This window comes from Acinetobacter sp. CS-2 (assembly GCF_016599715.1).
GTDB lineage: Bacteria > Pseudomonadota > Gammaproteobacteria > Pseudomonadales > Moraxellaceae > Acinetobacter.
Map to the genome: position 1 here is coordinate 57,672 of NZ_CP067019.1, position 57,671 is coordinate 115,342.

The following is a 57,671-nucleotide window of genomic DNA, read 5'->3' on the forward strand; positions in this document are numbered from 1 at the left end:
TACTGGGTTTTAACGATATTCAGGTATAAAAAATCGTCAAAATCATTTATAACAATACAACAAAATTAAAATAAGAAGCTCAACGGAATGAAAAAAGTGATCTTGATGGCTTGTGCCGTAGCCTGTTTGGCTGCTGCACAGGCTAAACCTGTCGATAATGCCAAGCTCAGTATTCACAAGAATAATATTAAAGTTTGGACCTACCAAAATGCTCAAAATCCTGTCTTTCAATACAAAGCTGAAACCAGTTTTGATGTGCCCATTGAAAAAGCGGTTTCCCTGATTTTAGATGTGGAAAATGCAGTGAATTGGGTCCCTTATATGGGCAGTGTCAAAGTCTTATCCCGTGATGACCAAAAAGGTGAATTCAGTTTATATATGGTGCTGGATTTTCCTTTTCCCTTAAAAGACCGTGATTTGGTGGTACAAGGCAAAATGCGTAAAGATGCACAAGGCATCATTAGCATCCAAAATAAAGCGGTGAAAAAAGGTTATCCGATCAATCCCAATTATGTACGCCTCACCGACTATGAGGGCGATTGGACCTTCCAGCGTTTAGGCAATCAAAAAGTCAAAGTGTCGACCTATGGCTATGCCAATCCGGAAGGTTCCATTCCGCTCAGTTTCGTGAATATGTTCGTGCAGCAGCAGCCTTATCAAATGCTACAAAAAATGAAAGTGCAGTTGGGTAAAAGCAAAACTATTGCAACCTTTCCCGAAATTTTAAAATAAGCACCAGTAATGATTCAGTTCAATATGAACGATCAATGACTTTGCATCTCAGGCAGACGAAATGCAGTCAACTGCTGCATGTGCTGTGTTGAGTAAGGTCTGTTCTGGAAATGGATGCGGATGTAACTTAATTTGAAATTGCCGCGCAGTCATTTGTTCACAGGCAAAGCGAAGTTTGGCTTGCTGCGGCATGATATTCATGCCGTTTTCAGATTTGGCTTTATAAATATATAGCTGCTGATGTAACCCGCCGCTAGTGATCGGTTGGATCTGCTCAAGTTCATATTGCGTCAGTTTTTGGGCACTCAAAAAACCTTGAATTAAAGATTTACAGATAAAATTTTGCTGGCTTTGAGCTTGAGTGTGCTGTTGGGGTTGGCACGCCATAAGCGTGAGTGTGCTGAAGATGATTAGACCTGCTCGAAACTGCGTGAAGTCATTCATTTAATTGTCCCCCTATCGTTATTTTTGAGATATCAACCTGATGCATTCAGATTAAATCTGTTAACTTAATGGGTACAGATACAAAAATGATTAAAAAAAGGGTACAGATGGCTTTTCAATATCAGCAGCTTGCGCAGCAGTTGGCACAGAAAATTTATAGTGGTGAATTGGCCGCAGGGCAGCGTCTTTATGCGCTACGTCAATTTTCACAGCAGCATCAGATCAGTTTAAATACCGCGAAACGCTGCTATGAATTACTTGAAGCCAAAGGCCTGATTTATGTCAAAGAAAAGTCTGGTTATTTTGTACAATCCTCACAGAAAGCCCAGCAAATTGCCGTGCCGAATCATCCTGATTTTGATTCCCGACCACGTGAAATTTCGAATTTAGAATTGCAAATTCAGATCCATGAAGCATCTGCAAATAGTCGCCTGATTCATTTGGGTTCAATTCAGTTGTCCCCAAATTTTGTTCCTGTTGAAGCAATCAGACGTTCAATCCAAAGGGCATTAAAGCATTGTAAACCAGAAGATTTTTTATATAACAATCGGCAAGGTCATCCACAATTGCGTGAAGCTTTGTCGGCACATTGGGCTGAAGATGGTTTTTACATGCCTAAGGATGATATTTACATCGGCAATGGTTGTATGCCTGCTTTGTCAGTGATGTTGCAAAATCTGAGTGCGGAAGGGGAGAGTGTCATTGTTCCGACGCCGAACTATAACGGGCAATTGCAATTATTGGCTTTATTGAAGCGGAAAATTGTTGAAATTCCTGCCAATACGGAAGGTTTTGATTTAGATCGTTTAGAGCAGGCGATGCGGGATTCAGGCGCGAAAGTATGCTTATTGACTGCAAATTTTCAAAATCCTTTGGGTTTTTGTTTAAGTAATGAAGATAAGGAACGAATTGCACAACTGGCTGAAAAATATCAATGTTATGTGATTGAAGATGATATTTATGTTGAGTGTAGTTTCAATGCAAAGCGACCATTGCCTATCAAATATTGGGATCGGGCGGGCTATGTGATCTATTGTGGGTCGATTTCAAAATCTTTATCGCCTTCTTATCGGGTGGGGTGGTTTTGTCTTCCACCACATTTGCAACATTTGCGTCCCAAATTACTTTTGCAAAATGATTCGGTGAATACGCCTTTGCAGTTAGGACTTGCCGATTTGATTTTTAGTCGTGCGTATCGCCAACATCTTGCTGAATTGCGTCCTAAATTAATGGTGCAAGTCGAGCAGTATCGTCAGTATATTTACGATGCTTTTCAAGGGGTTGATATCCGTCTAAATCGGCCTCAAGGCAGTTATGCACTGTGGTTGCAGATGCCTGAACAAATAGACAGTTTGGCGCTGTATTACCATGCGCAAAAACATGGCATCAACATTGTGCCAGGTTTAATTTTTGGTGAGGACAATCGTTATAACAACTGTATTCGTCTAAATGCCGGGCATGAGTTGTCTGTAGATATTCAGCAGGCCATTTTGTTGCTTGCAGATTGGGTGCGTAAGGAATGCAGAAACACAAATGTCATCTAGATTAATGAGTCCATAAAGCATACAAAAAAAAGCCTGCATGCAGCAGGCTTTTTGGGCTTAGATTTTTGCCGTTAAAAATCAGCTTTCAACACGATACGATAACGCACGTTTCCTGAATGCAAACGTTCAATCGCTTCATTCACCTGAGACATTGGATACATTTCAATTTGAGGTGCAATATTTTGACGTGCGGCGAATCGAAGTAATTCACGCAGTGCTGCAGGAGAGCCTGTTGATGAGCCAGTGACAGATTTAGCACCACTGATCAGCATACCTGCGGGGATTTGCATCGGCTCAAGTGCTAGGCCGAGCATGTGAACGCTTCCATTCGGTGCCAAAGTTGAAAGATAGGCTTGCCAATCCAACGTCACATTGACCGTGCTTAAAATTAAATTGAACTTACCACGTTGTGCTTTAATCGCGGCAAGATCACGACTATTCACCACATGGTCAGCCCCCATAGCTTTAAGTTCATCGGTTTTATCTAAGTTTGAGCTGAATGCGGTAATTTCACAGCCCCAAGCTTTGAGCAGTTTAATCGCCATATGACCTAAACCACCAATGCCGATCACGGCAACATGGTGAATGGCCTGAATTTGGTGCTGTAAAATGGGATCAAATACCGTAATCCCGCCGCAGAGCAGAGGACCAGCACTGGTTGGATCAAGATCATCTGGAAGCGGAATAACCCATTGCCAGCCAGCACGGACTTTGTCGGCAAAGCCACCTGCATGACCGACGATTGTCGCTGTCTTGGTTCCAGTACATTGCACTTGGCGACCATCGATACATGGGTCACAGTGTTGACAACTTTCTGCTGTCCAGCCTATGCCCACACGTTGTCCGATTTTCAGTCCTTTGGCTTCGCTGCCGAGTTGGGTAATGGTTCCAATCACTTCATGCCCTGGGACCACAGGATAAACCGAAGATTTCCAATCATTTTGGATAATAGAAATATCTGAGTGACAAAGACCGCAATACTCGACTTTGACTTCAACCTGATGGGCTTGTAATTCACCTGCATCAAATTGGTAGGGAACAAGGGCTTCACCACTGTTCATTGCTGCATAGGCGTGGATTGTATTGTCACTCATTATTCTATCCTTTATGTTTTGAGGTCATTCTTCGTACGTGTATTTAAAGTCACAGTGATTTTCATGATCATTGACCATGCCAATGGCTTGCATCAGAGCATAGCAAGTCGTTGGGCCGACAAATTTAAAACCATTCTTTTTTAATGCTTTGGACATGGCCTGACTTTGAGCGGTTTGTGCAGGGGCGCTGCGATATTCAACTACATCATTATTGGCAATGTGTCCTTCGACAAAATTCCAAAGAAATTCCACAGGATGAATCCCTTGGGCTTTTAACTGTTGCCATGCTTTTGCATTATCTCGAATGGCAGTGAGTTTGCCGATATGGCGAATCAAACCTGAATCTTGTAATTTTTCTTGTAATTGTAGGTCACTCAACGCTGCAATTTCGGCAATGGGATATTGAAAAAAATGCTGCTGATAACAAGCCCGCTTTTTCAGTACAGTGATCCAAGACAGCCCCGCTTGTTGTCCTTCAAGACACAGCATTTCAAAGAGATGCTGCTCATCAAAACTAGGTTTAGCCCACTCAGTGTCGTGGTAGGCAATATACAAAGGATCTTCGGAGCACCAAGCACAGCGTTGTATCGTCATGTTGAATGCTCCTTTTGACTTAAATTTTAAAGACAGTCCATTGATCGCTTTTATTGTCCCAATACAACAGTTCCGCTTGATCGAGATCGGCAAATTGAATCCATACATCTTTACCTGATTTGTCTGCGTAGCCGGTGCTGATGAGTAATGCTTCTTCAGTGATCTCCATGATCCAGCCCTGATAAGACTGTCCATTGAGGCTGATTTTTTGTTGATTACCAGATTCTGCAAATTCCACCAGACGATTGATCAACGCTTCTGACATGTATGTTTCCTAAAATTAACGTAAATACGGATAGGGGTTAACGGCATTGCGACCTTTACCACCCAAGTAAATGCCGTAATGCAAATGTGGTGCAGTATGTCGAGCATTGCCAGTATTACCTACATAGCCAATGACATCACCTTTTTTGACATAGTCGCCGACATTTAAGCCACGTTTATGACCATCAAGATGCGCATAATAATGCCAAGAACCTGCGGGCCCCATAATCCATATCACTTTACCACCCAAATTGTTATTACGTAAGTCAGCAACTAAACCTTCTGTAGCACTGAGGACTTTTGTTCCACGTGGAACAATAATATCAATGCCTTCGTGACTTCGTCCTTGGCTACGCGCTGCGCCCCAAGTATCCTTGAGCGCACTTCGTTTGACTTGATGAACAGGAACAGGCAATTGATTGGATAAACGCATGTTTTGTAATTTTTTCACTTCATGAGCAGGCAATGTACTGCCTGATGGTTTGGGTGGAGTCGACGTACAGGCGCTGAGTAAAAGCAAAATAAAACCAATACCGCCGAACAACCCTTTGCGAAGCTGAAAAAATCCTTGAGTCACATTTGTCCCTATTCAATTGATGAGCAGTTCAAAACTATGGCATAGAATGGCTTTTGAGTTCTAGCGTAGAAATGAGTTTTTTCATGGCGGTTGGAATACCGAGTGCAGTAGCTTGTATCGGGGTATACCACTGTGCATTGCATTCAATCGCTAAATGCTCTTTTTGCTCGGCAGCAACGGTAAATACAGTAGCCTCTAAAAGCCAAGTAAAGTGGGTAAAGCTATGTGATATTTGCACTTGAGTGGCGGTAGGTTTCAGACCAAGCTGTTGAGTGAGGGATTGAAACTCATGGGGTTGATCAAAAATAGGTAAACACCACAGACCACCCCATAGCCCGCTATTCGGACGTTGTATCCACAGCCATTCTCCTGCAGATTGAATCAGCATGACTTGAGCCTCTTTCACTGGAACAGGCTTTTTAGGCTTTTTATAAGGTAATTCAGTCTCTAAACCTTGTGCATGTGCTTTGCAGTGCTGTTGCATGGGACAATATAAACAAAGCGGTTTTTTCGGCGTGCATACCGTTGCACCAAGATCCATAATCGCTTGGGTATAATCGTGGTTGCGTTCAGTGGGGCAGAGCTCTGTCGCCAGTTGCCACATGGCCCGTTCATGTACAGGTTTCGATAAATCATCTTCTATAGCAAAGAAACGAGACAATACTCGCTTGACGTTGCCGTCCATAATCACGCCATATTGTCTTAAACCCAAAGACATCAGCGCACCCGCGGTAGACGGCCCGATGCCCGGTAGTTCCATCCACTGCTCAAGATTGCTTGGAAAATGTCCCTGACGTGCAACAATACCCGCGGCTTTGTGTAAGTTCCGAGCCCGTGCATAGTAGCCTAAGCCAGCCCAATAGGGCGCCACATCATCCCAAGAAGCATGGCCTAAATCTTCAACAGTCGGAAATCGTTGAATAAATCGATCAAAATATTGTAAGACGGTTTTGACTTGAGTCTGTTGCAGCATAATTTCTGAAACCCACACTTTGTAAGGGTCATCCTTCACTTGCCACGGTAAGTCATGACGACCATGGACATCAAACCAGTCGAGAAGGGCATCAGAAAAGTTAAACATGCAATACAGTCAAAATTGAAAAAACCTGCCTAGTATACATCTTTCAATAGTCATTCTTTTTGTTCAAAACGAAAACTGTATATCAGGGGAAATGCAAAAATAGCGGCTATCAAAAAAGGAGCCGAAGCTCCTTAGTGAGTGTAAATTTAAAGTTTAGCTTTTAAAGCCCCAGCGGGTATCAAGCGCCAATGTTTGGTTTTCATAACGTGGAATAATGTGAATATGCACATGTTCAGTGGCTTCGCCAAAAACTTGTCCATCATTAAACCCAATATGAAAGCCTGTAGGTTGATAGCGTAAATTTAATTCATTACGCGCTTGTTCAAGTAAGGACATTAAACTTTTACGTTCTTTATCAGTAATTTCAAAAAAAGAACCAACGTGACGTAGCGGGACAATGACAGCATGCCCTTTAGACAGTGTATGTGGTTCAGGAAGTACAACACCAAAATCATTTTTTGCAATCACGTCATATTCGTCAAAATTGCAATATGGACAATTGAGTTCTGTCATTGTGCTCTCCTCATTTTTATAAATTAAATATTGTTATTGGTTCTTATGGCTTTAAGAACCAAGCTGGCGTGCTAACAAGGCATACATGGCTGCTAAGCTTTGCTGTTCTGCAGCAGCGTTATAAGCTAAATCTACGCCGTTGGCTTTGGCACGTTCATCCGCCATCGGGTTGCTAAAGCCGTGTTTTGCGCCTTCAAAAATATTGATTTGATACTGCACTTGGGCAGCATCCATTTCATTTCTAAAGGTCGCAACATCATCTAAGCTCACCATCGAGTCGAGCTCACCATGTTGTACTAAAATCTCTGCTTGGACTTGTCCTGTTTGTGCAGGAGTCGCTGTAGCAAGTGTTGCATGGAAGGTCACCACAGCTTTTAATGCAGCACCTGAACGCGCTAAATCCAGCACGACTTTTCCGCCATAGCAAAAGCCTATAGCTGCGAGTTTATCTGCATTTACTTCTTTTTGCTGTGCCAAAGTGTGTAATGCAGCCGACGCACGGGTCACGATGGTGTCGGCATGATCAAAAGTCTGCATCATCCATTCATAAGCTTGCTTGGCATCTGTGGTGACTTTTTTGTCACCATACATGTCCAGCGCTAAAGCCGCATAGCCTTGTTCTGCCAATTCACGCGCACGTTGTTCGGTATATTCATTGCGTCCCCACCATTCAGGGGCAACTAAAACACCTGCGACCGCAGTGTCTGACTCTGGAGCAGCAAAATAGCCAAAAAGTTGAGTTCCATCCGCTGCTGTATATTGAATTTCGCGCGTCTTAATTTTAACAGTCATGGTCAAATCCTTATGTGCGGCTACGCAGTTAATGAAGATTTAAAATAAAGGGGAAAATAGTTTTTGTGAAATAAATATAAGATATCAATGTGAATTTTAAGTCAAATCAATCAAAAAAATTGTAAAAGAAAATAATGGAAAGAAGAAATATTGAGGAGCACCGAGATTTGTCGATGCTCCTGAATGGAGTATTGTTATTTCGGGAGAACTTCAATGAGCTCTACATCAAAAATCAGCGTGCTGTTTGGCTCAATGACATCTGCTGAACCAATTTGACCATAGCCTAAATTTGCAGGAATGAAGAAGCGATATTTTGCACCTTCTTTCATCAACTGTAGACCTTCTGTCCAACCCTGAATGACTTGACTCACTTGGAACATCGCAGGTTGGTTACGTGCAATTGAACTATCAAAAACAGTGCCATCAATTAAGCGCCCTTCATAGTGAACTTTCACTGTTGAATTGGCTTTGGGTGACTTACCTTTGCCGCCTTGAATGACTTGATACTGCAGGCCAGATTTCGTGACCTGAATGCCCTGTTTTTTGGCATTTTCAGCAAGGAAAGCTGAACCAATGGTGGCATTCGCATCCGCTTTTTGCTTCAGTTCAATCAGTTGTTTCGCTTCGGTTTGCTTTTTATATTGGGTTAAGGCACGGGTCATTTCTTCATCTGTTAATGACGAAGCTTGACCTTTAGATGCTGCCTTTAAACCTGCAACAAATGCATCAATATCCAAATCCTTAATGGATTCAGCATTACTGCGTCCCATTAAATAACCAAAACTATAACCCACTTGTTCTGCAGCACTACTTTTATTACTGACATCTTTGGCAAATACAGTGCTTGAGCAGAGTGCCAAACACAACATACTGATCTGTAATTTCATGACCGAGTCTCAAAATAAAGCAGGAGAGCGAAAAGCTCTCCTGTAGCGGTTTTATTATTTAACTTCAATGAGTTCTACATCAAAAATTAAAGTACTGTTCGGTGGAATTGTTCCTGGAACACCTTGAGCACCATAACCTAGGTTTGAGGGAATATATAAAGTAGCTTTGCCACCTTCCTTCATTAACTGTAGACCTTCGGTCCAACCCGGAATTACTTGGTTCAACGGGAATTCAATTGGCTCGCCGCGCTGTACTGAACTATCAAATACTGTGCCATCCACTAACTTACCTGTGTAGTGAACTTTAACAACTGATGTGGCTTGCGGTTGTTTACCTGTACCTTCTTTCGTTGTTAGGTACTGTAAACCAGAAGCTGTAGTTTTAACCCCAGCTTTGCTTTTGTTTTCTGTTAAGAAATTATCGCTGCTACTTTGTGTTTGCTTATTGCTTTCGAGCTGCTTGTTTTGCATTTCTTGCTGGAACTCAGTATATGCTTTTTGTAATTCTTCTTCAGTATATGCTGGTTTTGCACGAGCATGACCCGCACGAACGCCAGTGACAAAGCTATCAATATCTAATTCTGGAGGCGTTTGATGGGCAACTTCATAACCAAGTGCATAACTAATTTTAGCGACAGCAGAAGCATTTGCAGCTGGTTGAGTTGATGTTGCTGATTGCGTAGCAGGCGTTTTAGTTGCATAGTAAACAGGAACAAGTGCGGCACCGCCGAGTAATACAGCGACAGCGATAGGTAGGGCCTTACTCATATATTTTCCCACAATTATTTTATATGTAAAAAGTTGCTGAAATTCTAGCAGACTTTTCCTGTTCAACGCTTACCTATCTCTATGATCAGGTAAGGTGCAGGAAAGATCATCATAGTCATGTTCTTATTTTTATACTATAACGGTATGAATATATAAAACATTTTTTATACAGAAAGATGCATGCAACATAAATTTCGAAAATAAAAAAAGCCACCGTATTCGGTGGCTTTTTGAAAGAGCTTGAATCAGTCTTGATCTTTTGAAGCTTTATAACCATAAGAATAGTTATAGCCATAACCATAGCCTGCGGAGCTACGTTGAATGTCGTTTAGAATAATACCATTGACCTTCACACCCACTTGTTCAAAGCGGTTCACGGTTAACTCTAGTTCTTTTAACTGAGTTTTCGCATAACGAGCAATCACCAAATTCACACCAGTAAATTGCGAAATAATGATACCGTCTGTCACCGCAAGTACAGGAGGGGTATCAATGATCACATGATCAAACATCTGTGAAATCAAATCTAAGAATTCTTTGAATTTACCAGAACTTAAAAGCTCAGATGGGTTAGAAGGGCTCTTACCGCGAGTAATAACACTTAAATTTGGAATTTCAGTGGTTTTAATGATGCTGTCTAGATCACGCTGACCATTTAAATATTCAGAAAGACCTGGTTGGTTGTCATGATTGAAGTATTTGTTCAAATAACCACGACGTAAATCGGCATCAATAATTAAAACACGTTTATCGCTTTGCGCAAGAATAGTTGCCAAGTTGGTAGAAATAAACGATTTACCGACTTCTGGTGCAGGCCCCGAAATCATGATCAGGTTATTTTTTGCAGATGACAGTGCAAAGTGAATAGCAGTACGCATACTGCGCAAACTTTCAATTGCAATATCATCGCTATTTTTAACTGCAAGAACTGGAATTGTTTTCTTCTTCTTCAAGAGTTTAATACGGCTTTCTTGAACAGGCGAACGTGGTACAGTGGCATAAACAGGAAGATCCAGATTGTTTTCAATTTCTGAAGAATCTTTAATTCCTGAGCGCAACATGTTACGAACAAGAGCAATTAATACACCAATAAAACCGCCTACAAATAACGATAAAATCAGAACAATTAATTTTTTCGGCTTAATTGGTTTTTCAGGTTCAACAGCCGTGTCGATGATACGGACATTGCCAATTTCACCAGCATTTGCAATTTTAAGCTGTTGATAGCTGTTAAGAAGCGATGTGTAAAGCTCAGTATTTACTTTGACATCACGATAAAGTTGTAAGTATAAGCGCTGTGTTTCTGGGAGTTGTTTAATGGACTTGTTTAATTCTTGAGTCTTTTGATTTAAAGAATTTACCTGTGCATTAATTTCAGCCATTAAAGGATGATCAGGTGTATATTTAGCAGACAACTCAGCTTGTTTCTGTTTTAACTCAATGCGCATTTTTTCAAGCTCAATATTTTGTTTGAGCATGAGTTCAGCTTCTTGAGTGACATCTACAGTATTGTATTTTTCACGAAATTCATTGAATTTAATTTCAGACTGTTCAAGTTGTTGCTTTAATTCAGGGAGTTGTTGATCCAAGAAATTGAGGGTTTGTTTGGATTCTAAAGATTTACGCTCAATATTTTGTTGATGATAAATTTCTAAAATATGATTCAGTACATTGGTAATGTGCTGTTTATCTTCTCCAGCATAATTTAAACCAATGACACCTGTCATTTTCCCTTTTTCAGCTACGCCATAATTTAATTTTAAATTTTTGACAGCAGAAGGCAGTGAGAGTTTAGATAATATAAAAGCGTGTTCAAATGGCTGTGTACTTGAAATATTAATTTTCCAAGCTCCATAGCCGTCAACAAATTGATTCAGTTGATTTAAACGACCTTCAAAGATCACCTGATCTTTATGACTTAAGGTAAATTTAGAGTCTGCTTTGAAATCTAAAGTGAGTTTTTTATCCAAATAATAATCTGGAACATCAAACTCTTTAACTAAAAAATTATGTTGCTTGGTGCTATAACTAACGCCCTGGCCATCAAATTTCAATTGACCTTTTTCTGAAGATAGAAGTTTTTTAAAGAAGCTATTATTTTGATCTTTGATACTGATGTTCAGATTGAGGTCATCAATCACTTTACCTAACACCATACGAGAATTTAAGATCTCAATCTCTGCATCTGCAGGGGATTTTTGACCGAGGCCGCCCGAGACTTCTTTGAGTTCACCTAGTAATGCGGCAGACGCAGCACTTTTGCCATCTTCGACTTGAACTAAAGCATCCGTAGAATATATGGAAGGTGTGGTTCGAATATAGAGTAGTGCACAGATTAAACTTAATATGATGCAAAGAGCAATAATTTTCCATTGAGCAATCAGAGAAAAAAAGAGCACTTTTAAATCAATAGTATCTTCTTCAGTTTTTGAGGTTTGAGTCATAGTTTAACAACTGATTATTCAATAATTTATATTAAAAATGTGGCAACCAATCCTGAACATATTTGCTTATGTTTTTGCAGGATTCATTAAAAAAGTCTTGATCGTGTTGATAAGGGTCAGGAACATTTTTTCCTTGCCAATGTCCTAATCGAAAGACTTTGCCTTTTGCAAACGGCCATTGTTTTTCTATATGTTGAGCCTGATTTGTGCTCATCACTAGAATTAAATCTGCTTGCTTAATTAAGGATGCATTGATTTGTTTTGCAATATGTGGACGCATATCAATATTGAACTGGTCCATACAATGGATTGCTTTTTCATCTGCTTGATGTCCGACCATTGCGGATAATCCTGCAGATTCAATCTGTTGATTTGGGCAATTCATTTTCAGGAAATATTCTGCCATCGGGCTACGGCAAATATTTCCGACACAGACAACGAGTATATTTTTAAATGCCATAATTATTTTCCAAGCTGATCAAAACTATAAAGTGCGCTTGAGAATGGAATGATTTGATTGACGACACGCTGCCAACGAGTCAAGCCAGTTGCATCAATGTAAACAATGTCATTCTTTTTCATGGAAAATTGATTGGCTAATGCTAGATTACCAATACTACTCAAATTTAAGTGATAGATAGTTGACTGCTTCTGATCTAAATCTGTACGCATCACATAAATTCTAGCTGCACTAGCTGAGTAAGGGTTGATCCCTTCACTTTCACCCAATACATCACTTAAAGACATGCCTTGATCACGTAAGTTAATCGCTTGGCTTTTACTTGATTCACCCATGACATAAAGTTTTTGATCTTGTTTTGTATTTACAAAAATTGTGTCATTCGGGCGAATTAATAAATTATGTAGTGATAAACCATTTTTTTCGAGTTGAATGGTATTTAAATTATACGTAGCACCATTTCGAATAAGTTGAATATTAGTGGTGTCGCCAGTTTTGGTATCAATACCACCGGCTTGACCTAGTGCGGTATAGAGGCTGATTGGTTGATCATTTAAAGTGTATTGGCCACTTTTAAGTACTTGACCATTTACGAAGTATCTTTTGCCTTCGTAAGATAACACTCTGACGACCACATCTGGGTGTTTTAAATATTTACTAAATTGACTACGCAAATATGTATTCGCTTGAGCAAGCGTTTTCCCAGCAATTTTAACTGACCCGACTAAAGGAAGCTGTACATTACCGTTTGGGTCAATGGGATAACCAACAGCTTTTACATTAGTTGCATCTTGAATTGGTGGTGTAATTTCGGGATAAGCCCAGAGTTGGATCGATAGAACATCACCTGCACTTAATTTATATATGGATTGCTGATGCTGAAATAGTGTTTGAATTTGATCAAAATTTTGTGAATTTGCTTGAGATATAGCAGGAATATTATTTTGTGTTAAAGGTACAACATTTAATTCAGCACCTTGATCTGTTTGGTAAGAACCTTGTTGTGGTAAATCATATGTCTGAAGTCCAGGGGTCATTGCACATCCTGTAATTCCTAAACTCAAAACCAGCATAACGCTATAACGATAGTAATTCACTCGAATATAAATCCTATTTATAAATTTGAATGTTTTTGAACGGGCCAATGAACCCTAATTGTACGTTTCAGACTGCAAAATTCTATACTATTCGTGCTATTTAATATAGCTATTGATGTTTTAAAACGTAATTCCATTAGGTTTTTTATAAAATATAAAATATGCACCTGAGACTTTGATCCTAACAAAATAGCATATAGAAAAAGGATCATAGATTTGATCTGTGTGAATCGGGAAGTATGACTTTTTATGTATGTTTAGAACATCATTACACAATCGAAATTTGATTTTCTGATATAATTTAACGCTATTTACAACATAACGATGATTGATAATTCATCGATGACATAGGCTTCAGTATGTTAAAACTCTCCGAATTAAAAATTGCCATAATCGGATTAGGTTATGTCGGTTTACCGCTAGCTGTTGAGTTTGGAAAAAAAGTTCCCGTTGTGGGTTTTGATATTCATCAAAAGCGTATTGATGAATTACGTAGCGGACGTGATCATACCCTAGAAGTTTCTCCTGAAGAATTAGCACAATCAGCTCAATTAAGTTACAGCGCAAATTTAGAAGACTTAAATGACTGTAATTTTTTTATTGTTACTGTTCCAACCCCGATTGATGAATATAAACAACCAGATTTAACTCCGTTGGTGAAAGCCTCAGAAAGCATTGCGAAAGTGCTGAAAAAAGACGATATCGTGGTGTATGAATCAACGGTTTATCCGGGTGCAACGGAAGAAGTTTGTATTCCTGTTTTAGAGAAGAACTCAGGTTTAACATTCAATCAGGATTTTTATGCAGGCTATAGCCCTGAGCGTATTAACCCGGGTGATAAACTGCACCGTGTGACCAATATTTTAAAAATTACTTCGGGTTCAACACCAGAAGTTGCTGATTATGTTGATACAGTTTATAACCTGATTATTGAGGCAGGTACACATAAAGCAGCCAGCATTAAGGTTGCAGAAGCAGCCAAGGTGATTGAAAACACCCAGCGTGATGTGAATATTGCCTTAATTAATGAATTGGCTTTAATTTTTAATAAAATGGGCATTGATACGGAAGCTGTATTACAAGCGGCTGGTACTAAATGGAATTTCCTTCCATTCCGTCCAGGTTTGGTTGGTGGTCACTGTATTGGTGTCGACCCGTACTACTTGACTCATAAAGCGCAAGCGATTGGCTATAACCCAGAAATTATTTTGGCAGGACGTCGTTTAAATGATGGCATGGGCGCATATGTGGTGACGCAGCTTGTTAAAGCGATGCTGAAAAAACGCATTCAAGTTGAAGATGCCAAAGTCCTCATTTTAGGCTTAAGTTTTAAAGAAAACTGCCCAGATATTCGTAATACTCGAATTATTGATATCGTCAATGAACTTAAAGAATATCACACTCAGATTGATGTCTATGACCCTTGGGTAGACGCATCTGAAGCTGAACATGAGTACGGCATTAGCCCTGTACAGGTGCTGGAAAGTGGCAAGTATGATGCTGTAATTTTGGCCGTTGCACATCATCAATTTAAAGATATGGGCGTAGATGCGATCCGTGCCTTGGGTAAAGCTGATCATGTGCTGTATGACTTGAAATACGTGTTATCTCAAGCCGAATCTGATCTTCGTTTGTAAGAGGACCATACCAAAATGAATCAATATCAACAGGTATGTGAAAACCTTAAAACAGCGCCTAAAACATGGCTGGTAACTGGAGTTGCTGGATTTATTGGTTCAAACTTGCTTGAAACTTTATTAAAGCTCAACCAAACCGTAGTGGGTTTAGATAACTTTGCTACAGGTCATCAGCATAATTTGGATGAAGTGCAAAGCTTAGTCACAGCTGAACAATGGGCGAAATTCAGTTTTATTGAAGGCGATATTCGCCAGTTTGCCGACTGCCAAAAAGCCTGTGTTGGCGTGGATTATGTCTTGCATGAAGCTGCTTTAGGTTCTGTACCGCGTTCGATTGCCGATCCGATCACCACCAATGACACCAATATTAGCGGTTTCTTAAATATGCTCACTGCTGCGCGTGATGCAGGTGTTGCCAGCTTTACATACGCAGCCAGCAGTTCGACTTATGGTGATCATCCTGCATTGCCAAAAGTAGAAGAAAATATTGGTAATCCATTGTCGCCGTATGCAGTGACCAAATACGTGAATGAACTATATGCCGATGTTTTTGCACGTAGCTACGGTTTTAAAGCGATTGGTTTACGTTATTTCAACGTGTTTGGTCAGCGCCAAGATCCAAACGGTGCTTATGCCGCTGTAATTCCGAAATGGACAGCATCGATGATCGCTGGTGAAGATGTTTACATTAATGGTGATGGTGAAACTAGCCGTGATTTCTGTTTTATCGATAATACAGTTCAAGCCAATATTTTGGCGGCAACTGCATCTGATGAAGCCAAAAACCAAGTCTATAACGTGGCTGTGGGTGACCGCACGACTTTGAATGAGCTATATCGCGCCATTCAAGTGGCACTTGCTGAAAATGACGTGCAATTTGAGCGTGATCCTGTCTACCGTGAATTCCGTGCAGGTGATGTACGTCATTCGCAAGCCAGTATTGCCAAAATTGAGCAAGGCTTAGGTTATGCGCCGCAGTTTAAAATTGCCGAAGGTATTCAATTCGCGATGCGTTGGTATGTAAACAACTTAAAATGATCTTGAACCGATGATTGCGAAACTCTTCGCAAAATATCAGTCTATTGGACTGATCACACTCAGTTTACTCGTAGGTGCGATAATGACATTTATCGCACTTCCTGTTTTAACGCGCCTATATTCTGTTGCTGACTTTGGTGCTTACGGGATTGCATTGGCGGTTGTCAGTATTTTATCGACCGTTGCCAATTTGCGTTTAGATCAAGCGCTGTTGGTCGCTGAGGAACAAGATAAAAAAAGCCTGATTTTTGAAGGGGCTGTATTCTCAACAGTAATCGCTGTGATGAGTAGCATCGTTATCAGCGTGATTTTAAATGTTGAAATGGCGTTTGCTGTGGCAACTGGTGTGCTTGCCAATACCTTGCTTCAGAGCGTTTATAATTATCAATTTGCTGCGCATAAAGAATATTTTTGTGCAGGCTTAAATATTTTTAGAAGTGCGATTGTGGTTGTAGTGCAACTGAGTTTGCCACTGTTCATGCAGATCAGTTTGGTGAATAGCTATAATGTCAGTTCGATCCTGATGATCGTGGCGATGTTGCTCTACATATTGAAGTATCAGCTCTATCAAGTCAGTTGGCAGGCATTTAAACATTATAAAGATTTTATCTATGCCAATACGCCTCACGCCTTGCTGAATAGTTTTTCACATAACTTACCGTATTATATGGTGTCGCATTTTGTGGGTGTGCAGGCGATGGGTTTTTATGCCATTGTCGAGCGGACTTTACGTGTTCCGATCAATTTAATTTCACAAACTTTACGTCAGTTTTTTATCCGTAAGTTTAAAAGCCCGGATTCAAATAAGAATGCGTTAAAGGCAAGTGTACTTTTAAGCTTGGTGTCACTGCCTCTTTTTGCAATTTTCTTTATCTTGCCTGAATCGGTATATCTCTGGATTTTTGGTTCTGAATGGGTGGGGATCTCAACTTATTTCCAAATTTTGGCTTTGGGCTATTGGGCGGTTTTTTGTAATCCGCCAAGTTCGGCTTATTTAATTGCTAAGCGAAATAGCCAAGTCTTATTTAAACTGCAAATCGTAGAACTCATGATTAAGTTCGCTTTATTTGCAGGCTTATATGTTTTATGTGCTGATAAAATTTATATGCTCTTGGCGGTGCCTGTGGCGCTAATCATTTATAACTTTGCCATTTTGTATGTGGTGTGGAGAAACAAAAGCTGATGTTTTTTAAACTGTTAAAACTGATGAATTGGTTCACTGCACAATGCCGTCAGCAATTTTATAACCTGGCTTTTGGCACGAAATTTCGTTATTTCGGTAAAGCTTGTACGGTCGAAATTAGTGGACAAGTGAAGATTGGTCAGAATGTTTATATAGGCGATCATGTCAGTTTAATTGTCGAGCAAGGTGCAATTCTAGAAATCGCGGATAACAGTTTTATTGGTGAAAGTTGTTACATCAAATGCTTTGGTGGCAAGGTTTCGATTGGTCAAGACGTCAGCATTAACTCGAAGTCATTTATTAATGGCTGTGGCGGTGTGAGCATTGGCGATAACACCCGTATTGGCACGCAAAGCATCATCATTGCCAGCAATCATAAATTTGGTGAACCTGATGTATTGGTGAAAGATGCGATTACTAAACAAGGGGTCAGTTTAGGCGAAAATATTTGGCTGGGTGCGCGGGTGACGGTACTTGATGGTGTGAAAATTCCAAGTGATTCGGTGATTGGCGCGTGTAGCCTTGTGTCGAAACCTTTGGACGAATCAGGTGTCTATGTCGGTAGTCCTGCTAGAAAAATCAAATCGCTCTGATCTTATTTTTCATCCTGCATCGTGACTGCGGTTTCCATATCGTAAAGTGGATTTTCAGCGTAAAATAGCTGACTTATTTTCCTCCTTTTAAGTTGCCTCGCCTCATTCAGGTATTGTGTATGTCATTTATGATTTCTGCTTTTCGACAGCTGTTTGATTTGGCTTATTTTATGGCAAAAGGCAGTGTGGCTTATGCACGTAAAAAAGGTGTGAAAGTCGGGAAAAACTGCCGAATTTATATTAAAAGCTGGGGCTCAGAACCATTTTTGGTCAGCATTGGCGATCATGTGACGGTTACTTCAGGGGTGAAATTTATTACTCATGATGGCAGTACCTGTTTGGTGAAAGATGCGCAAGGTAAACGCTACCAACGCTTTGCACCAATTCAAGTCGGTTCGCATGTGTTTATTGGGGTCAATACAATCGTTATGCCCGGTGTGAGCATTGGCTCCAACGTGGTGATTGGCGCAGGCTCGGTGGTGACCAAAGACATTCCTGATCATAGTGTGGCGATTGGCGTACCTGCCAAAGTGGTATCCAGTTTTGTCGACTATCAAGCCAAAATTCAAAGCACCTGTGCCAGTGATAGTGAGCTGGCAGGTATCACGGATTATCGTGAGCGTGTTGAGCGTGCCATGGCGATTCAAGCCTCAAAAACACCGCATTAATATTCTCCCATTTCATAAAATTTAGGTCTGCATATGTTGAATAAAGTCATGTTCTTTTTGCCAAGCTTGGGCGGTGGCGGTGCAGAACGTACAGTCATTCAACTTGCCAATAGCTTTGCAGAACAAGGTCTCAATATTCATTTGGGCGTGTGTGATGTCACAGGTGACAAAGCCAAACTCTTGCCTGAAGTCAGTCCGAAAATTGAGTTGGTGAATTTTAATTGCGGTCGGGTGATGAATAGCATCACGCCTTTAAAAATAAAAATGAAAGCTGAGCAATACGACTGCTTAGTCGCAACGCAAACCCACACCAATATTGTGGCAGGTATTGCGAAAAAACTCGCAGGTGTTAAAACGCGATTAATCTTCCGTGAAGTATCGACGCCTTCTAAAAATTTGAAATTACAGGGTCTCGCTAAATTCGTTTTAAAAACTTTGGTGAATTGGACTTATCCCATGGCACAGCAAGTGGTTTGTGTCTCTAAAGGCGTAGAAGCCGATTTTCGTGAATATTATGGCTATAAAAATAATAATCTGAGCACGATTTATAACCCTGTATTGGACGATGCCTATTTTGAAAAACTCAAAGCGCCAGTCACACACAAATTTTTAAATGGTGACCATAAAGTGATTTTGGCAGTGGGGCGTCTCACTGAAGCAAAGAACTTTGGTTTTCTGATCCGCTCCTTTAAAGCCTTGCATGATCAGCATCCTGAAACCCGATTATTGATTTTAGGTGAGGGCGAACTGCGTGCAGAGTTTGAAGCTTTAGTTGCTGAATTGGGTTTAAAAGACGTGGTGGATTTGCCGGGCTTTGATGCCAATCCATACGCTTATTTTAAATATGCATCGCTATTTGTTTTAAGCTCGAATTGGGAAGGCTTGCCGGGTGTACTTATTCAAGCCTTAGCCTCTAAAGTGAAAGTGGTGAGTACCAACTGTCCAAGTGGACCAATGGAAATTCTAGAAAACTCTAAGTTTGGTTTATTGGTTGAATGTAATGATCAGGCAGGTTTAACCCAGGCGATGCAGCAAGCGATATTTGCAGATTATGTGCAATATCAAGATGCTGATTTTGAATCACATATTCAGCAGTTTCATAAGCAAACCGTGCTCAAGCAGTATTTGCGAATGATGGAGTCGGCGGCATGAGCAAACCTTTGATGGTACATGTGATCACCAACTTTGCAGGCGTGGGTGGTGCCGAAATGATGTTGGCACGCTTAATTCAGCAAACTGAACATGACTATCAGCACGTGATCATTGCACTGATGAAAACTTCCAATGTGTATCAAAGTACTTTAGAGCGTTGTCAGTCGCATTATGCGCTCGGTTGGAATGGTTTAAATACGCTGAGTACGGTGAGTCAGCTGCGCGCATTACTCAAAAAGCTACAGCCCGCAACGGTGCAATGCTGGATGTACCATGCCAATGCATTGACCAGTCTCAGTGTTATTGGTTTAGCGAAAAAACCAAAGGTCGTATGGGGTATTCATCATTCTCTTGCTTCTCCTAAAGATGAATCAATCAGCACCAAGATTGCCTTGGGCATAAGTAAAATACTATCACAGCAACCTAGTGCTATTATTTATTGTGCGCATTCGTCTATGCAGCAGCATCAGGCCTTCGGCTTTAAAAATGGCAATAGCCAAGTGATTGCCAATGGCGTGTTTTTCGATAAATTTCAGCCTAATCCCCAATTGCATGAACCAATCGTGATTGGTTTTGCAGGGCGTTATCACACGGCCAAAGGCTACCCCTATTTATTTGAAACCATGGGCTTACTCAAGGATCAAGACATCATCTTTAAAATTGCAGGTAGCGGAGCGAGTTTAGAGAATCCTGAAGTAAAGGCTTTATTCGATCAATATCAATTGGATAGTCAAAAAGTCCATTTATTGGATCAAATCTCAGATATGCCTGCTTTTTATCAATCGATTGATGCATTCCTCATGACTTCAATTACCGAAGGTTTTCCGAATGTTTTGGTTGAAGCGATGGCATCAGGGGTGCCATGTATTAGTACCAATGTTGGCGATGCTAAATACATTGTGCAGGACTTAGGTGCAATTGTACCGCCACGCAATGCACAAGCTTTGGCAGATGCAATTTTGGTGTATGTGCAAAAAACAGAAGCAGAAAAACACGCTTTAAAACAAGCAACGCGTGAACGGGTTGAACAGAATTTCAGTATCGAAACGGTCAGCAGTCAATATATGCAGGTGTGGAGCCAACAGGCATGAAGTTTTTAATGATATGCAGTTATTTGCCCTCTGCACTGAACTTCCGTGGCAAGCTGTTAGAAGCGATTGCAAATCAAGGCTATGAGATTCACATCATGGCACCTGAGCTGAGTACGTTCCTTGACGAATATCAACAGTTGCAGTCGCTCGGCTACACCGTGCATGATATTCCGATGCAGCGCACAGGCACCAATCCACTGGCAGATTTAAAACTGTTAAAACATCTTTATCAGCAAATCCGTCAAATTCAGCCTGACTATGTGCTGTCTTATACCATTAAACCAGTCATTTACGGCACGCTGGCTGGATGGCTTGCAAAAGTACCACATCGCTTTGCTTTAATTACTGGTCTGGGTTATGCCTTTCAAAATGTAGAAGCGGGTAAGCGCAGTCTATTTCAAAAACTGGTGCATGGCTTATATGCGCAAGCGCTCAAACGTAGCGACAAAGTTTTTTTCCAAAACCCAGACGATTTAAAGCTGTTCCAAGACATGCACTTACTGGATGCTAGTAAGCCGACGGTGGTGGTGAATGGTTCAGGGGTGAATGTGCAAGACTTTGATGTCTTGCCCTTACCGCAAAATGATGTGGGGACAGTTAAAGCCTCATTTTTACTTATTGCTCGGCTTTTGGGTGATAAAGGTGTGCGCGAATATGCTGAATCGGCGCGCATCATCAAAGCACAATATCCTGAATCGGAATTTCATTTGGTCGGTTGGATTGATGATAATCCATCAGCTATTTCTAAAGCCGAACTCGATGAATGGATTGCCGATGATCGCCTCAAATATTGGGGCAAGCTCAGTGATGTACGTCCTGCGATTAGCCAAAGTTCGGTCTATGTGTTGCCTTCTTATCGTGAAGGTACGCCACGTACGGTATTAGAGGCGATGGCTATGGGGCGGGCGATTATTACCACCGATGCACCAGGTTGTCGTGAAACGGTATCGCACGGTGTGAATGGTTATTTGGTCGGAGTGAAGTCTGTAGATGATTTGGTGCAATGCATGCAATACTTTATTGAAGATCCAAAACTGATTGAGTATATGGGACAGCGTTCGCGAGAAATTGCGCTGAATAAATATGATGTGCATCAAGTGAATAAGCATATGCTGGCTGAAATGGGTATCCATTAAAGGCGATTCACCCAATTTAAGAGGCGATCCAGATGACTTTAAAATATATAAAAAGTGATTTATACCGTTATACGGGCAATCTTGGTTTTAAATCATTTTTGAAAACTTATTTTTTCAATCGTGGTTTTAATTTTTCATTTTGGCTGCGTTTGGCCAGTGCAAAATCATTTTGGGCAAAGTTGGCTTATCCCATTTATTATTATAAAAAAAAGCAGTACGGCATAGATATTCATACCACAACTCAAATTGGATATGGTCTGTTTATTGGTCATGGCGGGCCGCTGGTTGTTAACCCTACGACTGTGCTTGGCAATAATGTAAATTTATCGCAATTTACAACGATTGGTGCCAATGGCGGCCGTCAAGCAGCAGAAATTGGTGACAATGTTTATATTGGGCCAAATGTCTGCATTATTGAGCATGTAAAAATTGGCAATAATGCCACTATCGGTGCGGGCAGCGTTGTGACCAAAGATATTCCTGAAAATGCAACTGCGGTAGGAAACTACGCGAAGGTGATCAGCATGAATAACCCGGGTCATGCAGTCAATCGTCGTTGGACCGATCTCTAAACGACTATATTTTCGGGATCTTTTGGAATGGGCAATACTTGAGTCCCTTTGACGGTTGAAATATTTTACAAATCTGATGGTCTCGAACAGGGTATAATCATTGCTATAAATGGATACCATTCCCCCATTTTCATCTAATCTTAAGAGTGAACCATGTTAAAGCGCTTATTGGATATTGTTATTGCATCATCTGCGCTGGTGCTGCTGTCTCCTGTATATGCTTTTGTGGCATATAAGGTGCGAAAAAATTTGGGTTCACCCGTGTTGTTCCGTCAGGTGCGTCCGGGGCTCAATGGCAAACCTTTTGAAATGATCAAATTCCGTAGTATGAAAGATGCGGTTGATGCACAAGGTCATTCCTTGCCTGACAGTGAGCGTTTAACACCCTTTGGTCAAATGCTGCGCTCCAGCAGTTTAGATGAAATGCCTGAACTGTGGAATGTGCTTAAAGGCGAGATGAGCATTGTCGGGCCACGACCACTGCTGATGGAATATTTACCCCTCTATAATGAGCAACAAGCCAAACGTCATAACGTGCGTCCGGGCATCACAGGGTATGCGCAAGTGAATGGTCGTAATGCCATTTCATGGGAAAAGAAATTTGAGCTAGACACATGGTATGTCGAAAACCGTTCATTATGGCTCGATTTTAAAATCATGCTGAAAACGGTACAAAAAGTATTGTCTAAAGATGATATTAGTGCCGAAGGTGAAGCGACCATAAGTAAATTTACGGGTACTTCGGAGCCTAAAGATGACTAAGCTCTATGCAATTTATGGCGCTTCAGGCTGCGGGCGCAGTTTAATGCCTGTTGCACGTCAGCAATTAGTACGTGAAAGCGATGCTTCAGAAATCGTATTTATTGATGATGCCTTGGAATCGGTTGCAGACGTAAATGGTCATCGTGCCATAAATTACCTCACATTTTTAAACGAAACGGCTTCAGAAAAATACGTGCAAATTGCGATTGCCAATAGTCATGTACGAGAAAAGATCGCTCAGCGTTTAAAGATGGATGGCATTCAGCTTTGGTCGATCATCGCGGACCATGTGGTTTTAATGGATCAAATAGAGCTCGATGAAGGCTCTGCTTTAAGTCCATTTGTCACCATTGGCTCAAATGTCAGAATCGGTAAGTGTTTTCAAGCCAATTTATACAGTTATGTCGAGCATGATTGCGTGATTGGGGATTTCGTTACTTTTGCACCAGGCATAAAATGCAACGGCAATATTCATATTCACGACCATGCCTATATTGGCGCAGGTGCCATGATTAAGCAGGGCACCCCCGATCGGCCTTTAGTGATTGGCAAAGGTGCGATTGTCGGCATGGGTGCCGTGGTCACCAAAAGTGTCCCTGCAGGCGCAACAGTGGTGGGAAATCCTGCCCGTATTGTGACGAAAAAATAGATTTTTAAACTCGATTTTGGGACTAGGAAAACTCCATGTTAAACAGTGCATTTGAACCTTGGCCAAGCTTTACTCAAGCAGAAGCCGATGCGGTATCAAAAGTCCTTTTATCCAATAAAGTGAATTATTGGACAGGACAAGAGTGCCGTGAGTTTGAAAAGGAATTTGCAGCATTTGCACAGACGCAGTATGCCGTCGCTGTGGCCAATGGTACAGTCGCACTGGATGTAGCATTAAAAGCCTTAGGTATTGGTGCAGGCGATGATGTGATTGTCACTTCACGGACGTTCTTGGCTTCAGCAAGCTCGATTGTGACTGCAGGCGCCAATCCTATTTTCGCTGATGTAGAGCTGGATTCACAAAATATCTCACGCCGTACCATTGAAGCAGTGATCACGCCAAATACCAAAGCGATTATTTGTGTACATTTGGCAGGTTGGATGTGTGATATGGATCCGATCATGCAATTGGCTGAGGAAAAAGGCATCTTCGTGATTGAGGATTGTGCTCAAGCACATGGCGCAAAGTACAAAGGCAAATCGGCAGGTTCAATCGGTCATATTGGTGCATGGTCATTCTGCCAAGACAAAATTATGACTACAGGTGGTGAAGGCGGCATGGTCACCACCAATGATGAAGATCTGTGGAAAAAAATGTGGTCGTATAAAGATCACGGAAAAAATTATGACAGCGTCTACAACACTCAGCATCCGCCGGGATTCCGTTGGCTGCATGACTCATTTGGTACCAACTGGCGCATGATGGAAATGCAGGCGGTCATTGGTCGTCTGCAACTCAAACAAATGCCCGAATGGACTGCAAAACGTAATGCTAATATGGCGCGCATCCAAGCCGCTTTTGAAAATAGCCCCTATTTTACTGTAGTTAAACCCTCTAGCGACTATGTACATGCAGCCTATAAATGCTATGTGCAAGTGAATACTTCAGCCTTGCCTGAAGATTGGTCGCGTGACCGCATCATGGCAGAAATCAATGCATTGAATGTGCCTTGTTTTAGCGGCTCGTGTTCAGAAGTGTATTTAGAAAAAGCATTTGATGGTACGCCTTGGCGTCCTGCACATTCTTTGCCGCAAGCTAAACAGCTTGGTGCATCAAGCTTAATGTTCCTTGTACACCCAACATTGTCTGAGCACAGCCTGCAGAAAACCGTGGATGCGATCCAAGCGGTGATAGCAAAAATCTAAACCTGAAAAGAGCGTATAATATGCGCTCTCATTCGCTTTATTGACCCTATTTGAGCATCTTGTGAAAGACTTTATCCGTTCTATAGCATCATTACCGCGTCGCCAAAAACAAATCGTTTTGGTGCTGATGGATATTTGTGTTTTACCGTTAATGATGTGGCTTGCTTATGCCATACGTTTGGCACGTCCCAATGTTCAGGTCATGCAAGGGCTGGATGCTTGGTATATTTATGTCGGTATTTTTGGCATTGCTATTTTTGCCTTACTCGGCATTTATAGCGCGATTGTACGCTCCTTCAATGAAGACTATTTGCTACGGATCTCGATTGCGACATTTATTCAAATTGTTGGGTTATATGCGGTTAAGAAACTTGGTTTAGCCTTTATTCCTATGAGTATTCCGCTCATGTATGGCTTTATGCTGTTTTCATACATGTGGTGGAGCCGTGCCGTCATTCGCTACGCTACTCTTAAAACTTTTGCCAAAAAGCAAAGCCGTAAACGTGTGGCAATTTATGGCGCAGGGCTGGCAGGACAACAAATTGCAGCAGCTTTAAACCGCTCAGATGATTATTTGCCCGTGTGTTTTATTGACGATAAGCGCTCCTTACAAGGTCAGTCACTGAGTGGTTTAAAAATTTATTCACCCAAAAAAGCGCAAGCAAAACTTGGAAAATTTGGCATTGAAGAAGTATTACTTGCCATGCCTTCCGTTGGTCGTGCACGGAAAAAAGAGATTATTGAGTCTTTTGATACGGCAGATGTCAAAATTATGGAACTGCCAGGGGTAACCCAACTGGTCGATGGTAAGGTTAAAGTTTCAGATATCCGTGAAGTGGATATTATCGACCTATTGGGGCGTGATCCTGTACCGCCGAAACCTGAACTGTTAGAAAAAAATATTAAAAATAAAGTGGTCATGGTGACAGGGGCGGGCGGTTCGATTGGCTCGGAGTTATGCCGTCAGATTGTGAAGCATCAGCCGAAAATGCTCGTGTTGTTTGAAATGTCTGAATTTGCTTTGTATTCAATCGACCGCGAATTGCAGGCTTCTGATATACAAATTATTCCAGTGCTAGGTTCTGTCACCAATCAGCAAAAATTAGAACGTATTATTCAAGAATACAAAGTGCAAACGATTTATCACGCTGCAGCTTATAAACATGTACCACTTGTTGAAGCAAACCCATTTGAAGGTATTTATAATACCTCCATTGGTACACAGCGTAGTGTAGATGCAGCGGTAAAACAAAATGTTGAAACCTTCGTTTTAATTTCTACAGATAAAGCGGTACGTCCAACCAATGTCATGGGCGCGTCTAAACGTATGGCAGAATTGTATTGTCAGGGTCTAGCGTCGACGAATCCAAAAACGCAAATTAGTATTGTGCGCTTTGGCAATGTACTTGGTTCGTCAGGTTCTGTCGTCCCTTTGTTTAAAAAGCAGATTGCTCAAGGCGGGCCTGTTACAGTAACGCACCCAGAAGTAACGCGTTATTTTATGACCATTCCTGAGGCAGCGCAGCTTGTGATTCAGGCAGGTGCGATGGGGACTGGCGGTGATGTATTTTTATTGGATATGGGCGAGTCAGTTAAAATAGTAGACTTAGCTAAACAAATGATTCGTTTGAGTGGTTTTCGAGCTATAGATGAAAATGGTATAGGTGATATTGAGATACAATTTACAGGTCTACGTCCGGGTGAAAAGTTATATGAAGAGTTGTTAATTGATGCTGAAAATGCTGAAAAAACGGATCATGAAAGGATATTAAAGTCTTTCGAGAAGTTTTTTACCTATGCTGAAATGCATGACACTTTTATTCAGTTTGAAAAATACTCTCAACATGAAAATTTGAGTGACTTGTTTGGTCGATTGAAACACTATGTTGATGGGTTTAGAAATTAATATGAATTTTATGAAAAAATAGCCCTTTATTAGATGCAGAACATAAATAATGTCAAAAAAAATATTTTCTAACTCGCTTTGGATGATGTCTGAAAAGTTGGTCTCGATATTTGGTCTTATATTTGTGACTTCATTTGTAGCTAAATATATTGGACCAGAAAATTTTGGAAAGTTAACTTTCGCTAGTTCGATTTTTGCAATTATTCAAACGATTGCAATGTTTGGTTCAGAAAATATTATTTTTCAAAAGACAGCTAAAAATCGACGGCTAGGTGAATATATTATTGATTCAACTAAAATTATTCGTGATTTTATGTATGTTTCTTTATCTTTGCTTACTTTAGTTTATATTTATTTTTTTGCTGATCAGCTTACGTTTATTTTTTCTGTCGCTACGAGTATTGCGATATATTTTGCAGTTCATGATGTATACATCATTTACTTTAATGCTATTTTGCAATCTAAGGTTAATGCATATTGTAATATTTTTGCTCTAATGATCTCTTTGCTTGTGCGCTATTGTATTGCAAAATTTCAACTTACTGTTGAACTGTTAAGTGTACCGATTATTCTAATTACTATAGTACCTTTTTTTATTCGAAAATATTTATTTAATAAAGTTAAATTGGAAAAAGGTCATGTTACAAAAGAGCGAGTAAATAGATATCGTAAATTTATGCTTAGTATTGGTCGTAAACTTATTTTTTACTCTTTGTCAGTTGCAGTATTTACAAAGACATCACAGTTATTCCTTGGTCTGAAATCTCAGTATGACCTTGGGATTTATACTGTAGCAATGACTCTGGGTAATAGTTTTTACTTTGTGCTCGTTGCTATTATTTCATCTTATTTTACTCAAATTTATATAGAAAAAGACTTCGAGCAAAGCCAAAAAATGGTTGCAAAACTGAGTGTAATGATTGTTGCTATTTGCTTTGCAGTAATGGCTTTTTTTGGTGTGACAGGACATTATATTGTTCAGTGGCTATATGGGGCTGAGTATGCAAGTGTTGATGAAATTTTACTGTTTACTGTAGTGGTTACGCTATTTTCGGGTTTATCTACTGTCGCAGAAAAGTATTTATTGAAATTTAATGCATATGATTATTTAAAGAAAAAGACACTATATCTAGTTACTTTTAATCTTGTTCTAACAGCGCTATTTGTTCATTTATGGGGTCTAAAAGGAGCGATTACAGCGATTTTAATTACAGAAATTATGTCTTTTACTGTATTTAATTATTTTTATAAAAAAGGAATTATTTTCGATACTCAAAAACGAATGTTCCTTTTATCAACTTATAGGAAGAACACTTGCAATGACTAAGCTAAGTCTAATCATTCCAATTTATAAAGTGGAAAACTACATCATAGAGTGCTTAGAGAGTGTGTGCTGCCAATTAGTTGAGGGCCTTGAAGTAATCTTGGTTAACGATGGAACACCTGACAGCTCTATGTTAATGGCTCGCAAGTATATATCTGAGAAATATGCTCACTTAGTAAATCAGTTTGTTTTTATTGATCAAGAGAATCAAGGTTTAAGTGGTGCAAGAAATACAGGTATTCAAGAAGCAAAAGGTAAATATTTAATGTTTCTAGATTCGGATGATATTCTTGAAGAGGAGTGCGTATCTAAAGTATTTAAAATTTTAGAAGAAAATGAAGTAGATCTTATTCAATTTAAAGCGTATCGATTCAAAGACTCCTCAAAAGAAAAAGTAAACTTTATGCCTGATAGTCCTTTTATTGGTAATTGTTTGATAAATGATGATATTTTAAAATTTGTATTTAATACTTCAAATTGGTTCTCTTGGTTGCGGGTTTATCATAAAAAATTATTTAAAGAACGCGAATTTCCTATTCGTAAATTTTATGAAGATGCTTATACGACACCATTTATATTTTTAGATTCTAAAAGTATTTTTTTTAGTAATGAATATTTATTAGGATATAGATTTAATGATCAAGGGATTACTGCAAAAATTACGGAAAAAAGCTTAGATGATTTAAAAGGTATTGCTGAGTTATTTACTAATAATATTCCTAAATGTAGCTATTTTAATTTGAGTTTAATTTCTATCAGTCAATACTATATTACACAAAGCTTAAAATCTGAGGGCATTTTTCAAGCAAGACAACGTTGGTCCGAACTAAAGAAAATGATCAACGGAAGTGAGTTTAATGAAAAATCACTTAAAAATCGAGGGAATAAGTTATTTTATCAGTTCGGTGTTGTTTTTCTTGTTTTAGAACAAGTATTGTTAAAGCTTAAGGTTAAATAATGGGTAATATCTGCTTTTTAATAGGAAATATTGATCATTCAGGTGGTACTGAACGAGTAACAACAATTATTGCAAATGAATTTGCTCAAAAAAATTTTCAAGTTCATATCTTATCCCTCAGTAGTAATGATATTCCTTTTTTTGAACAACATGAAAATATTAAGAATAGTAGTTTGTTCAATACTAATATTTCAATGCGCCGTCATTTATTGACTGTGATTTCAAGAATTAGGAAGTATTTAATTGAACATCAAATTGATACGCTAATAGTGGTAGATAGTATCAGTTGTGTTTTTACTGTTCCTGCATGTTTTGGATTGAAGATCAATCATATTTGTTGGGAGCATTTTAATTTCAAAGTTAATTTGGGATCACGTTTTCGCAATTTAGGTCGTTGGATGGCTGCGAAATGGTGTTCTAGAATAGTGACGTTGACTGAGCGGGATAAAATTTTTTGGGTTGAACAATATCCAAATATTAAAGAAAAAATCTCTGTTATCGCAAATCCGAGTCTTTTTCAAAATCTAGACCATCAGCCCTCATTGGAAAATAGGACTGTATTGGCAGTGGGGCGTTTAGATTATATTAAAGGATTCGATTTGTTGTTAGAGGCGTGGGCGCTTGTCTGCAAAAAAATTGATGAAAGATGGATGTTAAACATAGTTGGTGGTGGGCAAGAAGAGGCTAATTTAAAGCAGCTCACACAGGATCTAAATATTGAATCAAGAGTGATTTTTTCTGGGCAGCAAAAAAATGTTGATCCATTTTATAAAAATGCTTCTATATACTGTTTGAGTTCTAGGAATGAAGGTTTTCCTATGGTTTTATTGGAGGCGCAAAGCTATGGTTTACCTATAGTCGCTTTTGATTGTGATACAGGGCCTGCTGAAATAGTCTTAAATGGAAAAAATGGTTATTTGTGTAAACTAAGTCAGATATCTGATTTTTCTGTTGCAATATTAGATGTAATATCAACTAAAGATAAATATGAAAATTTCGTGAAATCAGCTTTCCTGAATAGTAAAAAATTTAGAATTGAAGCTATTACTGAAAAATGGCAGGATATATTGAGTGATTAATTTAATTATTAATAGACGAAAACTTTACTCGCTATTAGCTTTTCCTCTGGCATTAATAATTGTCAGTATTCCCTGGTTAAGTAACTATTCTGGATATAGAGATATAGATGCATTTACGTATGTGAATTTACTTGATTTAGGTATGTATGATGAATCTTTAAAATATAGTTTCTCAAATATTATTTCATATGTGAAAAATGAGTGGGTTTGGGGCTTTTTTGTAACATTTTTAAGTGCGATAGGTTTGTCATCAAAATTTATTTTTTTTACTTTCATCCCGTTTTTAATTTATTTTATTTTAGTCCGAATTTTAATATTTAAAACTAATATTTATTATTGTATTTTTTTGATACACCCATTATTGATTCTATTTAACTTTAGTCAGCTTCGTTTAGCACTGGCAATATCATTGTTTTTTTATGCATATTACTTTTTTAGGAAAAATTTAGCTGTTTTCTTTATTTTAACTTTAATTTGTATATTTATGCATACATCAATGGTGTTATTTGTATCGGTATTTTATTTTATTAGTATTTTACTGGATAGAATTAATAGGATTGATGTTAAACTGGTTTCTTTAGTTTTATTTGGTTTTTTGCTCGCATTTTTAACCGGTCCATTTATTTCAGTGATTTTGGGAGCAATTGGCGATAACCGTCGTTCAGAAATTTATTCAAGTAATGAGTGGAACTCTTCCTATTTATCATCAGTATATTGGTTGTCTTTATTGATGGTTTTTTTTGTTGATGTTTATAAAAGAAAAATTATTAGTTTTGAGGTTGCGGCTAGTATTGTTTTTATTTCACTAGTCATAATTAGTCCATTTTTTACAGGCGGTTACCCATATAGGTTTTTAACGGCAGTTTTAATTTTGATTATTATTGCTATTTCTCAGTTGAGTTTGAAAAATAGGATCTTGGCAAGCTCTTTGTTAATGATCAGTTTTATTCAACAGTCAATAACAATTATGCATTGGATTTAATTAATGAAAATCCTATATTTAATTACAGGCCTAGGCGGTGGCGGCGCAGAAAAAGTTGTGGCTGACCTTGCAAACCAAATGTTCCAAAGTGGGCATCAAGTTAAAATTGCCTATTTAAAAGGTGAGGTCGTTGTACGACCTAAAAGTAATGAAATAGAATTGGTTTATTTAGGATTAGAGTCTCTTAAACAATCTACTTCTGCGTATAAAAAATATAAAAATCTTTTGCAGACTTTTAAACCGCATGTAGTGCATGCACATATGGTTCATGCCAATATTTTTGCACGTTTATCTCGTATCTTTCTCCCGATTCCAAAGTTAATTTGCACTGCGCACAGTAATAATGAGGGAGGAAAAGCCCGAATGTTAGCGTATAGGGCCACACATTATTTATCAGACTTGACAACAAATGTAAGTCAATCTGCATCTGACAGTTTTGAGACGCTTGGCGCAGTTCCAAAAAATGGCATAACAACAATTTATAATGGAATTGATTTAGAGCGATTTCAACGGAATGAACAAGCAAATCTGGAAGTGCGTTTAGCCCTTGGACTATCTGACAATGATTTAATGCTGTTGGCTGTAGGGCGATTACACGAAGCAAAAGATTATCCCAATTTATTTCATGCTATTGAAATCTTATTGAAACAAGATGATGAGCATAAAAACATCTATTTATTTGTAGTTGGCGATGGTGATTTAAGATCGGAATTAGAACATCTCATTACTGAAAAAAAACTAAGTACTCAAGTTCACTTACTTGGAAGAAGAAATGATATTCCACAATTAATGTCAGCTGCTGATTTATTTATTCTTTCTTCTTCTTTCGAAGGCTTTGGTTTAGTTGTGGCTGAAGCAATGGCGTGTCAAACTTACGTTGTTGCAACTGACTGTGGTGGAGTGAAAGAAGTGATGGGGGATACAGGAATATTAGTTCAACCTCAAAATAGCTTAGATCTGGCTCAAGCTTTGATGCGAGCAATTAATCTGTCTGACGTAGAAGTTATTCAAAATAATATGAAAGCGGTTATGCATGTAAGCAAAAATTTTGATTTAAAAATTATTGTGACGAAGTGGTTAGAAATATATGCAAAATAAAAAGATTATAATCATCGGTACAACTGCATCTAATCTCTATATTTTTAGGAAAGACTTTATAGCAGCGTGTATTGTAAAAAAAATAGACGTTGTCGTTTTTGTTTCGGAATATACGGCTGAGTGGATTGCTAAATTATCTGAATTAGGTGCAGACGTAGTGACTTACAAATTAAGTCGTGGTGGCTTAAATCCGTTTGCGGATATTCAAACAACCATGGAACTAATTAATAAAATAAAAAGTATAAATCCAGATATTGTTTTATCTTATTCCGCGAAACCTGTTATTTATGGCTCTATTGCCGCTAAAGCAGCGAAAGTTCCAGACATCGTCGGTATGCTTGAGGGGCTAGGTTACACTTTTACCGATCAACCAGAAGGGCAGAACTTTAAAACGAAACTGGTTCGTAATATTCAAGTGTTATTATATAGAATCGCATTTAAATTTATGGATAAAATAATTTTTTTAAATCGAGATGATAAAAAAGACTTAATGCATTTTTATAACTTCAAAAAACCTGAAGCTTATATCCTTGGTGGTATCGGTTTAAACTTAAACAATTATCAATTTTCTACGGCTTTAGTCCAACCCGTTAAATTTTTATTTATTGGTCGTTTACTAAAGGAAAAGGGGGTATTTGAACTAATTGAAGCTATACGTATTGTCAAATCAAAATATCCTAATTGTTCTTTTACAGTACTTGGAGCGATTGATCATGAAAATTTAGGTGCTTTGAAACAAGAAAAACTTGATGAACTAATTGCTGAAAAATTATTTGAGTATCCAGGTTATGTAGCTAATGTGCAGGAGTGGATCACAAATTCGAGTGTTTTTGTCCTACCATCCTATAGAGAAGGTGTACCTCGTAGTACCCAAGAAGCGATGGCTATTGGCCGTCCTGTGATTACGACAGATGTACCGGGTTGTCGTGATACTGTAATTGATGGGGTCAATGGATTCTTAATTCCTAAATGGGATGTGAATGCACTTGTAGAAAAAATGTGTTTTTTTATTGAAAACCCTGACCAAATCAACATTATGGGCAAAGAAAGTTATAAAATTGCCTGTGAAAAATTTGATGTTGTTAAAGTGAATAAAAAACTATTTGAAATTATGGAAATTAAAGACTGATATGAAACGTTTAGTTGATGTTGTCATCTCACTAATAGCACTAATCCTCTTATCACCAATTTTTTGCTTAGTTGCATTTAAAGTCCGTAAAAACTTAGGTTCTCCAATCTTTTTTCTGCAAGAACGTCCGGGTAAAGATGGCAAGCTTTTTAAAATGATTAAGTTTCGGTCGATGAAAGATGCAGTGGATAAAGAAGGTAATCCATTACCAGATGAACAGCGTATTACGTCTTTTGGACAAAAATTGCGTTCTACAAGTTTAGATGAAATGCCACAACTCATAAATGTCTTAAAGGGCGATATGAGTGTTGTTGGACCACGACCTATGCTTAAAGACTTTGTAGCATTATATTCACCAGAGCAAGCTCGCCGTTTGGAAGTTAAGCCTGGTATGACTGGTCTAGCACAGGTAAGTGGTCGAAATGAACTTGATTATGAAGAGCGTTTTAAATGCGATGTTTGGTATGTAGATAACCATAATACTTGGGTTGATTTTAAAATCATGTTCAAAACAGTCGGTGTGATGACGAAACGCGAAGGTATTAATGCACCAGGTCATGTTGGCCCTTCTTTATTTCAAGGGAACGATCCTGAAAAAATTAAAGATGAAATCAGGTCATAAATTTTTATTAGTGAACTATTTGTAATGATCAAAAAAGCCCTTCTTCCCGTTGCAGGTTTAGGTACACGCTTTTTGCCTGCGAGTAAATCTATTCCCAAAGAAATGGTCACAGTGGTTGACCGCCCAGCCATTGAATATGTAGTTAAAGAAGCAGTTGCAGCAGGTATTGAACAAATCATTTTAGTGACACACTCCTCAAAAGCATCCATTGAAAATTACTTTGATCGTAACTTTGAGCTGGAAACCACTCTAGAACATAAAAAGAAATTTGATTTACTCAAAGAAATCACTGAAATTTTACCGCCAAATGTGAGTGTAATCAGTGTACGCCAGCCTCAGCCACTAGGTTTAGGTCATGCTGTACTGTGTGCTAAAGCTGTTGTAGGGGATGATGGTTTTGCAGTATTACTGCCAGATGTTCTTGTAAAAGACTCATCGGAAACCAATGATTTGAGTTTAATGATCCAACGTTTTGATGAAACCCATGCATCACAAATTATGGTTGAAGCTGTACCAGATCACATGGTAGATCAATACGGCATTGTCGATGTTGCATCGATACCTGCAGAAGGTCAAAGCATCGTCATGCAAGGCATTGTCGAAAAACCGGCAGTCGGCACTGCGCCATCCAATTTATCTGTAGTTGGACGTTATATCTTACCGGCTAAAATCATGCAATTGCTCGAAAATACGCCTAAAGGTGCAGGTAATGAGATTCAGTTGACCGATGCAATTGCAGCTTTGCAAGCGACCGATACAGTGGAAGCCTATCGCATGAAAGGTCAAACTTTTGATTGCGGCAGTAAATTGGGCTATCTCAAAGCGGTTTTACATTATGGCGTAGACCATCCAAAGTTAGGTGAGGAATTTAAAGCGCTGATCAAAGAACTAAAACTATAAAAAGAGATTGATATGAAGGTTGCAGTATTTGGACAAACACTTTTTTCAAGTGTATTTGCTGCTTTGCTAGCAGAATGCGGTCATCACGTTTTTTGGTGTACATTGTTAAAAAAACCTGATAGCGAACATGTTTATATACAAGAAGAAGCTGTCAAAAATCTACTCAATAAACAACAAAGTAGTTTTTTTAAATACTGCGACTTTAATGATATTCCACTAGATGTAGATGCTTATTTCTTCAGTTTTAACCCAGTTGAAGAAAAGCAATGTATTGAGATTCTTCAAAACATCAAACAACGTCCTATTATTCACCCTAAACTGATGATCAATGCGTCTACTTTAGGACTGCATGGGACAGAAAAATTTGCAAAAATTTTGCATGAAGATGAGTGGGTCTATTTACCCGACATGATTCAGGAAGGAAACGCTTTACAAAGCTTTGCCCAAGCCAAGCAGTTGATTGTTGGGGCTGCATCGGATGTTGCTCAAATTAAAATTAAGGAACTCTTACGCCCTTTATTCCCACGTCAGCAGCAGTATCTTTTTATGCCCATTTTAGATGCTGAATTTACCAAGTTGAGTATCTCTGGCATGTTGGCGACACGAATTAGTTATATCAATGACTTAGCAATGGTTGCTGAGAAATTAGGCATTGATATTGAGTCAGTTCGTCAGGGGATGGCTGCGGATAATCGTATTGGAGGATCTTATCTCTATCCGGGTGCAGGCTTTGGTGGAGAAAACTTTTCACATGATATTCAGACCCTAACGCATACGGTGTCAGCTGTTGGTGCAAATAGCCAATTACTAGCTCAAGTTTGGGAAATTAATGAGCAGCAAAAAGAAGTTTTATTCCGTAAATTATGGAATTATTATCATGGTGATTTAAAAGGGAAAACTGTTGCGATATGGGGCGCTGCATTTAAAGAAAAAACGTCTAGTACGAAACAATCTCCTATTCATGCCATGTTGGCAGCACTATGGGCTCAAGGTGTAAAAGTTAAATTACACGACCCTCAAGCCTTGGATGAAATTAAAAAAATATATGGTGAGCGACCTGATCTTATGTATTGCACAGAGCAATATGAGGCAGTGCAAGATGCACATGCTTTGTGCTTACTGACAGCATGGAAACAATATTGGAGTCCAAATTATACCGGATTGCTTAAAACCATGCAGCACCCACTTATTTTGGATGGGCGCAATATTTATGATCCAGCTTATGTGAAGTCTCAAGGTTTTGCATATATGGGGGTAGGACGTTAATGGCTGTTAAAATTCAACCTTATGCTGTACAAAATTTAGATTCAGTTTTAGGCAGTCTTCATAGTTTGAAAACTGAATTTGAAAATAAGCATTTAACAGAACTCTTTGCTGAAGACCCGCAACGATTCGATAAATTTTCTGTGACTTTAGAACCGGTGGTTTTTGATTTTAGTAAACATAGAATCAATCAGTCTGTTGTCAAAAACCTAGTCCAGTGGGCACAGACACAAGATTTAACCTCGTGGATAAAGCGTTTATTTTCTACTGAAGAAATTAACTATACCGAACAGCGTGCAGCCATGCATTGGGCGCTGCGGTTGCCAAAACAGGATTCGCAGCATCCTAAAATAGCTGCTCAAGTCCATACACAACTTGAGCGTATGTATGCTTTGGTAGAAAAAATTCATGCTGGTCAATGCCGCGGTGCAACGGGTGAAGTCATTCAAGACGTGGTGAATATTGGGGTCGGAGGGTCAGACTTAGGACCACTGATGGTGAGTCATGCCTTATCTGATTTCAAAAAATCCACACATAAGCCACTCGATGTACATTTTGTTTCGACCATTGATGGTAGTCAGCTTTCAGATTTATTGCATCAACTTCGCCCCGAAACCACGCTATTTATTATTTCTTCAAAATCGTTCGGGACCATTGATACCTTATCCAATGCGCAAACAGTGCGGTTATGGCTCGAAAAAGCACTTGGGCTAGAATCGCAAATTCTAAAGCATCATTTTATTGGCGTATCTACCAAAGCAGATAAAATGACAGAATGGGGCATTGCAGCCGATAACCAATTTTTGCTCTGGGATTGGGTCGGCGGTCGCTATTCACTTTGGTCATGTATTGGTTTACCGATTGCACTGACGATTGGAGTTGATGGCTTTAAACAACTGTTAGCTGGCGCATATGCGGTAGACCAGCATTTTCAGACGGCACCTTTCGAACAAAATATTCCTGTATTAATGGGCTTATTGGGTGCGTGGAATAATAATTTCCTTGATATTCAGACTCATGCAGTACTGCCTTATGATGGGCGTTTGAAATATTTCGCCTCTTATTTGCAGCAGTTAGAAATGGAATCGAATGGTAAATCGATTCAGCGTAGTGGCCAAAAAGTGGATTGGGATACTTGCCCAATTATATGGGGGGAAGTGGGACCAAATGCGCAGCATGCTTTTTATCAATTGCTGCATCAAGGTAGTCAAGCAGTGAGTTGTGATTTTATTGCGCCCGTGCAGCGCTATCAGGCCCAACAATTTACCTATGTCGATAATGCAGAGGCGCTGGTGGCACAGCATCATTTGGCCTTATCCAATTGTTTGGCTCAATCGCGCTTACTGGCATTTGGTAATCAGGCTTTGGATCAACAAGAAGTACAAGATTTGCCGGAATATAAACAATATGAAGGCAATCAACCAAGTTCAACCATTTTATTGCAAGAGCTAAATCCTTATAGTTTGGGCATGTTGATCGCAATGTATGAACATAAAGTTTTTGTACAGTCGGTACTTTGGAACATTAACCCGTTTGATCAATGGGGTGTAGAAAAAGGCAAAGAAATTGCCAATCAGCTACTTCCAATATTAAATGGTAATCGAAAGGATATTTCGGATTTAGATGGTTCAACGCAAGGCTTACTACAAATATTGTTAGGAAAAACCAATGGCTAAAATTTTAGTAACAGGTGGTGCAGGTTATATTGGTTCACATACTTGTATTCAACTTTTGAGCGCAGGGCATGACGTTGTTGTACTGGATAATTTGTCCAACAGTTCTGTCGAATCTTTAGCACGTGTTCAAGCGTTAGCAGCTAAAAAATTAGATTTTGTTGAAGGTGATATTCTCGATCAGCAAATTTTAGATCAAATTTTTCAGCATCATTCTATTGATGCTGTGATTCACTTTGCAGGTTTAAAAGCTGTGGGTGAAAGCCAAAAAGAGCCACTAAAATATTTTGAAAATAATATCTCAGGTTCTATTAGCTTAGTTAAAGCGATGGAGCGTGCTCAAGTCTTTAAGTTGGTCTTTAGTTCATCGGCAACCGTTTATGATGAAGCCAATATTTCACCCTTGAATGAAACCATGCCTACAGGTATGCCAAGTAATAACTATGGCTATACTAAACTGATTGTCGAGCAATTACTAGAAAAATTATCGGCTGCAGATGAGCGCTGGTCAATCGCTTTGCTGCGTTATTTTAACCCTGTAGGGGCACATCAAAGTGGTCAAATGGGTGAAGACCCACAAGGGATACCCAATAATTTGATGCCTTATGTCACACAGGTGGCAGTCGGCCGTCGTGATAAGTTGTCAATTTTTGGCAATGATTATGACACGGTAGATGGTACAGGTGTGCGTGATTATATTCACGTGGTCGATTTGGCTAATGCACATTTATGCGCATTGAATCATCGTTTAAAAACACAAGGATGCCGTGCTTGGAATATTGGTACAGGCAATGGAATTTCAGTAAAACAAATTCGAGATACTTTTGAAAAAGTGAATGGTGTTGAGATACCTTTTGAATATGTACCTCGTCGAGAAGGTGATGTTGCAACTTCATTTGCTGATAATGCCCGTGCTATCGCAGAGTTAGATTGGCAGCCTCAATATGGTTTAGAAGATATGTTGAAGGATAGCTGGAACTGGCAAAAGCAAAATCCAAATGGATACAACTAAGATTTAAATTTAGTGTGTAAATTCATTAAATACAGTATGGCAAATTTTGTATTTGCCATACTTCTCACTACTTAACTTAAGTCGTGAGTCGTGTATTGATTGTGCAAAAATGATGATAGATCTTATCTTTTGTTTGAAAAAAATCGTTATCATATGTGAAAGATAAATTGACTGAAATAATATATGAAATATCAATCTCTTAGGGTTTTATCATTTGCCATTTTTTCTTCTCTAGCTCTGCCGGTTTACGCTCAAGGGATCATTTTGAATAATGATGGTCTACGTACAGATCTAAATTGGCTGAACCAACAAGGTGTGATTCAAATCAGCACTTCGACTTGGCCATTGAGTGGTGAAGAAATTCAGCGTGCATTATCTACTGCCAAAATTGAAAATAATGCTCAGCAGAAAGTTGTCAATTCGGTTATGGCAAATTTAGAAGCAGAAAATACCTCTATTAAGCTCGCTTTATTTGCTGAAACAGATCCACAGAACATCCCGCAAAAATTTGCAGATGAGCAAAAATCGCAATATCAAGCGGCCCTTGAATTGAATGCAGGTGGAACGCAGTGGGATGCAAGACTGCGAGTCAATACTGAAAAAGATCCAATCATTGACCATGGACATGATGTCAATTTAGAAGGTTCTTATATTGCAGGAAAATTGTGGAATCAATGGTTGATTGCGGGACAAATCCCAACCTATTGGGGACCTGGACATGAAGGAAGCCTAATCCGTGGTGATGCGAGTCGCCCTGTTTATGGTTTTACTATGCAAAGAGCGGAACAACAGGCCTTTGAAACAAAGTGGTTGTCTTGGATTGGACCTTGGCAATATCAAGCTTTTGCAGGTCAATTAGATGACTACAGTGCGATTCCAGATGCCAAACTATTAGGGCTGCGTCTAACTGCACAGCCATTGCCTTACTTGGAGCTAGGCGCTTCTCGAATTCTTCAATGGGGAGGTGAGGGGCGCTCAGAAAGTTTTGACTCATTATGGAATGCAATTAAAGGTAATGACAACTTTTATGATGGCGATCTAGATAAGTCTAATCAAATTGCAGGTTTTGATGCACGCCTTAATTTAAACCACTGGAGTGGTGTCCCGATTAGCCTCTATGGGCAATATGTAGGTGAAGATGAAGCTGGGCTTCTTCCTTCAAAAAAAATGTATTTAGCAGGGGTAGATTATTCTTCACAATTGAATAATTTACCTTTCCAGGTGTATGCGGAATGGGCTGATACTCGAACCAATGGCGACGTACAAGGTATTTCCTATAATCACTATATTTATCAAGATGGCTATTATCAACACGGCTTCCCGTTAGGGCATGCCATGGGCGGGGATGGTCAAATGGTAAGTCTTGGTGGAGATATTCGCTTTGATGTTATGAATCGCTTAAATGGACGTGTGTTGATGGCAAAAGTCAATCAGTCTAATTCAAGTACCAATCATGCATTTGCGCAAAAAGATGAAATTAAAGCTTTAGATCTTACTTGGACACATTACTTAAAACCAAATGCGCCATTGAAGCTGAATGGATGGGTGAGTGATTCTGATGTCTATGGTCAAGATGCGGGAGTGTCTATCGGAGTCGAAATTCCATTGGATCGTTCATTATTTTAATCAGTTGTCAGCTTAAATAGAATTTCTTTCTAGTTGAGCTAAGAAAAAAACCATTCAACTTAATGAATAAGTTGAATGGTTTTTTTTATTGGAATGCAGAACAATACTAACCTTGAATCAGCTGTGTTAATTCATCCACATAGTCTTGCATCGGTTTTGGATTTTGGTCTTTACGGCTTTCAATGTTGAGACGTAATAAAGGTTCAGTATTGGAAGCACGTACATTTAGACGCCATGCACCAAAATTTAGACTGACACCATCCGTTTCATCAATCGCAGGATTTTGATCGGCAAAGTGATCAAAAATCTTTTGAATGGTGGCTTGAGTATCCGCAACTTTAAAATTGATTTCACCCGAACAAGGGAACTTTTCAATCATACCTTCAACCAGTGAAGACAATGTTTGCTGGGTTTCTGAGAGTACAGAAATTGCCAATAACCAAGGAATCATACCACTGTCACAGTAAGCAAAATCACGGAAGTAATGATGTGCTGACATTTCACCGCCATACACTGCATTGTGCTCACGCATTTTTTCTTTAATGTATGAATGCCCTGATTTAGACTGAATCGCTTCACCTTGGTATTGTTCAATGACATCAAAGGTATTCCATACAAGACGTGGGTCATGCACAATTTTTTCACCAGCTTGTTTCAGTAAGAACGCTTGTGCCAATAGACCGACAATATAATAGCCTTCAATGAATTGACCTTTTTCATCAAATAAGAAGCAGCGGTCAAAGTCACCATCCCACGCGATACCCATATCTGCATGATGGTCAATCACCGCATTACGGGTGCTGTCACGGTTTTCAACTAAAATCGGGTTGGGAATACCATTCGGGAAAGTACCATCAGCATCATTGTGAATTTTCACAAATTCAACAGGAATGTTAAGTTGTTTGAACTTTACTTCAATGGCATCGACCACATGGCCCGCAGCACCATTACCAGCATTCATGACTAATTTGAGTGGGCGAATTTTGGCAGGATCAATATAAGACATTAAATGATCAATATATTCAGGAAGAATATTGTATTTTTCAGTTTTGCCTTTAGTGATAACTTCATTAAAGTTGCCTGATTCAGCCAATAAGCGAATTTCTTTTAACCCTGAATCGGCTCCAATCGGACGTGCATTTTCGCGGACCAATTTCATGCCGTTATAGTCCATCGGGTTGTGGCTTGCCGTGATTTCGATCCCACCTTGAACATCTAGATGAAAGGCACCGAAATAGACTTCTTCAGTCCCCGTCATACCTAAATCTAATACATCAACACCCGCATCATTCAGACCTTTGATGGTGGCTTGTTTTAAATCTTCACTGCTGAGACGGATGTCGCAGCCCACAACCAATGTTTTAGGTTGATAAATTTGCCCATAGGCACGGCCAATTTTATAAGCAATCTCTTCATTGAGTTCTGTACCAAGTTTGCCGCGAATGTCATAGGCTTTAAAACAAGTAAGTTGTGTCATCTAAATTCTCGAAATAATTCCTGCGAAGTAAGGAAGGTATGATTATAGAAGGAAAATCGCTCCTATATGCCAAGATACTGTTTAACCTTTATATTGATTTTACCTTTGCTAAGATTCGTTGAGCCCAGTCAGCGTAATAATTTACATCTTCTAGTTGTTTCTGTTTAGAAGGATGATTAATTGTAGTAAAGGCAGTAATACCTCTTATCTCAGATAGAAACTTTTTAGGCCAACTGAGTGATTGAGACAGTATCGAATTGTTTAATATATCCAAATCTGTCTCAATTAATCGTTGAGTTTTTTCTTCATATGGGAGTAATAAGGTGGAGATATTTTTTTTACCATCTGAAGTATCAATTTCACACAAATAAAATTGATGGTTATTTTCTATGTTAAAAATTTTATAGACATAAAAGTAGCGTAATTGATTGTTTGCAAACTTATGGCCTCTGAAACGTTTATATATTTTAAAAGGTGAGTTCTTGATTTCTTTGGTTTTATATCCCTTTTCTTCAATTTGCTCCAATAGTTTAATCAAGTCTTTATAAGTGACTCGCTCTAGTTGAATTTCTGATTCTGTTGTAAATCCAGACACTGTACCCTCTATATCTCCTTCTCCACCAGCAAATCCTTCTTCTTGATTTTGATCTTTATCCATTTGCTTTCGTCTTTTTCGTACTACAGTTTTAGCAGGAGGTGTCTCTAAAGAAATTTTTAATTCTTCAATTGTATAAATTTCTCCAGGTAGGTTTCTTAGCTTGGCCAGTAGTTTATCGATATCTGCCTCAGCATTTTTATTCAATTTCTCTTTAGGTTGACTCGCTGGTTTTGGTTTGTTTGAACCTTGCCCTTGAGCATTTTTGACCTGTTGTATGATTTTTTTTGAAGTGAAATGAAATTGAATAGGACGGTTGATAGCTGTATCAAGATTTTTGAAAGATGTAATGCGCTCAATTCTGTAAATACCTGTTTTTTTATCATAAATTCCATCTACTGTTAGATCAATATTTTTAAGATCAGGCACTTCCATGTCAAAATTAAAACTTTTAGCGCCTTTTTGATCAATAATTGTTTTCTGATAAATACTAAGGAAGGCTTTATTTAAATCAGGCTGTAATAAAATTAAAGCGAGCTTCTTCAAAAAATGAGGATCAGAGACATCTGCGTTCATAATTTTTTTGTTTTTTGCTATATTAATATGAATAGCCTTTTCATCATTTCTATCCACTAAAACATCGGTTGAATAATTTTCTGCAAAAAGTGCCGCCCGAATTAAATAAGGATGAGAGAAAAATAAATCGCGGGCCAAGATAAGCTTAGGTATTTGAATAGTAATATTTTTCTTTAAAACTGTTGAGTAGTAATTAAATAGGACTTACGCACTATTATTTATAGATTCTCTGTGGTAGCAGATGATTTTTATCGAGAATAAAGTCATCAATGAAGTTTTTGATCATTGGTCTAAATAATTTCTTCTGCCAACGATATACATTTTCAAAGATCCGCTCAAACTGGTTCTTTTGTATCTCGACGTAGGCCATCAAGGCTGCAAAAATATGATTCAAAATCAGTTTAGATCGTCTTACTTGAAACTTTTCAATATGACAAACCTGTTTAATCACTCGGTGATATTGCTCTATTTTCCAATGACTTGAATGTAATTCATGAAAACCCTCAAAGGACAATAAATCATCTTGATCTTGATGCACAATATAAAACCTCTGCTGTTCTTTTAACTGAGTCTTAAATAATTGTACAAAGCCAAAATCTTTGAGCCAGACCACTTGACCCTGATGGAAATTTGGCAATAAACGCAGTTGAAACCATTGTCCTTTTTCTGGGGAAACCTTACGGTTACAGTCGATACCAAACATAAATCGAATACCATATTTTCTTATGGTTTTTAGATTTCCAGTCGATGAATACCAACTATCACCTGTAATAAATTGAATCTTTGCACCCCAACTGAGTACTTCACTTAACATATCCATAAAGTAATCATTCTTGGTTTTACTTTCAGATTTGTCATAAATTCGGAAATTAATTGGAATATTTTGACCATTTTGATCTGTCGCATACAAGGTAATGAGATTAATACCCTTGACGGATCGGTGGTGTTTGCCTGACCAAAAATAGCTAACTAAGTCCATATGCTGACTATACGGTTTATCTAAAACAGTATCATCAATACTGACTATAAGTTTATTATTATCAATATGTTGAATTGCTTCTTGATATAGGTCGTGAGGTGTGTAGTCTTCACGCTCTAGAAAGCGATTTACACTATCATGCGAGATGTTATAAGTCTCGGCAAGTTGTGTGCAGCTAATAGAGTTCGGTTCTGTCATGAGAAAGCCCATATAAATGGGTAGAGTACAAGTTGCTGTAGAAGCATGTTTAATTCGTCTGATCACAGATACTTTATAAAGCATTTTAATACTTTTTTGAATCTGTCAATGCGTAAGTCCTATTAAATTCAAAACATATCCGGCCTTCATGTATTTTTTGATCCTCACCCTCCGGTAAAATAATAGTTCTAAATGTTGTGAAATTTACATGTTCAAGTGTGTGAGTGAATAATTTTGTAGGAGAGGCATCAATTTGGGTTCTATAGCGGTATAGAAGAACACTCTCAATCGGTAATTTAAGTTGAATAGGACGGTTAATAATAGGGTTAAACAAATGAGTATCAATATCAAACCGAGTTTGACCGCGTCGACTAATTTTTGTCGCAGTATAGTAAATCATCTCTTTTGGTAAAAAGTCGGTTGAACAATCACTCATTTTTTATTTCTTCCCAAATATTATTAAAAAATCGACGTGCTTCTGGCGTTAATCGCTGCTCACTTAATCCTGATACACGTAAAAAAACACTCGGTGGATAGTATTTATTCTCAGTTTGTTGACGAATATATGTTCGTGTCAGACGACGTATTTGATAACAATCCACCGACTCAGCGTAGCGCTCCAAAAATGCTTTGGTCAACGGCAGAAAATGCCAGTTTTTTTCAATTAGGCTGACATGCCCAAGTTGTTTAATTAAAAACTTTTTGGTCCATTGTGGGGAGTCTAAGTCTTCTAATAATTCATCACGTATTTTAATCAATTGTTTCATAAACTGACGATCCCGAATACTCCAATCGACACGTGGTTTGGGTAGAGAGAGTGGTGTCATGATAGCGGTTTGATTGATTTGTAACAGCCAATCTTTATGATTGCGATATAAACGTGCGTACAGTGCACCATCATGTTTACGAGCTAGTTTGACTGACATATCCTGAATCAATTGTATCCATTTCAGTTGATCATCTGACAGGACTTGGTAAGTCTTGTGTTTTACAGTGACAGGAATGGCTTGTTCCTCTATACCTACTGTCGCTAGATCCAAATACTGTTGGTATGTATAAATAGGACTTTGTTCGGGAACAAGTGCCTTTAATACGATGAGATGCTCAAGATAAGAAAATGCTTTACGATGTTTTCTACAGATATTCTTGAGCCAGCAGTTCTCAGAGCTCAGATCACCTAATTGATAATATTGAAGAAAACTTTCGCCCCAATAATCGACAACAAGCTGACGGACTTTTTCGTAATTGATATTTTTTTGACCTGACAGTAAGTCTCTGTCTTTCAATAGATTGAAGTAGGCATTTGATAAAATCGAAACATCTTGTACTGCATTATGGCTAGATTGAATAAGTAGATCCTCGATTATTTTTGCTAACTCTAGATGACGCTTTAAGTCTTGTGAATTAATAAAAAGTTGTGAGGAGTCAATAAGGACATTTAAATGAGCATTATAAAATCTTCGGTCTAGCCCATTGCAAGGAACAGAGCTGACAAAAAGGGCAGATTCATGCTTTATGCAATATTCATATCCTGTAATCTGCCAGCTACGTTTCCAATACACTTCACCATATTGTTCCATCTGTTCTTGCCAACAATGCGGACAGAACCGAAAAAAATTCACAGATTTGATTCGCGACGCATTTTTTCCCAACTTGGTATGTAATGATTGATACTGTTCACCCTGTAATACATGTACAGCATAACGCATCACTGTATCAGGTTGAAATGGTTGATAAATTGGTAATAAGGTGTGGTGGTTGATTAAATAGAGTGCATCATAGCAATCGGGTAAATAACTAGCCAATTTTCCTATATGAGATGGTAAATCGTAAGTTGGCGTCAAATTTCTATTATTGAATAATTCTTCAGTAAGGTATTTGGGACTTAAAATTCCATTGTGAATAGCATAACGTGCAATCACACTGTAAATTAACTCATCTGGATATGGTATTGGAAAATTTGAAATCATAATACACTTACTCTCTATTTTTTGTTTAATGCAACACAGGAGAGGTGGGATCAAACAAATAGTGAGATGATTTTAATAGCTCATAAACATCTACTTCCTTTTCTTGTGCTTGACTGAAAAAATTCCGTAAGTCATTGGCTTCAGTGCTCTTCCATTCTTCTGCTTTCATGACTTTGCGTGATGTTCTTGGTTTTCTTACCGAAGTTGTGGTCTGAGGCTGGTCCAATTTATCTTTTGCTACAGAGCCGTCTAATACTTCCAGAATATGCTGGAGTAGTACCTGTAAGTTCTCGTTTGGATATTTTTTTAATGCAGAAGTGACATGCAGATCTATTGTAGCAGCGGGGTGACCTAAGGCCGTTAGCATACCTATAAGTGTGGAATAATGTGGTCCTAGATCTTTATGCTGTTTTTCCGTTTTTAATGCAGCTTTGAAACGGTGTTGTTCAACATATTCCTCAATTTGAACTTGAGGGATAGTTAAGTCAGAATACCGTGCAATACGTGTGGGGTTGCCTGAGCGGAGTGCATCCAAAATATCGTGGACTGGCTGTAATTGTTCTTCGTAGACTTTTTTAAAAAGTTCAGATGTGATTTTTTCCAGACCAATGGTGATTGCATGAATCTGCACCAAGCAGAACAGTTTAACCACTAAATCTGGAATGCCCTGCGTATAATAATACCAAGTGTTTCTTAATTCATCGGTCAGTTCAGCTGGTTGTTGAACCCATTGATATTGCCACAGCTTGTTGGTAAAAGCATACCATTCGGAAATGATCATTTGATCAGGGGTGCTAGGATCGGGAGTGGGTGCTTCATTGCACATAGGTTCCCAGATTAAAGAGCCTAATCCCGCACTGCGTCTAGCTGATCTTAAGTCTTCTTGCAGAATTTCATTGGCTTTGGGTGTCCCAATCATCACAATTGGAATGGATGCCACATTCACAAGTGTGACAAAGAAATTAAGAATGATTTCAGCCCCGCCAGATTTTTTTGTATTCAAATGCTGGATTTCATCAATGATTAAAAGTCCAATTGAATAATTATTTGCGATAATTTTCATCTGCTGCAGCATGGCATTCACATTTAAGCGACTTCTGGTGAAACGATGCTCGAAGTTTGTATCTCCTAATGCTAAATCTACTGCTCTAAAAAAGTTTGAGCATAAGTTTTTTAAAGAGCTGTCATGCGGACAATCAATTTTAAGGTAAACAATTTGTTTTAATCCCAGCTCTCTATGTTCAATCACTTGCGGGTAATAACGCAAAATTTTGTTCATTGTCGTTGTTTTACCGCTTCCCGAACATCCTATAATTGACATGCTAGTTGCAGTCGACTCTGGAGGTGCATAGCGGTAACAGCTTTCATTTGATGGTTCTAGTTGCTGAAAAGCAGCGTGTAAATGTCGATGTCTATCACCATTAGTGATGTTTCTACTCACATAACCTTGCCGAATCATAATAGAAATTTTTTGCTCAAGGGATAGATGTTTGGTCAGTGGTTGAAAAAAATCATGAGGCAACTGAGCAATCAGATGGATTCTTTCTGGTTGGGGTAAGAAACGCTGTTCTGGAATAAATTTCAGTTTCCCTCGTAGGTGTTTAATGACCGATTTTGTGTCAAGGATAGGCGGTAATTGAGTAATGAGAGGATTATCCCCATAGATATCTTCTATCGATGTGTTGACCGCGAGTTCATTATTATTCATTCTTCATCGTCCTCTTCAAATAATTGTCTCATTAAGTCTGGTTGACTGGTCAAATCCAGATTGCTGCTGTGAGATGGGGGTGTTGGAGTATTGTCTTGGTTGGAATGGATAGTCCGGATAGAATTGACGGACCTATTTTGGAGATGTTCCTCACGTTCCACCTGAATTGCTTCTTGTTTGTTCTGACGAATATCCCGAGTACGTTGTGCTTTAGAAAGTTGGTGAACTCCTGCTTGAGCCTGCCGGCTCTGTGCTGTGTGGATGATTTTGTCAGTAAAATCCTGTAATTCACTAATGGCTACAGACTTTAGTTGTGAATGTTGTTTTTCAACAGTTTTGATTGCTTTTTGAATTTGTTCAGCTTCCCACCAGGTCAGATGCTGATATTGACGTGAGGCATCACTTAAGTGCGCTTCCCAGTATTCCAACTTATTTTCATCAAAGAAAACATAAATGGTATTTACTGAGTATGGGTCAAAACCAATCCGCAACTTTTTCGGGCGGGATTTGGTCGTGTTACGAATAAACCAGCCTTGTTGATGCATTTCCAGACATTGATAGAGTAAGCCTTTGACTTTAAGTCCCTTGTCACTTAAGGAGGCGTCGGTCCTAGGTAACAAGCCAACATATAGTGATTTGTTATCCACTTGTCTTAACATCCCAGTACGGTGCTGTAGACCCCACTGCCAGAGCTTAAGGGGGATAGAAGGCAGGTCAGTCGGCATATCGGCACTACGATCGTATTTCGTCAAAATATCAAAATTATTGCGTAACAAGACGCAGCTTAAGATGATTTTTCTGAACTCTTCCAGAGTTAGACAAGCTTCTAGTCGATAATCATGTCCGCCTTTCTTTTTTTCCTTGAATCCAGAAACAACACCAATATTCTCGTAGGATTTAAAGCGTGACTGAATGATTCCAAAAGCCCTCTCCACAATACCTTTGGCATCGCTTCGATACGGTGGCGCATTTTCAATACGAACAGAAAAGTTTTTTTCAAGAAGTTCAATTTGATAGCCAATTAGTTCACCGCGGTCTGCAAGTATGGCACCAGGTAAACCATAAATAGGCCAGTCTTCTGGTTGTATTTGCAAGCCATAACTCTGACAGAATGTCACTTTATCTTGGATTGCAACGCTGAGGCATTGTATAGCTGTGTTAAATGAACTGTTTTCCATACCGACATAAAGTCCAGTAATCATCCTGCTGAATACATCGATAACAATATATACGGTAGGTCGGCCAATAATCTGTGATGGATCTCGTGATGATACTAGATAGATGTCAGCGACTGTTGAATCTATCTCATAACGTGCACCAGGACCATTTGCTTGCTTGGTCGCTGTTGAAGTCAGAGGTTTGTGATCTTTCAGGGTTTTCTGATTCTTCAGAATTTCCTTGGAATTGTTCTTATTTCTATATCGCGTATTATAAAAGTAGTAGAATTGAGCATACGTTGGAATATCTCCAGCTTGCACTTGATGAAAGTGCTTGGAAAATAAATTTTTAAACCGAAGATAAGTTTCGTTAATGGATTGTTTTTTGACAGGAACTAAATACTCTTCGATGGCTTTCTTAAAATATAATTCAACCTGTTCAGTAACATTCTTACCTTCATTTGATTCATAGATGCGTGGTCTGCCAATTTTTTTATCACCTATCGTTCTTTTTTGGCCTTTTCCACCTGAGTTTTCATAGTCCGGTACCAAAGCATTTATCGTTTGACCACGCTGCCAGTAGCGTCTTAGGAGTCGTAGAATTTTATTAATTGATACTTCTTTCTCTAGATGTAGAGTTTTAATTTTTGCAGTCCTGATTTTTGCATTGATAAGAACTTGTTCATCATTAATTAAATCTTGAATAATTAAAAAGTTTTCATCTCTTTTTTTGAGTTGAATAGAATCTTCACTCAAGTTTAATCGTTTTAAGTATTCATAAGGATCTTGCGCTGGTATCAGGCTTTGATCATCTGAGAGAGTTTGAAGTTCCTTAGACAAAATGAGTTCAGGAAAAGCATTTTTATTATCAATCGCAATCCATACCGTATACTGCGGTAAGAATTTGAGTATTCGGTATTGTGTTGAATTCAAGATGTAAACTGAATTAATTAGTTGCATGGACTGTATTCTCATTCTGGAGCAAATTACTTGCATGAATATCAGAGAGTTTAAGCTCCAAGTACGAAATTTCTAGATTAAATTGAAGTATTCGCAGTGCAAATAATTTTCTAAACAATGCGAGCGTCGCTCCGATACCCATTTTTTGAGTTTGGTCAAAATGCTTACAAAATTGGATTAATGAGCTTTGAGGGTACTGGCTAATTTCTTCCATAAAATAAACTGCTAGATCGATCATGTGATTTGTTATTTCAAGGTCATTTTTTTCTACATACAACCATTTAATGTTCTCTAGTACCGTAGCAGGAATGTCTTTTTCAGTAATCAACTTGAACGGCGTATTGTGCTCTTCTTCCCAATAGCGACGTTTAATTTCTAATGACTCAATAACATGAGCTTTATTCAGATCTTTGCTGTAAAGAGTGTCAAGGGCTATAGAAAACTTACCAAAATCAACTAAAAAATCTGAAGATAGGGTAAAAGGTATATAGTCAATCGACACTTTTTTCATTCGGAAACGAGAACAGATGGAGTTAAGATCATAGATATCCAAAGGATAATGCTCGCGAATATCTGTAACGTTCTGATTCCAGTCAAGCAGTAAAAAGGTAGATAGCTCTAGATCAGAAAATAAGTGATGAAGACGTTTACTGACACGGCCTTGTACTCTGTGAGAGCGACCAATTGAACTGAAGTTTTGAACAGTTTTACAAGGTTTATAATCGCGTCCATGGCCCTGGCCATACCCTTCTGTTACTAGTTCTTCATAGTTTTTTATAATTTTTGCCATACAGAAGACCTGTGGGTTTTGGTGGATAATTAATCATATCTGAAGCGGGTTAATTTTGTATTTAGCAAAAACATACAAACTTAAATATATTTATATACAAACAAAATTTTATAATTTTTATTTAATTATTTATTTAATTCAGCAACTTAATAATTAATATGGTATTTTAATACTCAATTAATGAGTTTAAAAAAACGTTGATGATAGGCAAAAGTATTCAAATTACATCTTAGTAAACATCGTTGCATATTCTTATGTAAACCAATTGCATATTCAGACTCAAACCCGACCATTCATTCTGGTTCATAGTAAAATGCTTATTTTCTATTCCAAATATTTTAGAACAAAATATGTAAATTTGGATCTTAAAGTACTACCTTAATCTGCTATAATTTGTACATCATTATGATGTACAAATTGGTGGAAAATATGGCTAACTTAGCAACAGAACGAATCAATGTTCGTTCAACCGTAGATGCAAAGAATGTAATTGAGCAAGCTGCGAATTTATTGGGTCTTAGTGTGAGTTCCTTTATGATCCAATCCTCATTTGAACGAGCAAAAGAATTACTTAAATCTAATCACGAGTTAAAAGTAAATAATGCTGATCGTGATATGTTAATGAATTTGCTTGAAAATCCACGCCCTGCAAATGATGAGATGAAAAATTTAATGAGTTTATTGGATGAAAATTGAGGTTTTACAAGCCCATCATCAGAAAAAATCATTTAATTGTGGGCAAGATGATTTAAATAAGTTCATAAAACAATACGCATCCCAACATCAGAAATCAGGAACAAGTAAAACCTATGTTGCTATTGATGATGCACAGGTGAGGGGATTTTATTGTCTATCAAGTACCTCTATAGGATTTGATGGGGTTGATGCTGTTCTCACTAAACGATTACCTCGTTATCCCTTACCTTGTGTGGTTGTGGGTCGCTTTGCCGTTGATCAAGCAGCACAGGGGCAAGGAGTTGGAAAAGTACTTTTAGCACATGCTCTTAAACAAGTTTCAAAAGTTGCTCAAATTATTGGCGTAAATTTTGTTGTAATACATGCTAAGGATCAAAAAGCTATGGAGTTTTATCAGCGGTTTGGCTTTATCTCATTAACATCAAATCCATTAACATTAATATATCCAGTGAATGAAATACCTCATTTTAAATAAGGTGGGCTGCTAGTAACAGGAATAGCTAATAGACTTATTCAGAGTTTGCACATAGTTCCTTATCCCTTATTTTGCTTTATGACCAAATACTGCGTCTAATTATGGTAATTTAATTAAGTTTGTTTTATTTTTTATCTTAAGTTGTTGATATATCTTATTCATTGTTTTTTTGTTTTTAAAATTAAGTTTGTATTAATATTTACTATCTTTAATTCTAGATGAAATTAAGTTTGCATAATATTCTTCCGCATTTAAAATGCGAATTCTTGCGCAGAAAGGCGAAGCATACTTTAAATAAAAATGAAATTTTTTCAAGGTGAGGTCAAAAAGGAATGCTTTTTGAATCTAGGGTGAGATTTTTATATGTCTATCTAATTGAATATATTAGTAATAATTTTATATTTCTGGTTTGACTCTAATTTGAATTTAATTATATTAAAAACCCTGTAGACTTGGTGAAGAATCACTGGGTCTACAGGGTGGGGTTATTCGTTTACTTCATTAATATCCAAACTTAAATAATTAAATCTAAACTTAATTATTTGGTACAAACTTAATTATACGAACACACCAGCCTTATATCAAAATTTATTATTCAACCGTGACCGATTTTGCCAGGTTACGTGGCTGATCGACATCCGTTCCACGCAAGACAGCCACATGGTATGACAGTAGCTGCACAGGAATACTGTAAACAATTGGCGCAAGGAGTGGACTGATACTTGGCACATGAACCACATGCTGACGCTCTTTGCCTTTAATGCCGCTGTTCTCATCGGCAAAGACAAACAGTTCACCACCACGGGCCTGAACTTCTTCCATATTGGATTTGAGCTTGTCGAGCATGTCGTCTTGCGGAGCAAGAATCACCACCGGCATGTCATTGTCCACCAGTGCCAATGGACCATGTTTCAGTTCACCTGCTGCATAGCCTTCGGCATGAATATATGAAATTTCTTTCAGTTTCAATGCACCTTCAAGGGCAATTGGGAACTCGGTACCACGGCCTAAAAACAGGCAGTGCTGTTTTTCCACAAACAGTTCAGATAAACGCAGAATGTCTTTATTTTGTTGTAGGGTATCTAAGATAACCTTAGGGGTATGCCATAAATCAGTGGTAATGGCGGTAATTTGTTCAGCCGAGATAGTTTGCTTGACTTGACCAATCTTAAGTACCAGCAGCATGAGTGCGGCAAGCTGGGTGGTAAATGCTTTGGTTGACGCAACGCCAATTTCAGGTCCAGCCAAGGTTAACAGGCTATGATTGGTTTCACGTACCATTGAAGATGTAGCCACATTACAAATGGTCATAGTGGTAATGTTTAAACTTTTTGCAGCAGCGCGTTTTTGGGTATCACGCAGAGCAGCCAAAGTATCGGCGGTTTCACCGGATTGAGAAATACATACATAAAGTGTGTTATTGACAATCACAGGGGTGCGGTAACGGAATTCGCTGGCAATTTCGACTTGGCAAGGTAGGTCAATCAGTTGCTCAAACCAGTATTTTGCAATCATGCCGGCATGGTAACTGGTTCCACAGGCAATAATTTGCACCTGTTGAATCTTTTCAAAATCAGCAACGGCCTTATTTAAGAAATCTTCGCGTAAATCGTTGCCATTCAAGGCTTGGGAAATGGTCTGCTGAATCGCTTCAGGTTGCTCATAAATTTCTTTGAGCATGTAGTGCTTATATTCACCTTTAGACGCATTGCTGACTGTTGCATCCAGTTCTTTTACTGGACGATTCACCAATTTCCCATCCACGAACACTTCAATACTGTTGCGTGTTAAACGTGCAATATCACCTTCTTCCAGGTAAATAAAACGGTTGGTAATTGGAAGCAGGGCCAATTGATCCGAACTGATAAAGTTCTCGCCAATGCCGACACCAATAACCAAAGGTGAACCCTCACGAACGGTAATCAGCTCATTCGGATGATCAGTATGCACGATACCCAGTGCATAAGCCCCTTTGAGCTGAGGAACAACCTGTTGAACCGCTTCTAGAAGACTGGAAGTTGATTTCAATGCATCATTCACCAGATGCGCAACAACTTCAGTATCTGTTTGTGAAGTAAACACATAGCCTAGAGCTTCAAGATCGTCTTTCAGTTCTTGATAGTTTTCAATAATGCCGTTATGCACCACAGCCACCGTACCAGAAACATGCGGGTGAGCATTATTTTCAGTCGGTTTGCCATGGGTTGCCCAGCGGGTATGGGCAATCCCCAGTGAACCTTCGATATTCGACTCATTCACTGCCTGTTCTAGGTTGATCACTTTACCCACACGGCGTTCGCGCAGGACATGACCGCCATTGATCAGTGCAACCCCAGCTGAATCGTAGCCACGGTATTCAAGGCGCTTCAGGCCTTCAATTAAAATATTGCTAATATTACGTTCTGCAACGCCACCGACAATTCCGCACATATTTATAATCCTCTTATTTTTTCAGTTTTTGGGGGCGTTGATAGTTTTCTTTAGCCACTTGTTTTGAGCGTTCAAAGGCCAAACTATTTTCTGCGACATCGCGTGTGATGACTGAGCCAGCACCCACAGTTGCTCCATTGCCGATACTGACCGGAGCAACCAGTGAACTGTTCGAGCCGATAAAAGCTGAATCACCAATAATGGTTTTAAATTTATTCGCGCCATCATAATTGCAGGTAATGGTGCCGGCACCAATATTTGAACCTGCGCCAACTTCGGCATCACCTAAATAAGTAAAGTGATTGGCTTTAGAACCGAGTCCAATACTTGAATTTTTAACTTCAACAAAGTTGCCGATATGGACTTCATTGGCCAGTTTGGCACCTGGACGTAAACGGGCAAATGGACCAATTTGCGTATCTTCACCGACCACGGCATTGTCAAAGATACTGTAGGGTTGTACCTTGGTGCCTGCTGCAATCTTGGTATTCTTAATGACACAACCCGCACCAATTTCTACATTATTGCCAAGTTCACAATCGCCTTCGATAATCACGTTGATGTCGATACGTACGTCTTGACCGACTGTAAGATTGCCACGTAAGTCGAAACGGTTTGGATCAATGATATGCACACCTTGCTGCATCAGAAGTTTGGCCTGATAGAGCTGGAATTCACGTTCTAAAGCTGCAAGCTGGACCCGGTCATTCACGCCTTCAACTTCAAAGGCACGTTCCGGTTCTACAGAAGCCACTTCAAGACCATCGGCAATCGCCATGGCCACGATATCCGTCAGGTAATATTCGCCTTGGGCATTGTTGTTGCTTAATTTTGGTAACCATTGATGCAGTTTGGCATTGCTGACACAGTAAATACCGGTATTAATTTCCTTAATTTGACGCTGTGCATCGCTTGCATCTTTATGCTCAACAATGGCCTGAATTTTATTGTTTTCACGTACGATACGACCATAACCGGTAGCATCGGCCAGGGTTAATGTCACCAGGCCAATTCCTGTTTCACGTGAAACAGCGAGCAGCTTCTCTAAGGTTTCTTGGCTAATGCAAGGGACATCACCGGAAAGGATCAGTGAAACGCCATCAGTAGGTAGCACCGGTAAAGTCACTTTTACCGCATGACCAGTACCCAGCTGTTCGGCTTGTTCTACCCATTGAACATTTTCCTGTGCAAAAGCTTGTTGAACTAGATTACCGCCGTGTCCAAAAATGGTAATAATATTTTTGGCATTTAATTTTTTAGCCGTTTCAATGACATGACCGAGTAGAGGGCGTCCTGCGAGCGGCTGCAATACTTTGGGTAAGCTCGAACGCATTCGAGTTCCTTTACCGGCAGCAAGAATAATCACAGAAGTTGACATAATACACCTTAAAAACTTGGCTTAAGCCATTGAAATGTTGAGGTACACGAGAATACAGATTGCGGCCCAAATGCCGGCAATAATATCGTCAAACATAATGCCGAAACCGCCACCGACTTGTCGGTCGATGACACGAATAGGCCAGGGTTTCCAGACATCAAATAAGCGGAACAGGACAAATCCGACGAGCACCCAAAGCCAGCTCATTTGTGCGAAGTAAATCAGGGGCAGAAATGTAATCGATTGTCCTGCAAATTCATCCCAAACAATACGGCCATCGTCATGTACGCCCATTACTTTAGCGGTTTGCCCGCAAATATAAATGCCAATAAGTGACATTAAAATCATGGCGATAATGGAGGTTGTAAAGCCAATTGCAAGCCAGGCAGGAACAAACAGCAATGCAAAGGCCGAACCAAAAGTGCCCGGAGCTTTGGGTAACAACCCGGAACCAAATCCGACACCGCAAAAAACGATAAAGCGGTTGTACCAGGACATGTCTTTAAAATGAATCACAGGTTTATGCAAAGTGTTGATATCCATGAAAATGCAGCGAATGATCTACGCCATTCTGCACAAAAGTTAACTCAGTTTTTTGGTCAATTTGTCCAATTTTGCTAATGTTGACATCTAATTGTTGTTGCAAAAGCTTTTCATAATTTTGCGGGCTTATTGTAAAGCATAACTCGTAGTCATCGCCACCCGCGAGGGCATATTGCCATTGCTGTTCTTGAGTTAAATTTTGTAAATCTGGACTGATCGGTAACTGGCTTAATTCCAGTATTGCACCCACTTTTGAGGCTTTTAAAATATGGCCTAAATCTTGTGCTAATCCATCAGACACATCTATCATGCTGGATGCCAGGCCTTTGAGTTGTTGTCCAAGCTGACAACGTGGCGTTGGATAATCCAGACGTTTTTGTAGCGAATGTCCTAAATTGTGCAAAGCAAATGCAGCATCACCGACTGTGCCAGAGACACAGACATAATCACCGACTTGTGCGCCTGAGCGTGTGATGGCTTTGCCGGTTTCTATCCAGCCAAGTGCAGTGACCGAAATGGTGAGATGAGGACTTTGCGTGGTATCACCGCCAATTAAACTCACCCCAAATTGATCGCAGCAATCATATAAACCCTGGCTAAAGCCTTTGAGCCAGTCATGATCAATTTGGGGTAGGCTCAATGCCAGTAAAATGCTGTGCGGTTTGGCACCCATGGCGGCAATGTCAGATAAATTGACTGCAACAGATTTCCAGCCGATGGCATGGGGATTTGTATCTAAGGGGAAATGTCGTCCAGCAACTAAAGTATCGGCACAGATGACCAGTTGTTGCTGTGGAGGAGGGGTGAGCAAGGCTGAGTCATCACCGACACCCAAATCGACCGACGCAGAAGTTTGTCGATTAAAATAAGTATCAATGATCGAGAACTCAGCCATACAACAAATCTACTTTATTTAGTTGGCTTGTTGCTTTTCTGCTGCACGCAAGGTTGTCGCTAAACGATCCAATACACCGTTGATGTATTTATGGCTGTCTGCACCGCCAAAATGTTTAGCCAGCTCGATTGCTTCATCTAAAACGACACGATATGGAATTTCAAGATGTTCTTTCAATTCATACGCACCCAGACGAAGAGTCGCGAGTTCAACGCCGTCAAGCGCACTAATTTCACGATCCAGCACAGGGATTAAGAGCGCATCCAATGCTTCATGATTGGCAACCACTTGAGTC

General features: G+C 39.0%; 56 protein-coding genes (2 of these 56 cut by a window edge). 30 read left to right on the top strand and 26 right to left on the bottom strand.

Going from position 1 to position 57,671, the window contains the following annotated elements; all coding sequences use genetic code 11:
* On the top strand, positions 1–29 hold the 3' portion of the coding sequence (gene dapB, locus JFY49_RS00245; RefSeq protein WP_086196765.1) for a 4-hydroxy-tetrahydrodipicolinate reductase. The gene continues 793 nt to the left of window position 1, outside the view; only the last 29 of its 822 coding nucleotides appear in the window; the start codon falls outside the window, past its left edge; the stop codon is at positions 27–29.
* A gap of 58 nt (positions 30–87) precedes the next feature.
* Complete coding sequence (locus tag JFY49_RS00250; protein WP_200223412.1) at positions 88–732, top strand: START domain-containing protein; 645 nt, start codon at positions 88–90, stop codon at positions 730–732.
* 48 nt (positions 733–780) lie between these two features.
* Here JFY49_RS00250 and JFY49_RS00255 read toward each other — a convergent pair whose 3' ends face one another.
* Positions 781–1,176: a hypothetical protein gene (locus JFY49_RS00255; RefSeq protein WP_227609498.1), complete on the bottom strand. Its 396-nt coding sequence runs from the start codon at positions 1,174–1,176 to the stop codon at positions 781–783.
* A 107-nt stretch (positions 1,177–1,283) separates the two neighbouring features.
* Between JFY49_RS00255 and JFY49_RS00260 the strand changes: the two genes are divergently transcribed.
* The gene (locus JFY49_RS00260) at positions 1,284–2,720 is read left to right on the top strand and encodes a PLP-dependent aminotransferase family protein (protein WP_200223414.1); all 1,437 of its coding nucleotides are present in this window, start codon (positions 1,284–1,286) and stop codon (positions 2,718–2,720) included.
* 71 nt (positions 2,721–2,791) lie between these two features.
* Here JFY49_RS00260 and ahr read toward each other — a convergent pair whose 3' ends face one another.
* The 12 genes from ahr to JFY49_RS00320 form a co-directional block, all read right to left on the bottom strand.
* Positions 2,792–3,814: an NADPH-dependent aldehyde reductase Ahr gene (ahr, locus tag JFY49_RS00265; RefSeq protein WP_180022938.1), complete on the bottom strand. Its 1,023-nt coding sequence runs from the start codon at positions 3,812–3,814 to the stop codon at positions 2,792–2,794.
* A gap of 24 nt (positions 3,815–3,838) precedes the next feature.
* Positions 3,839–4,408, bottom strand: coding sequence for a DNA-3-methyladenine glycosylase I (locus JFY49_RS00270; protein WP_200223415.1), 570 nt, complete (start codon positions 4,406–4,408; stop codon positions 3,839–3,841).
* A gap of 19 nt (positions 4,409–4,427) precedes the next feature.
* Positions 4,428–4,673, bottom strand: coding sequence for a hypothetical protein (locus tag JFY49_RS00275; RefSeq protein WP_200223417.1), 246 nt, complete (start codon positions 4,671–4,673; stop codon positions 4,428–4,430).
* A 15-nt stretch (positions 4,674–4,688) separates the two neighbouring features.
* The gene (locus tag JFY49_RS00280) at positions 4,689–5,216 is read right to left on the bottom strand and encodes a M23 family metallopeptidase (protein WP_168379469.1); all 528 of its coding nucleotides are present in this window, start codon (positions 5,214–5,216) and stop codon (positions 4,689–4,691) included.
* A gap of 67 nt (positions 5,217–5,283) precedes the next feature.
* On the bottom strand, positions 5,284–6,330 hold the full coding sequence (mutY, locus tag JFY49_RS00285) for an A/G-specific adenine glycosylase (RefSeq protein WP_200223418.1): 1,047 nt from the start codon (positions 6,328–6,330) through the stop codon (positions 5,284–5,286).
* 153 nt (positions 6,331–6,483) lie between these two features.
* Entirely contained in the window at positions 6,484–6,843 is a 360-nt protein-coding gene (locus tag JFY49_RS00290) for an HIT family protein (RefSeq protein ID WP_078191628.1), read from the bottom strand.
* Positions 6,844–6,894: 51 nt separating this feature from the next.
* Complete coding sequence (locus JFY49_RS00295; protein WP_200223419.1) at positions 6,895–7,635, bottom strand: dienelactone hydrolase family protein; 741 nt, start codon at positions 7,633–7,635, stop codon at positions 6,895–6,897.
* A gap of 194 nt (positions 7,636–7,829) precedes the next feature.
* Positions 7,830–8,522, bottom strand: a complete 693-nt coding sequence (locus tag JFY49_RS00300; protein ID WP_200223420.1) for an FKBP-type peptidyl-prolyl cis-trans isomerase — start codon at positions 8,520–8,522, stop codon at positions 7,830–7,832.
* Positions 8,523–8,576: 54 nt separating this feature from the next.
* A complete protein-coding gene (locus JFY49_RS00305) occupies positions 8,577–9,290 on the bottom strand; it encodes an FKBP-type peptidyl-prolyl cis-trans isomerase (RefSeq protein ID WP_200223421.1) in 714 nt (237 codons plus the stop codon).
* 245 nt (positions 9,291–9,535) lie between these two features.
* Complete coding sequence (locus JFY49_RS00310) at positions 9,536–11,734, bottom strand: polysaccharide biosynthesis tyrosine autokinase (protein ID WP_200223422.1); 2,199 nt, start codon at positions 11,732–11,734, stop codon at positions 9,536–9,538.
* A 31-nt stretch (positions 11,735–11,765) separates the two neighbouring features.
* Positions 11,766–12,194, bottom strand: a complete 429-nt coding sequence (locus JFY49_RS00315) for a low molecular weight protein-tyrosine-phosphatase (RefSeq protein WP_180182899.1) — start codon at positions 12,192–12,194, stop codon at positions 11,766–11,768.
* 2 nt (positions 12,195–12,196) lie between these two features.
* Entirely contained in the window at positions 12,197–13,267 is a 1,071-nt protein-coding gene (locus JFY49_RS00320) for a polysaccharide biosynthesis/export family protein (protein ID WP_200224773.1), read from the bottom strand.
* 383 nt (positions 13,268–13,650) lie between these two features.
* Between JFY49_RS00320 and tviB the strand changes: the two genes are divergently transcribed.
* From tviB to JFY49_RS00445, 25 genes are all read left to right on the top strand, one after another.
* The gene (gene tviB / locus JFY49_RS00325) at positions 13,651–14,928 is read left to right on the top strand and encodes a Vi polysaccharide biosynthesis UDP-N-acetylglucosamine C-6 dehydrogenase TviB (protein WP_200223423.1); all 1,278 of its coding nucleotides are present in this window, start codon (positions 13,651–13,653) and stop codon (positions 14,926–14,928) included.
* Positions 14,929–14,943: 15 nt separating this feature from the next.
* On the top strand, positions 14,944–15,966 hold the full coding sequence (locus tag JFY49_RS00330; protein ID WP_200223424.1) for an NAD-dependent epimerase/dehydratase family protein: 1,023 nt from the start codon (positions 14,944–14,946) through the stop codon (positions 15,964–15,966).
* A gap of 10 nt (positions 15,967–15,976) precedes the next feature.
* Positions 15,977–17,149 carry a lipopolysaccharide biosynthesis protein gene (locus JFY49_RS00335; RefSeq protein WP_200223425.1) on the top strand — a complete coding sequence of 391 codons (1,173 nt, stop codon included), beginning with the start codon at positions 15,977–15,979 and terminating at the stop codon, positions 17,147–17,149.
* 23 nt (positions 17,150–17,172) lie between these two features.
* On the top strand, positions 17,173–17,742 hold the full coding sequence (locus tag JFY49_RS00340) for an acyltransferase (RefSeq protein ID WP_227609501.1): 570 nt from the start codon (positions 17,173–17,175) through the stop codon (positions 17,740–17,742).
* Positions 17,743–17,861: 119 nt separating this feature from the next.
* Positions 17,862–18,410, top strand: a complete 549-nt coding sequence (locus tag JFY49_RS00345; protein WP_200223428.1) for an acyltransferase — start codon at positions 17,862–17,864, stop codon at positions 18,408–18,410.
* A 33-nt stretch (positions 18,411–18,443) separates the two neighbouring features.
* Positions 18,444–19,562: a glycosyltransferase gene (locus JFY49_RS00350; protein WP_200223429.1), complete on the top strand. Its 1,119-nt coding sequence runs from the start codon at positions 18,444–18,446 to the stop codon at positions 19,560–19,562.
* Positions 19,559–20,653: a glycosyltransferase gene (locus JFY49_RS00355; RefSeq protein WP_200223430.1), complete on the top strand. Its 1,095-nt coding sequence runs from the start codon at positions 19,559–19,561 to the stop codon at positions 20,651–20,653. The genes JFY49_RS00350 and JFY49_RS00355 overlap by 4 nt, the downstream gene beginning before the upstream one ends.
* Positions 20,650–21,789, top strand: coding sequence for a glycosyltransferase family 4 protein (locus JFY49_RS00360; protein ID WP_200223431.1), 1,140 nt, complete (start codon positions 20,650–20,652; stop codon positions 21,787–21,789). Before JFY49_RS00355 ends, JFY49_RS00360 begins: the two co-directional genes overlap by 4 nt.
* Positions 21,790–21,821: 32 nt before the next feature.
* Complete coding sequence (locus JFY49_RS00365; RefSeq protein ID WP_180003610.1) at positions 21,822–22,361, top strand: serine O-acetyltransferase; 540 nt, start codon at positions 21,822–21,824, stop codon at positions 22,359–22,361.
* Positions 22,362–22,514: 153 nt separating this feature from the next.
* Positions 22,515–23,123, top strand: coding sequence for a sugar transferase (locus JFY49_RS00370; protein ID WP_094148644.1), 609 nt, complete (start codon positions 22,515–22,517; stop codon positions 23,121–23,123).
* Positions 23,116–23,772, top strand: coding sequence for an acetyltransferase (locus tag JFY49_RS00375; RefSeq protein WP_200223432.1), 657 nt, complete (start codon positions 23,116–23,118; stop codon positions 23,770–23,772). Before JFY49_RS00370 ends, JFY49_RS00375 begins: the two co-directional genes overlap by 8 nt.
* 35 nt (positions 23,773–23,807) lie before the next feature.
* Complete coding sequence (locus JFY49_RS00380; RefSeq protein ID WP_200223433.1) at positions 23,808–24,977, top strand: DegT/DnrJ/EryC1/StrS family aminotransferase; 1,170 nt, start codon at positions 23,808–23,810, stop codon at positions 24,975–24,977.
* Positions 24,978–25,038: 61 nt separating this feature from the next.
* Complete coding sequence (locus tag JFY49_RS00385) at positions 25,039–26,883, top strand: polysaccharide biosynthesis protein (RefSeq protein WP_200223435.1); 1,845 nt, start codon at positions 25,039–25,041, stop codon at positions 26,881–26,883.
* Positions 26,884–26,965: 82 nt separating this feature from the next.
* On the top strand, positions 26,966–28,210 hold the full coding sequence (locus tag JFY49_RS00390) for a polysaccharide biosynthesis protein (RefSeq protein ID WP_227609577.1): 1,245 nt from the start codon (positions 26,966–26,968) through the stop codon (positions 28,208–28,210).
* Positions 28,203–29,165 carry a glycosyltransferase family 2 protein gene (locus JFY49_RS00395; protein ID WP_200223437.1) on the top strand — a complete coding sequence of 321 codons (963 nt, stop codon included), beginning with the start codon at positions 28,203–28,205 and terminating at the stop codon, positions 29,163–29,165. Before JFY49_RS00390 ends, JFY49_RS00395 begins: the two co-directional genes overlap by 8 nt.
* A complete protein-coding gene (locus JFY49_RS00400) occupies positions 29,165–30,244 on the top strand; it encodes a glycosyltransferase family 4 protein (RefSeq protein WP_200223438.1) in 1,080 nt (359 codons plus the stop codon). Before JFY49_RS00395 ends, JFY49_RS00400 begins: the two co-directional genes overlap by 1 nt.
* Positions 30,237–31,226, top strand: coding sequence for an EpsG family protein (locus JFY49_RS00405; RefSeq protein WP_200223439.1), 990 nt, complete (start codon positions 30,237–30,239; stop codon positions 31,224–31,226). Before JFY49_RS00400 ends, JFY49_RS00405 begins: the two co-directional genes overlap by 8 nt.
* Before the next feature lie 3 nt (positions 31,227–31,229).
* Positions 31,230–32,324 carry a glycosyltransferase gene (locus JFY49_RS00410; RefSeq protein WP_200223440.1) on the top strand — a complete coding sequence of 365 codons (1,095 nt, stop codon included), beginning with the start codon at positions 31,230–31,232 and terminating at the stop codon, positions 32,322–32,324.
* A complete protein-coding gene (locus JFY49_RS00415; protein ID WP_200223442.1) occupies positions 32,314–33,453 on the top strand; it encodes a glycosyltransferase family 4 protein in 1,140 nt (379 codons plus the stop codon). The genes JFY49_RS00410 and JFY49_RS00415 overlap by 11 nt, the downstream gene beginning before the upstream one ends.
* Before the next feature lies 1 nt (position 33,454).
* On the top strand, positions 33,455–34,075 hold the full coding sequence (locus JFY49_RS00420) for a sugar transferase (protein WP_200223443.1): 621 nt from the start codon (positions 33,455–33,457) through the stop codon (positions 34,073–34,075).
* Between the two features lie 24 nt (positions 34,076–34,099).
* On the top strand, positions 34,100–34,975 hold the full coding sequence (galU, locus tag JFY49_RS00425; RefSeq protein ID WP_200223444.1) for a UTP--glucose-1-phosphate uridylyltransferase GalU: 876 nt from the start codon (positions 34,100–34,102) through the stop codon (positions 34,973–34,975).
* Between the two features lie 12 nt (positions 34,976–34,987).
* Positions 34,988–36,241 carry a nucleotide sugar dehydrogenase gene (locus JFY49_RS00430; protein ID WP_200223445.1) on the top strand — a complete coding sequence of 418 codons (1,254 nt, stop codon included), beginning with the start codon at positions 34,988–34,990 and terminating at the stop codon, positions 36,239–36,241.
* On the top strand, positions 36,241–37,914 hold the full coding sequence (gene pgi / locus JFY49_RS00435) for a glucose-6-phosphate isomerase (RefSeq protein WP_200223446.1): 1,674 nt from the start codon (positions 36,241–36,243) through the stop codon (positions 37,912–37,914). Before JFY49_RS00430 ends, pgi begins: the two co-directional genes overlap by 1 nt.
* Positions 37,907–38,923 (top strand): UDP-glucose 4-epimerase GalE, encoded by a 1,017-nt coding sequence (gene galE / locus JFY49_RS00440; RefSeq protein ID WP_200223447.1) that lies wholly within the window; start codon positions 37,907–37,909, stop codon positions 38,921–38,923. Before pgi ends, galE begins: the two co-directional genes overlap by 8 nt.
* A gap of 183 nt (positions 38,924–39,106) precedes the next feature.
* A complete protein-coding gene (locus JFY49_RS00445) occupies positions 39,107–40,549 on the top strand; it encodes a capsule assembly Wzi family protein (protein ID WP_200223449.1) in 1,443 nt (480 codons plus the stop codon).
* Between the two features lie 106 nt (positions 40,550–40,655).
* Here JFY49_RS00445 and JFY49_RS00450 read toward each other — a convergent pair whose 3' ends face one another.
* The 8 genes from JFY49_RS00450 to JFY49_RS00485 all read right to left on the bottom strand — a co-directional run bounded on the left by JFY49_RS00450 (position 40,656) and on the right by JFY49_RS00485 (position 50,959).
* Positions 40,656–42,026, bottom strand: coding sequence for a phosphomannomutase CpsG (locus JFY49_RS00450; RefSeq protein ID WP_200223450.1), 1,371 nt, complete (start codon positions 42,024–42,026; stop codon positions 40,656–40,658).
* 88 nt (positions 42,027–42,114) lie between these two features.
* Complete coding sequence (locus JFY49_RS00455; RefSeq protein WP_227609503.1) at positions 42,115–43,335, bottom strand: Tn7-like element transposition protein TnsE; 1,221 nt, start codon at positions 43,333–43,335, stop codon at positions 42,115–42,117.
* A gap of 76 nt (positions 43,336–43,411) precedes the next feature.
* Complete coding sequence (locus JFY49_RS00460; RefSeq protein WP_200224774.1) at positions 43,412–44,440, bottom strand: transposase; 1,029 nt, start codon at positions 44,438–44,440, stop codon at positions 43,412–43,414.
* Positions 44,441–44,459: 19 nt separating this feature from the next.
* Positions 44,460–44,810, bottom strand: a complete 351-nt coding sequence (locus tag JFY49_RS00465) for a hypothetical protein (protein WP_227609505.1) — start codon at positions 44,808–44,810, stop codon at positions 44,460–44,462.
* Positions 44,803–46,296: a TnsD family Tn7-like transposition protein gene (locus tag JFY49_RS00470; protein ID WP_265092671.1), complete on the bottom strand. Its 1,494-nt coding sequence runs from the start codon at positions 46,294–46,296 to the stop codon at positions 44,803–44,805. Before JFY49_RS00470 ends, JFY49_RS00465 begins: the two co-directional genes overlap by 8 nt.
* 73 nt (positions 46,297–46,369) lie before the next feature.
* Positions 46,370–48,052, bottom strand: coding sequence for an AAA family ATPase (locus JFY49_RS00475; RefSeq protein ID WP_200223451.1), 1,683 nt, complete (start codon positions 48,050–48,052; stop codon positions 46,370–46,372).
* The gene (locus JFY49_RS00480) at positions 48,049–50,169 is read right to left on the bottom strand and encodes a Mu transposase C-terminal domain-containing protein (RefSeq protein ID WP_180003572.1); all 2,121 of its coding nucleotides are present in this window, start codon (positions 50,167–50,169) and stop codon (positions 48,049–48,051) included. Before JFY49_RS00480 ends, JFY49_RS00475 begins: the two co-directional genes overlap by 4 nt.
* Positions 50,156–50,959 carry a TnsA endonuclease C-terminal domain-containing protein gene (locus JFY49_RS00485; protein ID WP_180003570.1) on the bottom strand — a complete coding sequence of 268 codons (804 nt, stop codon included), beginning with the start codon at positions 50,957–50,959 and terminating at the stop codon, positions 50,156–50,158. The genes JFY49_RS00480 and JFY49_RS00485 overlap by 14 nt, the downstream gene beginning before the upstream one ends.
* 429 nt (positions 50,960–51,388) lie before the next feature.
* On the opposite strand from JFY49_RS00485, the gene JFY49_RS00490 reads away from it, so the two are divergent.
* Together JFY49_RS00490 and JFY49_RS00495 are read left to right on the top strand one after the other, a co-directional pair.
* The gene (locus JFY49_RS00490; RefSeq protein WP_039890759.1) at positions 51,389–51,655 is read left to right on the top strand and encodes a DUF1778 domain-containing protein; all 267 of its coding nucleotides are present in this window, start codon (positions 51,389–51,391) and stop codon (positions 51,653–51,655) included.
* The gene (locus tag JFY49_RS00495) at positions 51,645–52,130 is read left to right on the top strand and encodes a GNAT family N-acetyltransferase (RefSeq protein WP_180003567.1); all 486 of its coding nucleotides are present in this window, start codon (positions 51,645–51,647) and stop codon (positions 52,128–52,130) included. The genes JFY49_RS00490 and JFY49_RS00495 overlap by 11 nt, the downstream gene beginning before the upstream one ends.
* Positions 52,131–52,721: 591 nt before the next feature.
* Here JFY49_RS00495 and glmS read toward each other — a convergent pair.
* The 5 genes in view from glmS to nusB are tightly spaced (at most 21 nt apart) and all read right to left on the bottom strand, a layout consistent with a single transcriptional unit that may run on beyond the window.
* Positions 52,722–54,560, bottom strand: coding sequence for a glutamine--fructose-6-phosphate transaminase (isomerizing) (glmS, locus tag JFY49_RS00500; protein ID WP_180042645.1), 1,839 nt, complete (start codon positions 54,558–54,560; stop codon positions 52,722–52,724).
* Positions 54,561–54,573: 13 nt separating this feature from the next.
* The gene (gene glmU / locus JFY49_RS00505) at positions 54,574–55,938 is read right to left on the bottom strand and encodes a bifunctional UDP-N-acetylglucosamine diphosphorylase/glucosamine-1-phosphate N-acetyltransferase GlmU (protein WP_086196724.1); all 1,365 of its coding nucleotides are present in this window, start codon (positions 55,936–55,938) and stop codon (positions 54,574–54,576) included.
* 21 nt (positions 55,939–55,959) lie between these two features.
* Positions 55,960–56,481 (bottom strand): phosphatidylglycerophosphatase A, encoded by a 522-nt coding sequence (locus JFY49_RS00510; RefSeq protein WP_200223453.1) that lies wholly within the window; start codon positions 56,479–56,481, stop codon positions 55,960–55,962.
* Positions 56,459–57,376: a thiamine-phosphate kinase gene (gene thiL, locus JFY49_RS00515; RefSeq protein ID WP_180174367.1), complete on the bottom strand. Its 918-nt coding sequence runs from the start codon at positions 57,374–57,376 to the stop codon at positions 56,459–56,461. Before thiL ends, JFY49_RS00510 begins: the two co-directional genes overlap by 23 nt.
* A gap of 18 nt (positions 57,377–57,394) precedes the next feature.
* A protein-coding gene (gene nusB / locus JFY49_RS00520; RefSeq protein WP_086196721.1) for a transcription antitermination factor NusB crosses the window boundary here: on the bottom strand, positions 57,395–57,671 show its 3' portion. Its footprint extends 173 nt past the window's final position; the window shows 277 of its 450 coding nt (coding positions 174–450); its start codon lies beyond the right edge, outside the window; its stop codon occupies positions 57,395–57,397.

What these genes read in the sequence shown, in the direction of transcription:
- JFY49_RS00250 (WP_200223412.1), top strand. Translation starts at nt 88, where the DNA reads ATGAAAAAAGTGATCTTGATGGCTTGTGCCGTAGCCTGTTTGGCTGCT.
- JFY49_RS00255 (WP_227609498.1), bottom strand. Translation starts at nt 1,176, where the DNA reads ATGAATGACTTCACGCAGTTTCGAGCAGGTCTAATCATCTTCAGCACA.
- JFY49_RS00260 (WP_200223414.1), top strand. Translation starts at nt 1,284, where the DNA reads ATGGCTTTTCAATATCAGCAGCTTGCGCAGCAGTTGGCACAGAAAATT.
- ahr (WP_180022938.1), bottom strand. Translation starts at nt 3,814, where the DNA reads ATGAGTGACAATACAATCCACGCCTATGCAGCAATGAACAGTGGTGAA.
- JFY49_RS00270 (WP_200223415.1), bottom strand. Translation starts at nt 4,408, where the DNA reads ATGACGATACAACGCTGTGCTTGGTGCTCCGAAGATCCTTTGTATATT.
- JFY49_RS00275 (WP_200223417.1), bottom strand. Translation starts at nt 4,673, where the DNA reads ATGTCAGAAGCGTTGATCAATCGTCTGGTGGAATTTGCAGAATCTGGT.
- mutY (WP_200223418.1), bottom strand. Translation starts at nt 6,330, where the DNA reads ATGTTTAACTTTTCTGATGCCCTTCTCGACTGGTTTGATGTCCATGGT.
- JFY49_RS00290 (WP_078191628.1), bottom strand. Translation starts at nt 6,843, where the DNA reads ATGACAGAACTCAATTGTCCATATTGCAATTTTGACGAATATGACGTG.
- JFY49_RS00295 (WP_200223419.1), bottom strand. Translation starts at nt 7,635, where the DNA reads ATGACTGTTAAAATTAAGACGCGCGAAATTCAATATACAGCAGCGGAT.
- JFY49_RS00300 (WP_200223420.1), bottom strand. Translation starts at nt 8,522, where the DNA reads ATGAAATTACAGATCAGTATGTTGTGTTTGGCACTCTGCTCAAGCACT.
- JFY49_RS00305 (WP_200223421.1), bottom strand. Translation starts at nt 9,290, where the DNA reads ATGAGTAAGGCCCTACCTATCGCTGTCGCTGTATTACTCGGCGGTGCC.
- JFY49_RS00310 (WP_200223422.1), bottom strand. Translation starts at nt 11,734, where the DNA reads ATGACTCAAACCTCAAAAACTGAAGAAGATACTATTGATTTAAAAGTG.
- JFY49_RS00315 (WP_180182899.1), bottom strand. Translation starts at nt 12,194, where the DNA reads ATGGCATTTAAAAATATACTCGTTGTCTGTGTCGGAAATATTTGCCGT.
- JFY49_RS00320 (WP_200224773.1), bottom strand. Translation starts at nt 13,267, where the DNA reads ATGCTGGTTTTGAGTTTAGGAATTACAGGATGTGCAATGACCCCTGGA.
- tviB (WP_200223423.1), top strand. Translation starts at nt 13,651, where the DNA reads ATGTTAAAACTCTCCGAATTAAAAATTGCCATAATCGGATTAGGTTAT.
- JFY49_RS00330 (WP_200223424.1), top strand. Translation starts at nt 14,944, where the DNA reads ATGAATCAATATCAACAGGTATGTGAAAACCTTAAAACAGCGCCTAAA.
- JFY49_RS00335 (WP_200223425.1), top strand. Translation starts at nt 15,977, where the DNA reads ATGATTGCGAAACTCTTCGCAAAATATCAGTCTATTGGACTGATCACA.
- JFY49_RS00340 (WP_227609501.1), top strand. Translation starts at nt 17,173, where the DNA reads ATGAATTGGTTCACTGCACAATGCCGTCAGCAATTTTATAACCTGGCT.
- JFY49_RS00345 (WP_200223428.1), top strand. Translation starts at nt 17,862, where the DNA reads ATGTCATTTATGATTTCTGCTTTTCGACAGCTGTTTGATTTGGCTTAT.
- JFY49_RS00350 (WP_200223429.1), top strand. Translation starts at nt 18,444, where the DNA reads ATGTTGAATAAAGTCATGTTCTTTTTGCCAAGCTTGGGCGGTGGCGGT.
- JFY49_RS00355 (WP_200223430.1), top strand. Translation starts at nt 19,559, where the DNA reads ATGAGCAAACCTTTGATGGTACATGTGATCACCAACTTTGCAGGCGTG.
- JFY49_RS00360 (WP_200223431.1), top strand. Translation starts at nt 20,650, where the DNA reads ATGAAGTTTTTAATGATATGCAGTTATTTGCCCTCTGCACTGAACTTC.
- JFY49_RS00365 (WP_180003610.1), top strand. Translation starts at nt 21,822, where the DNA reads ATGACTTTAAAATATATAAAAAGTGATTTATACCGTTATACGGGCAAT.
- JFY49_RS00370 (WP_094148644.1), top strand. Translation starts at nt 22,515, where the DNA reads ATGTTAAAGCGCTTATTGGATATTGTTATTGCATCATCTGCGCTGGTG.
- JFY49_RS00375 (WP_200223432.1), top strand. Translation starts at nt 23,116, where the DNA reads ATGACTAAGCTCTATGCAATTTATGGCGCTTCAGGCTGCGGGCGCAGT.
- JFY49_RS00380 (WP_200223433.1), top strand. Translation starts at nt 23,808, where the DNA reads ATGTTAAACAGTGCATTTGAACCTTGGCCAAGCTTTACTCAAGCAGAA.
- JFY49_RS00390 (WP_227609577.1), top strand. Translation starts at nt 26,966, where the DNA reads ATGATGTCTGAAAAGTTGGTCTCGATATTTGGTCTTATATTTGTGACT.
- JFY49_RS00395 (WP_200223437.1), top strand. Translation starts at nt 28,203, where the DNA reads ATGACTAAGCTAAGTCTAATCATTCCAATTTATAAAGTGGAAAACTAC.
- JFY49_RS00400 (WP_200223438.1), top strand. Translation starts at nt 29,165, where the DNA reads ATGGGTAATATCTGCTTTTTAATAGGAAATATTGATCATTCAGGTGGT.
- JFY49_RS00410 (WP_200223440.1), top strand. Translation starts at nt 31,230, where the DNA reads ATGAAAATCCTATATTTAATTACAGGCCTAGGCGGTGGCGGCGCAGAA.
- JFY49_RS00415 (WP_200223442.1), top strand. Translation starts at nt 32,314, where the DNA reads ATGCAAAATAAAAAGATTATAATCATCGGTACAACTGCATCTAATCTC.
- JFY49_RS00420 (WP_200223443.1), top strand. Translation starts at nt 33,455, where the DNA reads ATGAAACGTTTAGTTGATGTTGTCATCTCACTAATAGCACTAATCCTC.
- galU (WP_200223444.1), top strand. Translation starts at nt 34,100, where the DNA reads ATGATCAAAAAAGCCCTTCTTCCCGTTGCAGGTTTAGGTACACGCTTT.
- JFY49_RS00430 (WP_200223445.1), top strand. Translation starts at nt 34,988, where the DNA reads ATGAAGGTTGCAGTATTTGGACAAACACTTTTTTCAAGTGTATTTGCT.
- pgi (WP_200223446.1), top strand. Translation starts at nt 36,241, where the DNA reads ATGGCTGTTAAAATTCAACCTTATGCTGTACAAAATTTAGATTCAGTT.
- galE (WP_200223447.1), top strand. Translation starts at nt 37,907, where the DNA reads ATGGCTAAAATTTTAGTAACAGGTGGTGCAGGTTATATTGGTTCACAT.
- JFY49_RS00445 (WP_200223449.1), top strand. Translation starts at nt 39,107, where the DNA reads ATGAAATATCAATCTCTTAGGGTTTTATCATTTGCCATTTTTTCTTCT.
- JFY49_RS00450 (WP_200223450.1), bottom strand. Translation starts at nt 42,026, where the DNA reads ATGACACAACTTACTTGTTTTAAAGCCTATGACATTCGCGGCAAACTT.
- JFY49_RS00465 (WP_227609505.1), bottom strand. Translation starts at nt 44,810, where the DNA reads ATGAGTGATTGTTCAACCGACTTTTTACCAAAAGAGATGATTTACTAT.
- JFY49_RS00475 (WP_200223451.1), bottom strand. Translation starts at nt 48,052, where the DNA reads ATGAATAATAATGAACTCGCGGTCAACACATCGATAGAAGATATCTAT.
- JFY49_RS00480 (WP_180003572.1), bottom strand. Translation starts at nt 50,169, where the DNA reads ATGCAACTAATTAATTCAGTTTACATCTTGAATTCAACACAATACCGA.
- JFY49_RS00485 (WP_180003570.1), bottom strand. Translation starts at nt 50,959, where the DNA reads ATGGCAAAAATTATAAAAAACTATGAAGAACTAGTAACAGAAGGGTAT.
- JFY49_RS00490 (WP_039890759.1), top strand. Translation starts at nt 51,389, where the DNA reads ATGGCTAACTTAGCAACAGAACGAATCAATGTTCGTTCAACCGTAGAT.
- JFY49_RS00495 (WP_180003567.1), top strand. Translation starts at nt 51,645, where the DNA reads ATGAAAATTGAGGTTTTACAAGCCCATCATCAGAAAAAATCATTTAAT.
- glmS (WP_180042645.1), bottom strand. Translation starts at nt 54,560, where the DNA reads ATGTGCGGAATTGTCGGTGGCGTTGCAGAACGTAATATTAGCAATATT.
- glmU (WP_086196724.1), bottom strand. Translation starts at nt 55,938, where the DNA reads ATGTCAACTTCTGTGATTATTCTTGCTGCCGGTAAAGGAACTCGAATG.
- JFY49_RS00510 (WP_200223453.1), bottom strand. Translation starts at nt 56,481, where the DNA reads ATGGATATCAACACTTTGCATAAACCTGTGATTCATTTTAAAGACATG.
- thiL (WP_180174367.1), bottom strand. Translation starts at nt 57,376, where the DNA reads ATGGCTGAGTTCTCGATCATTGATACTTATTTTAATCGACAAACTTCT.